Source organism: Mycobacteroides sp. H003 (genome assembly GCF_001440135.1).
In the GTDB taxonomy this organism is placed as follows: Bacteria; Actinomycetota; Actinomycetes; order Mycobacteriales; family Mycobacteriaceae; genus Mycobacterium; species Mycobacterium gwanakae.
In genome coordinates, this window is sequence record NZ_LJYL01000022.1 from 1 (window position 1) to 57,671 (window position 57,671).

Below are 57,671 nucleotides of genomic sequence, written 5' to 3' on the forward strand. Positions count from 1 at the left end.
TCAACAGAACAGGAGGACACCCCGGCGGCACTGACCGCCTAAACCACCAAGTCGAAGAATCACACGACGACGTCGTACACCACGTCCCTGGACTTGACCGTCGCATAACCCCGGGGTCGGCTGTGTTCAGCGGGGGCGTGTGGCCTCCGCTCAATTGGGTTTGAGTCCTTTACACTTGATGAAGTGCGCTCCGATGCGGCCGGTTAAACAAACGGCTTCGGGACCAGCGTTGGGGATGACCTCCGGGTCTGCGCTCTAGTCGAATGGCCCCGGCCTCGCCAACCTGGCTTGAGGCCGGGGTCTAACGATTGGGTCTCCCTTCCCGTGCGATTGCCAGACAGCCTTGCCGCCACCTCGATCCCTGAGAAATGGGACGAAACAGGGCCAAACCGGATCAGCTGCGGCCCGCACGAAAAGTATCGTCGAGCGAGTCAAGCGCGGTTGCGATGTCGTCAAGCTCGTCGTCGAAGAGATCCGCGTAGGTGTGTGCGGTCACGGTGATTGATGCGTGGCCCATTGCCTTTTGCAGGAGTCGCAAGTCGGCGCCGGCCCGTCGTGACAGCGATGCGTAGGTATGCCGTAGGTCATGCACACGCAAGTTGTCCCGGCCGATCTCAGTCACAGACTTCCGCCAGTTGACCGCACGCTTCCAGTTCTCCAGGCTCAGCCGGGAACCCTTCGGCGACGCGATCGCCGGCGCGCCACAGGGTCGTGCGTCGAGCCGCGCCTTAAGTGCCGGCATCAAGCGCTCGGGGATTGGGACAGAACGTCGGCCGGCTTGCGATTTCGGGTTCCCTTCAACGAGTTTGCCGCCGACTTGGGTCATCGACCGGCGAACACGGATTCGACGAGCGCCCAGGTCGACATCCTCGACATTGAGGCCGGTGAGTTCACCGAATCGTAGGCCTGTGTAAGCCAGGAGCAAGACGACGTCACCTTGAGCGCCGCATGTTTGGGCAAGTGTTGCGACTTCGCCGACGGTTAGATAGACGTGTGTGGCTTGCCGCATCGGTGGGAATTTGGTGCGTGATGCGGGGTTCTTGCCGAGGAGCTGGTCTTCCTCGACGGCGCGGTCAAGGGTCATCTTGAGGACCGAGTGCGTCCACCTCACGGTCCGCGGTCCGAGACCCGACGCTGACATGGCATTCACCCATCGTTGGATCGACTCGTGGTCGATTCTTGCGATCGGCCACGAACCAAACTGTGGCTCGATACGCAGCCTCCAGTTGTCTTCGTATCCGCGGCGGACTTTCGCGCTCAGGTCGGGTCGGGAGGCTAGCCACGATCGATAGACGTTGCGGAGCAGGATTTTGCCGCCGCGTGGGTCCACCCTGACGCCCGCGGCGCTGTCGGTGACGAGCCTTGCTTCGAACTGGCGCGCCTCCCGCTCTGTTCGGAAGCTCTTCTTGCGCTTCGAACGATCCGGTAGGCGCCATTGGACGTCATAACGCACGCCGTCCTTCGTCTCGCGGCGCTTTATGGCCAAGATTCCTCCGGAATGACGTTGGGGGAATTGAGGATCAGTGCCTGCAGCCAGCAGTGAGCGTGTGCAAGCTTGATCGTTAGCTCAAAATTTGCGGTTGTGCTAAGTCGTGGGTGAGGGCGAATCGCTCTACACCCGAGTCGATTCCAGCCAATCTTTGACGTCATCCAGTAACCATCGACGGTGCCGATCGCTAAGCCTGAGGTGATGTGGACCAGGCGCATCAATCCCACGTTCCCGCCTGGCCGCCCAATCATGCAGCGTTGAGACCGGAACTCCGGTCATTGCTCGAACTTCATGAGCGGTGAGCATGACCGACGCATTTTCTATAGTCATCGTCTCCAACCCCGTCTCCCGCCGTTGGTACTGGCCGGCAGGTCATACCGAGATCATGAGGCATAGTTCTCGATTCCCGCTACCAGCAGTGCGACATTCGATCGGAAATGCACCGTCGAGTGCGGTCAGGGGGTCGAATCTGCGAGACCGGCTTTAGGAGAGCGGTCAAGCCCTTCTGGTTGAGGTCCAGAAGGGGTGTCTGAGCTGGTCATATAGCGCCATCGCACACCAAGCGAAACCACCGCGTGCCGACCAGTGCAGATAGCGGGTTTCAGGCTGCTGTGGTACGGGTCTCGTTGGCATAAGTGTGTCGTAGCGCGTGAACGAGCGCACCCGACCGTTTCCCGGATCGGACAGGTGGTTGTGGTGAGTGGTGCGGATCGGTGCGGATGTGTTGCATTGGTGGGCAGTTGATTTGGCGACAGTGGGTGCGGACAAATGGGGACACAGATGATGTTGGTCAGGTTGGTAGAGCGCGACGATGGGTGTGTCCTATGGTTCCCACGTGGTGAACATCAATTCGAAATCGGCGGCGCGCAAGCGTGTCCGGGAGGCGCAGCATAAGGCCAACGAGGCACGTCTGGAGCGTGAGCGTCAAAATGTCGATGACGCTGCGTCGTTTCTCGTCGAGATTGGGCGGCTGGTCGCCGTCGACGAGTGGGAGCGCAACCGTATCCTCGAGATACGCGCAGAGGGGGAGCGGCGCCGTCACGAACACCGCCAGGCTGGCGCGACAGCGGTGGCCCGGATGCAAGGCCGTGGTGAAAGCCTCACTGCGATCGCTGAACTGGCGGGAGTCAAAGTCGGTGAGGTGCGCGCGGTGTTGAAGTCTGCCGACGCGCAGGCAGCGCCACGCGCGGATGCACTAGGCGCGGAAGGCAGCGCGGCGCGGGGCGCAGGAGAGGGCGCGGTGCCGGAAGCCGGCGGTGGCGCAGCCACCGACGCCGCGGCGCAAGCACTAGGTTCGGTAGACGCCGCCGCGCGAGAGGTCGGCGGTGGCGTGCCCAACAACGTGGCGGCACAAGCACTAGGTGCTGGTGCGCCGTGAACCGTCGACCGACGGTGTCGGTGAGGTCGTCAAGCGTCGGTGCACGTGCGAACGACTATGGGGGCGCTTTGTGGGTGGACCCGGTTGTGCATGCCAGCGGATGCCGCCGGTTCGACTCCTACGTCGTGCGGGGCCCCGGCGCAATCAACGCCCCGATCCACGAGTGCCCGAGGAAGTGGTCACCCTCTCGGCGGCGGCTGCCGGCCAACGTCATGATGTGGCCGGATGCCATCGGGAGCGGCGAGTCGATGAGGCGCGCGCACAACTCACTGCCGCGGCGGAATCGCGTGACTTTTGGGGTGATGATCTGAGCCCGGCATGTCCAGTTTTCCGCGGAAAACTGGCCTGTCGCTCGTCAATCGACGCAAGTCATGGACTCGCTGATGTGATTGACGGACCGGGAAGGCGCGAAAGACGGCATGCGATCTCCGGTTGGATCTGGGCAGTTTTCCGCGGAAAACTGGCGAGATGTAATGCACAATTCAGCGTGTCTGAGGGGCGGTCGTTCGGTCAGCGACGTATTTCCTGGCGGCCGGTTCCCGGAGTGGGCCGCAGCCGCGGCCCAAGCGCACCAAGGTCTTCTCCCCATGACTAAAGTTGTCACTGTTTTGAACCAAAAAGGCGGTGTCGGCAAGAGCACCGCGACCGTCAATCTGGCCGCCGTACGAGCCCAAAAACTGACCGCATATCTCGAGCCCGACGCGTTCTCGCCGGTGGCTGCGGTCTCGATAGACCCGCAGGGGTCGGCAAAATGGTGGGCCAACCGGGTCGACGCACTCCCCTTCCATCTTGTCCAAGCGCACGACGATCCCCTCGAATGGCTGCAGCAGCTCAACAACCTGCCCGGTATTGTCGAGGTCTACGTCGATACCGCCGGCTGGTTCGACCTCGACGCGGACTCCTCTCGAGATGGTCTAGGTGACGGATACTCCGCCGATGCACTGCGGACCGTCCTCGACGTCACCGCCGAAGCGATCGTCCCGGTGCTGCCGGCGCCGATGTGCTTCGACCCAACCGCGCGCACGATCCGTAAGCTTCTCGAACCGCGCAACATCCCCTACCGGGTCTTCATCAATGATTGGGACCCGCGCGATGGCGAACACTGGTTAAAGCAAACGCAGAAGTTCATTCGCGGACAGGGATGGCCCTTAGCCGAGACGGTAGTGCGGCACTACAAGATTCACACGAATGCCTGCAGCGAGGGCGTCGTGGTCACCCAGTACAAGAAGAGTGGCTCGGCGGCCAACGCGGCGGCTGACTTCTACAAGCTCGCCGACGAACTGAACATGGTAGGAGTCCGGTAATGGGGCGCGGTGGTGTCAAGACATTCGATGATCTCGTCGATGCTGTTGGCGACAACTCATCTGTTGACGGAAACGCGAAGATTCCCGTCGTCGCCCCACGGTCGGGCCTGTCGCGGTCGGTGGCTCTACGAGACCTGGTCGGCAACCCACACAACCCGCGCGATTCGGTCGGTGACCTCGACGAGTTGGCCTCCATCGTTGACTTCCAACTACAGCCCGTAGTTGTTGTCACCCGAGGAGCATTTCAAAACATCTACCCCGAGACCACGATTTCGGCGCGGTGGGTAGTAATCATCGGCAACCGGCGGTTGGCCGCCGCGCACAAGTTCGGCCGACCCGAGCTCGACATCGTGATCAAAGACGAACTCGCCAATGATCGCGCAACGCTGCTCACGGCTGTAATCTCCGAGAACGTCGACCGCTCGGGATTCGACGTGATCGAGGAAGCCAAAGCTGTCGAGAGGCTAGTGGGGGAGTACGGCAGCGCTGACGCCGCGGCCGAACATCTTCGTAAGAGCAAGACGTGGGTGTCACATCGGCGCGCGCTACTCAAACTGGCACCCGATCTTCAGGAAGCCACCCGCAGGGGCGATCTGGCGATTCGCGAAGCGCGTTCACTTGCCCAGGTTCCGCTCGCACAGCAGGTGGCCCGGTGGAAGGCCGCTCGCGGCCGGCGCAGTGAAGGGGCCAACACCGCCAATGAAACCGAAGACGGCAATTCGGATTCGGCGGCACGAGACGAACCAACGGCGCCGCCGCTGCGCTCGGTGACGCGGGCGCTTCGAAAGTTCGACGCGGATCCACGCGCCCTGGCGATAGCGTTGCGCGATCAACTTGGCGATAAAGGAGCCAGGACACTGGTCGGCCAGCTCAGGAAGTTGCTCACATAGCATCGCGAGGGTCAGTTTTCCGTGGAAAGCTGACCCATCCATCGAGGTGGCGTGGCATACTGCACGCTCAGCCACACTCAATTATGTTGGGCGTCAAGCGGTTTCGGTGGCACCGTTCGATATCGCAGGTGGTGGTTGTCGGCGTCAACACCGGCGAGCCGAAAGCCAAACGCACCCCACGGCAACGCTCACAGCTGGGAGCGCTGGGAGGCGTGAGCGGCGAAGTTGGTGCTGGTGATAGCCGCGTGGGCGCGGTTTAGGTGATACTGCCGGGTATGTCGCTCGATGAGGTGGTGGCTGAGGCTGGCCGTGTATTGGGCGATGCGCGCAGGCTTTTCGGGGCGGCGCCGATGATTAACGGGGGTTGGTCATCAACGTCGGGACTGGTGACGGGTCGCCAGGTTGTGGCAGGCGCGGGACAGGCCGCCGCCGCAGGCTGGGGTGGTGCGGCGGCCACCGGGTACGGCGTTGCCAACACTGGGCAGCTATTTTCCCTGGATCACACCATCGCCGCCGACGCGGGGACCGGCCCGCCGCTGACCGGCGTGGGAGAGGCTGCTGCCGCGGGTGGCGGGGGCATGGATGGGGTGATCACCGATACCCGTTCGGGGGTGGCCGCGATCGCTCCTGCCACCGGAACCCCGGCAGGCAAGCGGGAATTGGTGACGCATTTGCAAAGCCAGCTGGATCGGGCCAAGGCCCTGTTGCGCATCTGTGAGCGGCGCAATATGGAGCTGGCGGCGTTGATCGGGCGAGGTGCCGGCGGCTACGGCGCAGGGATGGGCGCGATGCCGATGGGCGCCGGCGCCATGACCGGTGGCATGCCGATGGGCGGCCTGGGCGCCGCCGGCGGGGGAGTGGGCAGCCCACTTTCTATCCCCGGCCTCGACACCGCCCTGTCCGGGCTTACCCGAAACCACCACCACACCAACCCCGAGCCGGATCAGGGATTGAACCTGGCCGCCGAGCCCGCAGGTCCAGGGGCCGACCGCGTCCGCGCGGCGATCCGCAAAGCCCTCGACATCGAAGGCGTTCATGATCCCGTAGCACGTGCCCGGTGGGAAGCCGGGATGATGCTGGTGGCTAAACGTGAATCCGGATACCGCAACGACGCCATAAACCACACCGATGCCAACGCGCAGAGGGGAGATCCCAGCGGAGGGTCGTTCCAATTCACCGGTGCAACGTTCCGGCAGTATCACCAGCCGGGCACAGCAAGTAGCCGATTCGACGACGTATCCGAAGCGTGCGCGTTCATCAACTACGCCCGCGGCCGCTATTGCGTCGCAGCTGACGCGTCGAATCTGGCAGCCAACATCCAGCAGGCCGATCCCACACGACCGCCGAAGGGTTACTGAGCGGCGAAGTTGGTGCTGGTGATAGCCGCGTGGGCGCGGTTTAGGTGATACTGCCGGGTATGTCGCTCGATGAGGTGGTGGCTGAGGCTGGCCGTGTATTGGGCGATGCGCGCAGGCTTTTCGGGGCGGCGCCGATGATTAACGGGGGTTGGTCATCAACGTCGGGACTGGTGACGGGTCGCCAGGTTGTGGCAGGCGCGGGACAGGCCGCCGCCGCAGGCTGGGGTGGTGCGGCGGCCACCGGGTACGGCGTTGCCAACACTGGGCAGCTATTTTCCCTGGATCACACCATCGCCGCCGACGCGGGGACCGGCCCGCCGCTGACCGGCGTGGGAGAGGCTGCTGCCGCGGGTGGCGGGGGCATGGATGGGGTGATCACCGATACCCGTTCGGGGGTGGCCGCGATCGCTCCTGCCACCGGAACCCCGGCAGGCAAGCGGGAATTGGTGACGCATTTGCAAAGCCAGCTGGATCGGGCCAAGGCCCTGTTGCGCATCTGTGAGCGGCGCAATATGGAGCTGGCGGCGTTGATCGGGCGAGGTGCCGGCGGCTACGGCGCAGGGATGGGCGCGATGCCGATGGGCGCCGGCGCCATGACCGGTGGCATGCCGATGGGCGGCCTGGGCGCCGCCGGCGGGGGAGTGGGCAGCCCACTTTCTATCCCCGGCCTCGACACCGCCCTGTCCGGGCTTACCCGAAACCACCACCACACCAACCCCGAACTCGCCGGTGACCACGACGCCGCGATCGCTGGGGGAGGGCCATTAGCGCGCATCGCGGTCAAAGCCGCACTAACCCGCTTGGGGTGCCCCTATGTCTGGGGGGCCAAGGGGCCCAACCAATTTGACTGCTCCGGCCTGGTTCACTGGTCCTACGCTCAGGCCGGCATCACCTTGGGTCCCGACACATACACCCAGATTCACCAGGGCGCCAAGGTAGCTCATGGAAACGTCGAAGCCGGAGACCTGATCTTTCCCGAAGCAGGGCACGTCATGCTCGCCATCAGCCCAACGCAGTGCGTAGAAGCCCAGCAATCCGGTGTGCCGGTCAGGATTTCGCCGATGCCAGCCTCGTACGTGGCGCGCCGGCCGATGGCGTAGCAGTTTCGGTCGAGGCCTGCGCGTCCCCGGCGGCGTCGCGGATGACGTCGCGATACTCGTGCAGCTCGGTCAGCGCCGACATGGTCTCGCTAAACGACTTTCCGCGCACGTGCGGCAGACTCGCGACAATGAGCGACTCTAACTGCAACAGTTGATCGTCGAGGTCGCGCAGCGTTGCCTTCGCCTGTGCACTGTTGCTGTGGCGCACCAGAATCTGTGCGCATATCGCAGATATCGCCGCTATCGCCTTAGCGATTCCCAAGGCCTGCAACGTGGTGCGCGGATCGGTCGACACCGACTCGAACGAGGGCTGCGCCGTGAGCGCCGCTGCCGGGCGCGGTTGGGTCTGCGGGATGGGCTCACCGCGGCGTAGCGCATCGAGGGTGCCGCGCGGCCACTGCAGGGCATCTTCGAACTTCACGCGGTTGATCCGATGAGGAAATGACTTGCCGCGCTCAAGCAACGCGGCCGTGTTCAGCGACACATTCGCCGCGTCAGCTAGCTCTCGCTGCGTTTCCAGCCCAACTTCGACTCGGCGGTCGGCAACGGCCTTGCCGACCCGCTCTAGCGGGCTCTCGCCAGGTGGAGTCGCCTTGGTGCTCACCGTGTCCTTCGCCATCGTCGCCGCCGTCGTCGACCGACGACCTCTCGGATACTTGCAAGTTAACTATAGAAGTTGACCACGTTCAGCCACGGTCGGACACGGGATCCCAACAGATGTGCCACGCGAGAGATGCACAGAAATAGCCTGTTTAAGGCAGAAAAGCATGGTTTCGCGCAGCAGATGCGCAGGGGTGCCAATACGCTGTACGCCCTTGAACTGTGTCGACTTACTCTGCCGAAACCTTCATCTGCACTGATGTTGCCTATCAGCGCATGAGCAGCTATAAACGTAGTCAGTACACAACATACACAATATGATGCACAGGTATAATTAGGAATGGAGAGCGCCGTGACCACCATCCGACCCTTGCGAGCCGACACCGGCCTGTGCGAGTACGAAGACCCCGACACCTGGTTCAGGGGATATAGCGGGGAGCGAGAGTCGGCAGCGATCTGCACCAACTGCCCCATCATCGTCGCCTGCGCCCAGAACGCCCTCAGATTTGGCGCTACCGATGGGGTGTGGGCGAGCGTGGCCATGCCCGGCGCCCGTGACGTCGCCGCCCTCAAGGCCGCTCGAGCGCAATTACGCGAGGTCATCGCCCGCTACCGAAACCAACCCCCAGCGCTACGGCTGCGGTCCCTGCAAATCCGTCAGGCCGTGCACTTCGCGGCCACCCAGCGCGACCTGCGCCGCCGACAAGCGGCTAAACCCGCGTCCAGGGCAAGTGCGACGCTAAGGGAGAAGGCCAGTGCCTAGCAGCAGCGCAGCCACCCGCGTCCTGCGCGACGACCTGCTCGCCCAACTCCGCATCGCGCAACGGCCCCTCACGACGGCACAGTTGCGCCTGCACGCGCCTGACGTGCCGGTCGCGGGGGTCGCGATATCCTGCGCCCCGATCCACGAGCAGATCTACCGGGTGCTGTGCGGCCTTGAGCGTCAAGGCCTGCTGACCCGCGGTGGCCGTGAAGGCCGCGAGGTCACCTGGACGGCGGCCGCCAACCCCGCCGACCGCGAAATCGCCGCCCTGGAAGCCGCTTTCAGCGCCTCGGACGGCCAGCCGGCGCCACGTTGAAAGGGCGCCATCCGATGATCACATGTCCCGTTCGAGCGGCGCTGACAGCTCGGGTGCCCGAACTGGCCAACGGCTCCGTCGAAATCATTGCGGTCGCACGCGAGCCCGGACTGTTGGCTAAAGTCGCGGTCCGATCACGTGTTCGCGGGATCAACGCGGTCGCCGTCTGTATCGGGTGGGGCGGCCTGCGTATCGCCGACGTCGAAAAGCGCCTCTGCGGCGAACATGTCAGCATCATCGCCTACGACAGCGACACTGCCAGGTACGTGATCAACGCACTGGGAATCAAGTCTGCGATCGCCGAAGTCATCAACCCTGAACAGCGCCGCATCCGCGTTTACGTCAACCCCGATGACTATGCGCGCGCACTAGGCAAGGTTGGTCACAACTTGCGCCTTGTCCGGCAGCTGACCTCCTGCAGCATTCACATCCGCACCGCCACTGGCGCAAATCGTGCCCCCATGGTTGCACCACCAGGCAGTTGCCCCCGATCCCAGTAACCGAAAGGCAACCCAATGAGCGCAAACACCCTGTATGACATCGAGCTGCGCGACTGGGACCGAGTCGAAATCCTATCTGCCACATCGCAAAGCGGCGCCTACGCGGCGCGTACCGAGGTCTCGTGGTCCAACCGGAAGATCTTCACCCCGACATTATTCGACTGCGGCACAACGACATGACCTCCCCCGATGCACGCTCGGCTGCGGCACGAAGACGGGTCGCTGAGCGTCGGCTGCGCCAGTTTATGGCTAACCACGGTTACCCCGACCCCGACTCGAGCCGATCGGAGCGCACAATATGGCACGGAGGACGCGGCCAGATCCACACCAGCCGGGTCTGTTCGACATCTTCGGCGGGGACGGTGGTGGTGACGAGCCCAGAGATACGCCAGATCGTGGCGGAGGCCTACGCGGGCCCGCTCGAGCTGCCCCCGCAGTGGAGCCCAGCCCAACGCGAGACATTCCTGGACAGCCAGGCGGCCAGGATCAGCTACCAGGTCGCCGAGCTGGCGGCCGAGATGGGCGCCCAGGCGGTAGGGGCGTGGACCCGCAGCCGCGGCGAGCATCCGGATTACCTGACCAAGGCAGGGATGCTGAACACCGCACGCAGCCAGGCGATGGAGATCGTGCTCAACAACGAGCTCTACGAGCAGATCCCGACCGAGGACGGCCAGCCCAGCAACCTGTGGGGGGAGCACAACGACCCAGCGCCCGATCGCAGTCAGGTGCCCTGGGATCAACGCTGGACCCGGCCCCAGTATCGCAGCGACCCCAGCCAGAACATCGAGGCGCTGATCGCGGATCTGTGGCCGGACCCGAATTACTCGGCGGTGTTTCGGATCAAGGCCGGATACCTGCTAGCCGCCCGGGCCGAGGATGGCCTGCCCCTACCGAGCGGCCCGGACGATCCGCTCACGAGCACGCTGGCTCAGATGGTCTACACCGATCTGCGCGACGACGGCATACCCGAGCGGTAAACGCCCAGCCCTCACTGTTCGATGAGGCCGATCAGCCCACCGATCCGCGCTCGATTGACCCCGGCGGCGCCCCGCTGCCGCGGCCGAACCCGCGCACACCAGCCCACCAGCCAATCGACCCGCCGGCGGGCACCGTACAAAGCCCGGCTGTATCAGACGAACCGACTCCGGCCGCCGAGCAGCGGATAGAAGAATTCACCAGCCCCACCGATTTTCCGGCAAGCCTCGACACCCTGGTGCCATCGGGGTCCAAAGCACGCATCCGCGCCAACATTGCCGCCGTCCAGCTGCTGCGCGCCCTGCAAGACGCGCAGCGGCCGGCCACCCCAGCCGAACAACGTGTCCTGGCCACCTGGTCAGGCTGGGGTGCGGTACCCCAGGTGTTCGACCCCCGCGCCAGCGACCTCACCGCCGAACGGGACACCCTGGCCGAGTTGCTCGATCGCGACCAATACCGCCAGGCAGAGGCCTCCATCCTCAACGCCCACTACACCGATCCCGCCATCGCCGCCGTGGTGTGGGAAGCACTAGGTCGGGCCGGGTTTAGCGGTGGCAAGGTCCTCGAACCCGCCATTATGCGAAATTTTTGTGTCTCACGAGACACTCGCAGCCGTATGACGCCCAGGGCGATTGCAGCCCGCAGTGACCGACGACGTACGGTCGAAGTCATTCGTTAGTTGCTCTCGTCAAGGCCACGAGTTCCACGCACGGCCATCCAGGTCACCAGTCGCACCTCATGTTCTTCGATGTCTGGAAGCGGCTCGCGCGGCGGGGGCGCGGATATGCCGGCTTCGTCGAGCACCTCGGTTATGAGCGCAATGCGTTCTTCGTCGGTCCGCCCTTGGTTGAGGGCTCCACGCACCTGGCGAGACACCTTCGCCGACGGCACACTGCGAAGTCGGTTGGCGAGCGCGATCTGCGATTCCTTCCCAAGGTATCCGCCCTTGCGCAGTGCAAGCGAGTAGGCGTCTCTGAAGGAGAGCGGCAGGTCGGGCTGGAAAGCGTTGGGATCGGTGAGCTCTTTCCAGACGGTGTAGGCGCTGTTGCGGGCGACCTCCCACGCGTCGAAAGCCTTGTCGTAGACCTCATCTGGTAGTCGCCGCTCCGCAGTGGTGTTCTGCGGGTCAGCAACACGGAGGGAAATCAACGTGTCAGCCGAGACGATCGGTAGCCCGTCCTCGGTGAACCTGATGGACCAGTCATCGGTGGCCGGGACGTACCGAAACCACGGCTTCGCACTGTCGCCGATCTTGATGCAGAACACGTAGCCGTTGCCTTGCACGACCGGGTTCACGAAACCGCTGCCCGATCCGTTTGGGAGGCTAAGAACGTCAGACTTCAGGAGCGGCTCCATGTTGAAAGCGCCATACAGGCGGCGGCGGTATTCCTCACCAGAGAGCGACGCACTGGAGCCGCCGGTGTCGAGTAACTTCTCAATCTCGTCGATGACCTGATCATCGGCGAGGTTGATTTCGTGGCCAGGGCCTCGTCCCGGGAGTACTTCGCCGGCTCCGACGGCCGCGTCGGCCAGAGCAAGCTTCGTCTCTAGTCGTGCCTCCAATGCCAGCAGGGCGTCGAGGCGCTCGGCCGGGAAGAACAGGCCGAGGTGGATGTAGTCGTGCTTTGATCCGATACGGTCAATGCGGCCGTGTCGCTGGACGATGCGCATCGGGTTCCAGGGGAGGTCGTAGTTGATCATCTGGCCCGCCTGCTGCAGGTTCACACCTTCCGCAAGCACATCGGTGGTGAAGAGGATGTCGAACTCGTCTTTCGCCGTCGGCTCACCCGCTGCATTACGAGGACCGGAAGTCTGTGGAGCGAATCCTGCAATCGTTGATGCTCGGCCACCCTGGTCGACACCACCGCTAGCGCCACGCTCATGCACTTTCGCGTAGGAACCCATGATCGGTGGAGCCACCCGGTCCTTGTAATCGGCCAGTGGTGATCCTGCAGGGGCAGCCTTGACGGCCGCCACCACTGCTTCGTGGATCGGGATGATGGTGTCGGTGAAGGCAGAGAACACGACGACTTTCCGGCGGTCGGCGTGCGAAAGGCCCCGCGGGTCGACGCGTTGCGCCTCTTTGGCGATCTCGGTAATCTCCTCGATCAACTTCTGGGCCTTGGGTTCGATTCCTTGGACTACAACCGCCGCGAGGTCGCGCAGCTCGCCGAGCAGAGCGATGTCGCACTCGACGTCGGCCTGGAGTTCGACGAGGTGGTAGCCGCCGACCGATTCAATCTGGTCGTCTTGGTCGAACTCAGCCACAAAGTCTTCAAGGTTGTCGGAGTCGGACGAAACCCAGTCGGAGAGCGCCTCGCCCTTGAGGACGAATCCCTTGCGGAGCGCCTCGAGGAATGCCTCGTGGGAGACGATCATTTTCTCCAGCGAAGCGTGAAGCGCCTGGGGGCTCGACTCCAGACGTTTAAGCAGGCCAGACCGCAGCAGGCCGGCATTGGTGATCTGGTATTCCTGCAAGTCGTGGTCGGTCGTGTACATGCTGGATAGGTAGCGGGCGAGCATGAGCCGCTTGGGGTCATGGCTGCGCTCCTCCCATGCACGAGGCGCATGGGGGTCGGTCGGGTCGTCGAGCGCGTAGACCATCGCGTCGATTAGGGCGAGGCCGTCGGCATGGAGGTCGTAGTCGATCCGTCGTACTTTCGGCTGAGGAAATTTGATCGTGGTGGGCTTGCCGTCAGGCCCGATGATCAGCTCGTTGGCGTAGTGCTCCTTGACGAACTTTCGGGTACGTCGTACAGCGACTTGGTCCATGAGGTCGAAGAGGTGCTCCGGGGTGAGGTTCGCTGGGTCGACTGCCTGTGCCTGCTTGATGTATTCGCGGATGCTTGGAATTCCCAACGAGGCGAAGCGGGCGTCGTCGCGGATGAAGTATTTGATGAGAGTTTCGAGGTCGGTCAGCGAGTTGTTGACCGGTGTTGCCGTCAACAACACGACCTTTTTGGGGCTGCCCGCCGTGATCACTCGGTCGACAGCTCCTGAGCGCTGCGCCCCCGAGTTACGCAGGTTGTGAGCCTCGTCGATCACGACGAGTGAGTAGTCTTCAAGCTCTTGCAGGAACGCGTCGATCGGACCCTTGTCAGGGTCTAGGCGGTTCCGCACTTCCTCATAGGAATAGACCTTCACCCACCGGCTGAAGTCGTGAGTTACCAGGAATGGCTCCCACATCGAGGTCTTCAACGCGGCCGGCGCGACGATGAGGACTCGCTGCCGGTTGATGTTGGCCGTTCTATAGATCACCTCGCCGGCGAGGAAAGTCTTACCGAGGCCAACCTCGTCGGCGACCAGCACGCCTCCGTGCTCGTCGAGCAGTCGCTCCATGCGAGCCACGCCATCGGCTTGGAAGCTCGTGAGGTTCAAGCCGGTGCGGACATTCGGGTTCTCTTCCGCGTCAAGGTGCTCGCCATAGAGTTCCCAAAGCATGCGCAGGTAGATCGACCACGGCGTGTGCGGCTCCCAGAGACGGCCGTACAGCTCAGCCAGGTCGTAGGAGTCGCTGAGCTGCCAGAAGTGCTCGAACCATTCGCGAACCTTCACGGCTGAGCTGGTGCCACCGCCGGTGCCGAGGTTGAGTTCCGCGTTATGCGCGAGACCCGCGTACGTCATGTTTGACGAACCCGCGATCGCCGCCTGCGCGGCGCCGTCTTCAACGAGGTACGTCTTCCCGTGCAGGAAGCCGCCGCAGTATCGGCGCACCTCGATCTTCGCATTGCCAACCGGGTCAACACTGCGCAGCCACTCCACCAACCGCTTCGCATGCGCAGTTGGCACTCGAGCGAACCCCATGGTGTCCCGCTCGGCTTCGAGCCATGCTTGGTGGTGTTGGATCGCGGCGCTACGCCTTGAATCCTGATCGGAATCACCAGAAGCGATCGCCCGGACGGACTCTGCATCGGGCTCCGCTCCCAACAGGAGGCGTACGCGCGGCGCAATTTCCAGCTCGTCCGCCAACAGAGCGAAACCTGCCGGGTTGATGTAAGCCGTGGCGATCGCGATAGGCGGCGCAGTCACCTTGTTCTGCCGCAGAAGGCGGAAGAGCTCATTTACTTTGTCGGCCACCGTCGCGGCGGCATCGCTCGGCGGGTGATTGGTAGCGAAGTCAGGAAGTTGGTTCATACCTTGCCCTTCCATGCCCGGAAATTCCCGAGAACGGCGCCGAGCCGCGCCTCGTAGTCCCAACCGCGGTGAAAGGTCGCGAACACATGCTCAACCTGATCGTCCGTGAGCCCATAAAGCAAGCAGACAAGCGCGTCCAACTCCGCGATCAGATTGGATTTGTCGGCTTGGGACTGGACAGATCCGACCGGCACTCCAATTTCGGCGGCCCAGTCCGAATAGCGTTCATCAACTGCTGCGAGCCGGCCAGAGATGTTTACTACCCGCAACGAAACCTCGTCCGCGCCCATCTCAGGGATAGGCAACCCATTGAGAATGTGGAAGTTCATTCCGAGCTCCACGTACTTGCGTGCATACCAGTCGAGTGGAATCGACGAGAGCACCCCGAGCAGGAACGCCTCAGTAGGCGCGGAGCCATTGACGCGGAACAAATAGGGAGCCTTGTTCGTCAACGCCACCGACGGAGGAACAAGCGCTGCAATCATCGTGCGCGTGTCTGTCGCACGAGTGATATCCCGAAAGGCAATTCGCGCATGCCTCAGGGGCAACGTCGCAGGGTCTGCCGCCCACTCACGGGACTGGCCGAAGAATGCCGAACTTGCAAGCTTGATCTGTCGCTGTCGCTTAGCCTGAAGCGCGGTCTCGATCGTTGAGCGATTCCCACTGGCGTATAGCTCTCCTGTACTCGGATTCCACAGCTCAAAGCCTGCTCCACCAATTACCGGAAGAGTTCCCGAAGCCCCAGCGTCGAAGGTGCCGCGGTCATTCGTAGCATGAAACTCGGCAACAGGACGGAAGTCCCAACTGGAGGTACGGCGATCCAGCCGCGGAGCCGCTCGAATCCGAGTGAGCACTTCAGCTGCAACCGGACCAGCGAGCTGCGGAATTGCCGCGCCAGTCGCGGACTTTAACGCAGCTACCGTGATCTGGCCGGAGCGGCTACGCCCTTCCACGAAGTCCACCTCCGAATGGAAGGGCCCGCTGATTGAAACGGTCTCACTCGCGGTCGCAGTCTTCGAAACTTCAGTCAAGGCAATCGAATACTGCGGATGGATCGGGAAAACCCACCGCCGAGTGTTTACTAGGGTGACGAGCTCGAGCCGACCACTGTCGTAGATCGCCTCCCGCCAGAGCGCTGTTCCGGCCGCATTGAAGAGTGATCGCGGCATGACTACCGCAAGCGAGCCACCCACACGAAGCAACTGCCAGAAGCGCCATGCGAATGCCTGATATAGGTCAATGTCACCCGTACCTAGACCCGGATACGGCCCCGCGAGGAGTACCCGGCGCATCTCCTCAACTCGATTAACCTCCTTCTGCAGGGCGGGCAGAAGATCGGCACGTTCTTCCCGAAGACGTTCAACTTCTCGTTTCAGCTCAGCCGGCTTGAGGCCGAACAGACCCGGCCGGACCCGGAGCCAGAATTTTGGCTCTTCCACCATCAACTCTTCCCACGGCGGGTTCCCCACAAGAACATCGAAGCCAGGGTTATCACGCACGAAAACTTCAGGGAACAGGTAGGGCATGTGCGCAGGGCTCAGCGGCGCAACAACATCTGCGACCACCGGCCGGTTGACGAGCTCCTCCAAATCTTCCTGGCTAAAGATGAGACCCGGTTGAATTTTCTCTATTCGGGCGGCGACTGCAGCATCGAAGATGCGGCGCGATAGATCAGCCGTCTTGCGTGCCGCGGCAAGAAGCCGGGCGCTCTCCTCAATCTCGGCCTTGTTCGCCTCAGACGCGTTGGCGACATCAATCAAAAGGGTCTTGGCCGAAGCGAGATTGTCGATGATGACATCGTCGAATATGTCGGTTTGGCCCGGTGCACGATCTGGCTGCAACGCGTCGAGCGCTTCGTCTATGGTGCCGATTCCTGTCAAGCTGTTGGCGTTGACGAGCCCGTGGTCGAGATTGCTCATTGGTAGGCCGGGTACGAATGTGTGAATCCACAGGGCTAGGCGAGCCAGCTCGACGGCCATGGGGTTGGTGTCGAGCCCGTAGATACACCGTCGCGCGACCTGACGGCGCAGCAGTCCGACCTCGTCGACTTCGCTCTTGGCGACGTCGTCGGATCCGAGCGCTTCTTTAGCGACCTCTGCCAAGCGCAGCAGTTCGTCCGTGACGCCCGGCACGGTGTGCTCGGTGAGGAAGGTGCGCATTAGGGCTTCGATCTTGTCGATCGCTGCCACCAGGAAGTGTCCGGAACCCATCGCGAGATCGGCGACCCGGAAGTCGAAGAACGCACGTGCTGCTGCCGCCGCGTCACCCTTGGTGAGGTAGCCCGCGATCTTCTCCAAGTGGGCGATCAATGCGGGCACGATTGAATGCTCTATCAGGTGGTCGACGACGACCTTCGGCGTGAAGTACGAACCGGTCGCCTTGCGCTCACCTGATGCGGTGTGGAAGTAGACCGTGCCGGATGGAGCCCATACTTTGTCGGTCTTCGCCGCTGGGACCCACGCTCCGGTGCTGTCGACCGTCAGATCCTCTTCGGTCAGGGAGAGCGAACTCTCCAGGAGGCCTTCGTAGATCGTGCCGAACTCGCGGACGCTCAAGGAGCGAAAGTCAACCGGCCCGAGCGCGCCATCGCCGCTGAAGTCGATCAATAGGCTCTTCAATGCGGGGCCGAGCACGCTGTCGGGAAGCTCAAATCTTCTGATCAACGCACCTTCGGGCGACCGCTCGGGATCGGTCGAGAACAGACCTCCGTTGTACGACGGGATCTGCCACTGCGGGTTGCCTTGGTCGATCGCATTCCACACCTGGACAAGGTCGAACCAAATCGTCGATGAGTCGCCAAACTCCTGAGTGTCGGAGTCCAGCAGACGGCGAGCGTTGGTCTTGAGACTGTTGGCGTCGAAGCCTTCGTTGCGTCCGGACGGGAGCAAGCCGCGATCCTCGGCGTACGCCTGGAACAGGAGCCTGAACAGGATGCGCAGCGTGACGCGATACGCCGTGGCTAGTCCATCAGGATCGAGCGTCACATCGCCATGCTTCGCGAGGCGTTGCGCGACCTCAACCGCGAGCGGCGGGACGATCTCGTCGTAAATCCGTTCGCGAAGACGCGCGCCGAGTTCGGCGGCGTAGCGCGCGCTGTCGCGCAGCAGTTCGTCCGCGGTGCCGTCCGCCGCCAACGCACTCGCGGAGAAGATCAGCGGCAGCAGCGCGGCGTGCTCGGAGTCGATGGTCGACAGGTCGACCTCGAAGTAGGTTTCGGCCTGGCCTTTCGATCCGACACCGACGCCGTCGCGTCCTGGATACAGGCGAATTTGGTCCTTCCGTAGAACCACTAGCCACGGAACTTCCTGGCGCGACGCTACAGCAAGCCCGAATGCAACGGGCGAAAGCTGGAACCGCTGGGTTTTCGCGTCGAACTGCTCGGAGTCGTCGAGCAGGACGGCAACCGCGCGCGGTGGGTGCCCGTCGATCGAAAGCAGAAGCGTTCCGTTTGGGCCAGTCTGAGTCTTGAAGCCCAGCGCCTCAATCAACTGCTTCCTGCGCAAGACGAGCAGCGGGAGGGCTTGATCGCGAAGGGCCTCCCAATCAGCGCGGGTCGGGACATTGGTCGTGATGTGGTGCGTCGCGAACAGCCCGCTGTTGGCGAACCCAGGAACCCCGGTCGAGTTGCTCGCTTTGCGGTAGCCGGCGAATCGTTCAGTGGCGGCCAGGACGTCCGGCTCGGCGAGAACCGACTGCAGCTGGCGCACTGCTTGTTCGGTGGGGAACTCGAATGGTTGCGCGTGGGGGTCGGGGCCGAACAGGTAGGCGGTGCCGTCGTGGACGACGGCCACCACGAGTTGAATCTGTGTCCTACCTTTGCGGGCGGTGAAGAGGTCGCGCAGGACTTGCCGGGACGGAGCGCTCGCAGCTGTTGCGACTGCCACCTGGAATCCCCCGAGGCCGAACGGGTCGGGGCCAAGGAAGACCTTCTCCGGCGTGATTCCGGTTGGCGCCGACGGCTCGTTCCAAGTCACGGTTTTGTCGGCGTTCAGTCGCACTTGCGTTTCTCCTCCTTGTTGGTGCCGAGAAGTGTGTGAAACACCCCAGTTCGGAACCCTAACGAAGCCGATGCACGCTCGGTGCGCAGCAGGATGATTATGGGTCTGATCAGCGTGGACGTCTGACGGTAGCCATCGACGGAAACGAATTCGCAATTCTCACGTCAGCCGCCCCCCGGGGCCTTGCTGGCCTGCACCGAGGGTGCAGAACCTTTCGGTCTGCGCTTTGTCTCGGTGACAGAGATCGTGGCGTTCTTGCCGATGATGGTCACGGTCTTACGTGCACGGGTGAGGGCGACGTAGAGGTTGCAGTGGTCGGTCAGCCGGTCCAAGTCGGAAATGATCACGTGGTCGTACTCAAGCCCCTTGATGAGCACAGTGCGCGAGACGACGCGACTTGATGGTCGGCGTCCGCGGTGGCGGAGTTGGTCGCGAATCCGTCCCAGTTCGTCTTTCGGGGAACGTTCGCCTTCTGGAGCGCAATGTTCGAGTGCCGCCGCCATGTCGTTCCATGCCTCTCGCGAGTGCAATTGCGCTTCCTTTGCCGCACGGATAGTGCGCATCGAGGTGCTGATCGTCTCGAACGTCGGATTCGAGAGGACGCTGTCGAGCGCGGCTTGGGTGCGTTCCAGTCCGGTCCTCGTCAGACCAGATGCCGTCTTGCCCTTTTTGAGCCGGTTCAACACCGCCTGGTCAAGTTTCGAGTAGCCAACGAAGCACTTCTTGGCGAGATCCGCCAAGAAGAGCGCGAATAGCTCTGGTGGACTTTGTTCCAACTCGGCAAGTCTTTCCATCATGAATGCGCCGCCGATGTCTTCCATCGTCATGAAGGCGCCATTGAGGCGGCTTGCGACGGACCTTGCTGACCCTCTATCGGGTGGCGCGATGATCACCACCGTCTCTCCTTCGGGGCGCGGCTGTAATGCAGCGTCTCGAAGCTCGATTCGTCGCTGTGTAGCGGGGACGAATGTGACACCGAATGGTAGATCCGCGTTGAACGCGATCTGTGATCCTGGCTGAAGCAAGTCACGGATCTGGTGTAGCCACATTCCGAGAGATTGGTTGTGCTCGACCCACCGGTGCGGGACGTAGTCGATGGCGAACGGCGGAAAATGAGCGAGTATGTCGGCTTCCCAGTCAACAATCGGATCCCTGAAACCAAAGATGCCCTGCAATCGATCGCCAAAGACTGCGCACGCCGGGATCGCCTGGGTCAGTTCCAGGACGAGTGCATGCTGAGCGATTGAGCAGTCCTGGTATTCATCGACCAGGAGATGGCTGTAGCTGACCGCCAATACATCGCGCACGTGCCGATTTCGCAGAACCCAGCGGGCACCCTCAACATACTTGCCGGAGTCTTCCCAATCAGGGGTCTCTGGCACTACGAGCCCCGCGATTCCCGAATAGCTACGCACAAGTTCGAACGCGACGCTGGTAATGGTGCCGACATGAGCAGCTTTGGGATCCACGCTAAGGGCCTCCATCTTGTTTCTGATGGAATGGACACCGGCGTTTGTGTGGGTGAGCACCAACGCTTTTCCCGATTGACCGGCCACCTCACGAATAGAGTCGACAAGCAACCAGGTCTTCCCACCACCAGCAGGAAGCTCCACCGAACACGGCAGCGAGCCGAGGAGACGAGAGGTCGTCATTCGTTTGTCTTTCCCGACAGTTCATCGGGCACTGTGACACCGGGTGAGCTGTGCCGTGCCGCCGCGACAACTGCTTCACGTAGGGACCGCACCTTGGTTGCCGTGTCAGTGCTTGCGTAGCCGTCGGCCGCGAGAACCAGCGTCGCAAGTTCGCGTCCTTTATGGACTTGCTTGAACCAGCCCGACTTGTGGGCGGCGTCTGCCACGTAGTTCCGGGCTGCATCGAGGTCGACGCCGAGTTCGATCCAGTCGTTAACGGCCAGCGTTGTTATCCCCTCGGACAGACCGCACTTCTTGAGGTGGACGAGGTAGTTGTTACGGGACGAAGAGGGGTCGTCCGATAGCTCGATCGCCTTTTCGATCAGGGCGGTGAGTTCAGCTCCGTTGAGTGCGTCGGTAACCGCGCGTTCGAGGTGGAAGAGATCCTTCCACCGAACGACGGCAACCCCTTGGCTGGCGAGGAGATCAGCTGCGACACAGTCCTTTTCGACATCGCTGTCGATGAGGAGAACAACCTCGTAGCCTAGATCTGCCAGAACCCGTGCCCATTCGATGGTGGCGTTGCCGCTTCCCTGGACTACCTCGACACCTAATGCGCCGGACGATGGCTCTGCAGCCGCAGCCAGCTCGCGATTCCATCCGTCAAGTAGTTCGAGAGTGAATCCGTACTCGGTGGCTCCTTCCACAAGCACCACCCGGCGGGCCAGGAATGCTTCAGGGGAAGATCGGAGCACCTTCTGCAGTTCGGTGTGTTCTGGCGCGAACGAGTGGACTGTAACGTTGCCGTGCGAATCGCGTCGCACGATTGCCAAGTCGCCCACGTCGACGTTGCGAAGAGCGGTCGGCGAGTGCGTCGTGACTAGTGCCAGCGACAAGGCTGTGTGGTCTTTGATGCAGGTCAAGAGGTTGACCAGTCGGTGCGGCTCCAGCCCGTACTCGATCTCGTCGATAAGGAGGATGCCCTTGTCGGCGTTGGCGAGTTGCTGAACCGCTACCCCAGCCAGGCGTCGACTGCCCAGCCCATAGTTGGTGAGTGGAATAACATCTTCGTAGAGCGCCAAGTTTCCCGTTGAACTTGAAAGTGATTGATCCAGTCCGGGTTTGAGATCCTTGAACTCGCCGCTGCCAAGCGCGTGGAGACGCTGTTGGACGGTCTCGACCAGATCAGATAGTTCGGGGGGAATAGCAGCGAACACAGCTGTTCGCGCCTCCCTGCCAGCGTTCAAGAGGAGTTCGTTGGTCCCGTGCTTGGCTTCGGTGAGTCGGCCGAGCGCGGACGTTCGGGACCACCGCAGGTGGTTGTCAACTCGCTCATCGATCTTGTAGGCCCCGATGAGTCGTCGAGCAGCGGCGGTGACAGTGACGATTGGCTCTGGCTTGCTGGGGCGATAGGCCGTCCAAGCAGGTTCTAGGCTCTTATCAATCGTCAGTGCAACGACAACGCACGAGTCGTGGTCGTCGTCGGGGTCCTCGTAAAGTTCGCCAGCGTCATCGATCCCCGCGAGAGACATGCCAAGCACATCGTGCCGCCGAATAGCAGCCGGCAGATCGCATAGGGCTACCCGGATGCTGATCGGCTCTTCGATGTTGCACTGATAGAAATCCGTGTCGGTGATCGAGAGGTTCCACCGATCGCTCAGGGTCATGTCGATTGCCGACAGAATCGTTGATTTCGCGCTATCGCCGGGACCGATAAGCGCTTGGAAGTGCGTTCCCTTTGGAATTCGCCATGACAAACGCTCGATGCCACGAAAATGCGCGATGTCCACACGCCGTACGTCCACCTTGACTCCGATCTGTGTCTCGGACCCGCCGTGGTTTGCACCACGCCAACGCTCGACTATTGCATTGAGGACCGACAAACCGTTTGTGCCTCGCGCATTGGCAGCGCACGCGCGGCCCGCCGAGCATCGGGATCACCAGCGACGGCGGGTCTGACGACCCGGCAACGGCGTCACTGTCCCTCGCGACTCGGCACCTCGACTCGCTTGGAGCTGTGCGTGGAGTTCAGCGACGATGGTGACCGCGGCTTGATTCTTTCGTTCGAGGTCAGTGTTGCGTTGACGCAGTGTCGCGTTGGTTTGCTTGAGCTTGGCGACAGTCTCTCGCAGTTCGACGATCTGGGAGTCTCGCGGTGCAGACTGCGTTCCGACAGCGGTGTTCCATTCGGCGATGACGGCGTCGGCGCGGTTCATGGTGGCTCGGCTGACACCGGCCTCTGCGTGGAGATTGGCCTTGGTGAGTCGCCCGTCGGTCCGTTTTGACTGGCCCGCGAGGAGTCGTTGCATGGCGTCGCGGAGCTTCTTCTCCGTCGACGGGCTGACGGTGGTCATCTTGGCTCTTGTTGGGTGATGCGGCGGACGTCGGCGAGTTGAGCTTCGAGGCGTTCGTGGTGGACGTGGGCCATCTTCTTGTCCTTGAGTTTCTCGAGGAGATCGGTTTCTTCGTGCTGCCAGACGGGTAGGTGTTTGTCGGTGATGACTGAGTTCCGGCAGGTGGAGGGTTGGCACATGCTCGGGATTGGTCCGCCTGCTTTGACGGCGGCGGATGTGCCTTCCAGGCAGAGCGCTTTGCTGGGGTCGCCGAGGCAATGGTTGAGAGTGCCCAGGCGGATGGTGGCGAACTCATCGCGCAGCAGGTTTCGGAGCATGCGCTCATTACCGACCGCGACCGTGGTCTCCGCGCTGTCCGTCACGTTCGAAAGGCCCTTGGTAAATGTGGCGGCGCCAGGACCTCGTGCAGCCCGTTTGCCGTCGGCGTGTCGTGCCCAGTCGGCGACGAGTTCACCGGCCGCGGCTTCCTTGGCGTGGTGTTCGAATTCTTTGGCCCACTCTGCTGTTGGCGTCGCGTAGCCGCTGGTGGTCGCGTTGGCCAGTGCGCGTGTGGCGTTGTGCTTGAGGGTGATTCCGAGTGCGATCTCGCCGTCAGGTTCGTTAGCGGTGATGACCGCCATCGTTCGTCGAAACATATGTGGCGCCAACGCTTTTGTTGGAATCTGCTCTAGGCCGTTGTGGGGTGAGTGGTTGTTGACCCAGTCGATGAAGGAGCGGATTTGTTCGTGTTGGTCGAATCCGGCGAGGTCGCGGTTAACGCCGGTGCGGACGCTGCCGAATAGCCTGCCTGGGTCGCGGGTGATGTGTTCCGCGACTTCGAGAGCGCGGACAACCGGTGGGCTTACCCACCAACGTTGCGGTGTACCGGCACCTGCCTGGCCTTTATGGAGGGTGCTGGTTACTGCAGGGGCGCCGAAATAAGTGCTGACAGACCCGGCTGCGATGCCTTGGACTTCGCTGTCGCGCATCATCGTCATGATCGCGACGAAAATGTAAGCCGCGTTGCGGATTTGGGTCAGCTCTTTGCTCACAATGACCCGGTCGAACCCTTCGATCCACGGTCCTCGCGTGCCGTCGGGTCGGTCAACGACGGTGGGTTGAATGCTGGAATAGCCATATTTGGTGGGTGTACCGGCGGAGATCGCGTCGCGTACTCGTTGTCGCCGTGCGGGCCCGCTGCCGTTGTAGAAGTTGACTGCACGGATCCGCGGCGTGGTGCACAGTGCCAGGCCGTCCCAGTTGATTTCACCAGCCTTACCACGTCCAAGCGTGTAGATGTGACGCGGGACGAACCCGTCGGATGAGGCAAGCCACGAGTCGATCGCCCGGTCGACGGTTTGCGCCGCCGGCCATTTGTCGGGCTTGGGGCTGGCGTCAAGAGTCTCGATGTCATCGCGGGCCGCGAGGACATCGGGGGCGAACATATCGATGTAGGCCCAGCAGGCACGAATCAGCGGCCAGAATGCATTAGGCGGGATGACGGGGGTCTTGATCTCGCCGTTGCTCCCGGTCTTGGACGAACTTACTGTCACCCGCAGCCCACCGTTGTGCATCAGGGCGCCGAATCCGACAAGGTGCCGCAGGAGGTCATTCGCGGAATGCTCGGCGGTGTTGGCGCGGGTGGCGCGAATCGATGCGAGGTAGGCCCCGCAGTCGTCATCGGTCCACCGCGACAGATCGGCAGTGTGACCGAAGTCGTCGGCCCATTTAGCCAGGTATCGCAGTTCGGAGAGGGCGTGCTGGATCGACTTGGTTTTGTAGGGCCGGTTGGAGCGGTAGACGTGTGCTTCGCGTACGGCGTCGTGGGTTGGCTGCAGCATCGCCATAGCAAGTGTCTTGGCGATCGGGACCCAGTCGTCGGGGAGGTCGTCGAATCGCAGTTGTGCACGATGTGGGCTGAGATTGGGGGCTATTCCGGCTGCGGTCAGATCCCAGCGGGGCATGTCGCCGAATCGCGGTTCGGGGCCAGGTACGACGCGGCGGGCTTCCGGCAAGACCGGTTCATCTGGGCTAAATGGTGGATCCCACGCTGAAATCGCCGACGCGAACTCGCTTGTCATTGTTCTGCTCTCTGGCCGAGAGGTCGATGCAGGAAAACGTTTTGTTTCCGGGCAGACTCGATCTGATCAGGCAGGAATTCGGCGAGGACGGCGTCAAGGTTGACGCGTTGCTGACCGTACGTCTCGCTGAACTGAATTGGGGGCATAGTCTTTTCGATGTCATCGAGCACGTCGCGGTAGACGATGAGGCGTGGCAGGTGGTCGCGGAATATGACGGCGTTGCGGCATTGAAGGCACATTGACGGCGACGCGTGGCATAGCGCGCCCGGCTGGGTGAACGGCGCATCGTACGGATCGCGGCACGCCGTTAGAGTTAGCTGCTGCTCTGCCGGAGATTCGTCGGACACTGCCGTCGCGAGCGCAGCAACGTCGGAGTCTTTCGGGCTGGCTGCGATGTCGGCGGCCATCGCGTCGAAGAATGTCGGTCCGTCTTGGGCACGGTCAAGGACTTTGCGTTGAGCGCGCAGTACGGTCTGCGCAGCGATGGTGTGCACCGTGGCGGTCTGGGCATAATGACCCCGGAAGACTTCGACGGAGTGGTCGTCGCCGGCTGCGCCGTTGAGGGTACCTAGGAGGGCTGCTCGCGCGCTTTTCACCGTCTTGCGGAGCCTGCGCATATCGTGCGGTTCGCTGATTGACAGTCCGTGGCGCTCAATCAGCTTGCCGAGGGAGTTGGTCCTTCCGAAATGCCTTGCACGGATGAAGTATTGAGGGTACTCGCCGTCGCGCCGGTCCCGTGCTGATCGAATCCCTGCCACCCAGAACAACTGCTCCTCGGGGGTGAGCGCGTGTGCGTGCTGCATCGCATATGCGGCGCGCCGAATGAGATCGCCCGCCTTCCATCCCCACGGCGGCTGCTCCGCCGACGAAAGGGTATGCCAACGGATTCGTTGCGCCCGCAGTTTGGTTGCTCGGACACGGACGGAGGAGTCGCCAAATTCAATGTCACTGCGCAGCAGCTGGCGACTTTCCTCGGGTGCCCATCCTGTCTGGAGGTGGAGTAGCACTCGGATGGCGAGTAGGTATTCGTCCTCTGGTGCGAGGTATGCGCCCACGGCGGTCATGAGCGGGCGGGCCATCAGTCGCGTATTGCGATTGACGCCGGATTCTTGGTCGACGTCGCATCCAGTCAGCGCCCTACGAGGCCCGGCGAGGTGAACGTGGAACGATTCGGCGTACGGCAGGTTTCGGAGAGCCCACAGGAGGTTTTCCACCCGATCCCACCCGTGATGGCGGGGGTCTTTTCCGCTCGTCAGCAGCGCGTTGCCGCGGGCGAGGCGTTCTTCGGTGTCGCGCACAATCATTCGGCATGCCTGTTCGAGCTGGATCCGTTCGTCGTTGCTGAACTCATCGAGCGGCAACCCTTGCCAGGCGCTGCCGTCCAAGACCAAGCCGCTGGCCCAGTCCATGAGCACACCGTGGGACACCCCGCGTGATTGGAGATATCGGGCGACTTGATTGCGTAGCTGCATACCGAGGTCTTTCGCGCGCACGCTCGGCGGCGGGAAACGCACAACCATCGCTGATTCCCAGTCATGCAGGCGACGCGCAACCTCCGAGCCGTCGCCGGACAAGGTGAGGAATCGATCAGAAGGGTCGGTCAAGAATTCGCCGACCCGCCTGATGACTGCACTGTGACCAGAGACCGTGCCCGGGGTTAGGTCCATGGACTCGGCGTTCTCCTTCCATGCGTCAGCGAGCTCGGCGACCAGTCGTGTGGCGACATAGTTACTCGGCGCGATACGCGCGGACTTCATCGGTCCTCCGGGCGGAAAGTGCACGATCCTCGGTTCATGGTCAGCGTGTATCACGATGACTGCGCTTCCAGCTCGTCCAGGACGTAGGCGGCGTAGTCGCGGGTGTTGTCACTCCACGATTCAAACGCCCGCTGAATCAGCTCATCTGACTCATCGACATACCGGAGATAGACCATCGTTGTGGCCGGGCTGGCGTGTCCCAGCAGACGCTGCAATGTCAACAGTGGATTGTGGACGATGTGTTCACTGATGGTGCCGACACCTGTTCTGCGGCGGGACCTTTCGAGCTCCGCAGCGCGGCGTTGGAGGCTGCGCAGCAGCACCACCGCAAATGTGTGTCTCAGGTCATGCGGTGTGACTGCGGAAGGCATCGTCGGTGCCTCATTCGCGAACGTCGCGACGCGGTCGTTGGCGTCCTCAAAGTACTGATGCCAGCGCCGTTGTGAGGGTGGGCGACCACCCCTGCCTACAAATAGCGACAACGGCTCGATGTACCCATCCTCATTGACTGCGACCAGCAGGCGGCGCACCTCAGGAGGGATCAGGGCGAACTTCTCGCGCCGATCGAGGCCCTTGTGGCGATAGGCGAGCTTGCCCGCGGCCTGGTCGACGTTGGTCACGACCGCCAGCGTCGGCAGCTTGCGCCGCAAGGCGTCCTGGACATTGCGGACAAGGGATTTACGTTCCGTGCCCCGGTACAGCTCAACGGCTTTGACAGTCGAGGACGGGATATAGACCCGCCGGCGGCGGCCATTTTTCGCACAGGCTTCCAGCACCAGCGAAGCGCCGCTGCCCCCGGAAAATGGGATCTCCACATCCAGCAGCGTGGACCATTCGGTGAGGCGCATGCCGCTGGTCAGGGCAAGGTCGACCGCACATACATTCCTGACGGTCGATTGACCACGATAGGACTGGTCCAACTGTCCAGACGGCAACTCTCCACCAAAGCCGATGTTGCGCAAGGCCATCCACTGCGCATGCGACAATGCTCGGACGTCCATTTCCGTTCGCGGAGTCCTGGGAGTGACGACTGACCTGCTACCGACTTGAATCCATGGCAGACTGTCGCGCTGACCGGTCTCGTACAGGTAGGTGAACAGGGCTCGTATGACGACAAGATGTCTCGACCAGGACCTCGCCGATACGCCTTCACTACGGCGATGCTGACGGAAAGCCACCAGGTCTCGCTCGCAGACATCCAGTACCCCAACACCTCTCGCGTCTAAGAACCGTCCGAACGCCAACGCATCGCGGGCGTAGGCGTATACCGAGTTCGTTCGCAGGTTCTGGCTGTACAGCCGCAGGAACGTGCACCATGGCTCCATCGGACGCATGCCGTCGTCCACGATGATCGGCATGCCGTCTTGGATGATCGGAGAATCGCTTGAGTCGAGGGCGCCTGTCTCCTCTTCGGGTACGAGGTTCCAATCCGCGTAGTAGAGCTCCACTGGCGTTACTACTTCCAGCCCGCAAGGTGGGCGCGTCGTTCGGCGATATCGTCGAACCCGACCTGCTTTCGCCCCTCGCGGTACAACGACGCTTCAGCGTGCAGCCACTTCCACCGGCATGAGTCGATGAGCTGGCCGAACTGGTACATGCGGAACTCGATGACGTCGGTGGGCGTTTCGAACTGTTGAGACCATCTGTGCATCTCATTGCAGAAACGCTCGTATGTCGCCGCCCTCTCCTCCGAGTAGTCATGGCCGGTAAGCGTGAAAATTGCTGCGCTGACACGCGAATCGAGGATCACCGACCGCGGACCTGAGGACTCTCGATCGACAGTGAAGTAAAGGAATTTGGAAAAGAAGGCCGGCCCCAGTCGGGGCACCTTGCCGCGAATCGCCGCGTAAGCCGAACGGATTTCGCCACGAAAACTAGCTTCAGCGGCCGCGCGCAGGATGTCATTGAGTCGGGCACGCTGTTCGTCTCCGGACGCGCTCGCGACGATCGTCGGTGTGTTCCGATAGTCACCCATCACGCCCCAAGCCAGAACATGCCAAAGGAAGGACACCCAATCCGCATCGGCGCTCTCCTGGCGTTGTCCGGCGAGCGCGAACAAGGCGTCGCGGTTGAGTTCGGCCGGCTCGATCCTGATTCCGCGATCAGCCCACCAGCTGCTCACCCTGACTGGGTCCTCGATCCGGCCGAACCCGCCGAGCACCCGCGACTTCAGCAGGTCGCCAACAGCACTATCTGACTCCTGCCACATGCCCGCACCCCGTCTCTCCGTCCTGACGTCCCCGACCTCCGGTTACCTACCCCGAAGGCTGCGTCAGTGTGGACGGTAACGGTAGTTAGATCGACCCTTAGTGAGACACGCGCAGAGAGAGCGCATAACAGGTTGCGGAGCAGGAACATTCATCGCTCACGCCCCCGATGAGGCAGTCATGGTTGGTGTGGAAAGTGACGCCACCACCGCAGCCATCGCCGCCCTGCTCTACCCATCGGCCCAGATCCGCCACGAAGGTTTCGAATCCACTCACGTCCCCGAAAACAGCTTCGCCGCCGCCGTCGGCAACGTCCCCTTCGGCCGCTACGCGGTCACCGACCCCGCCCACAACCCCGCCCGTCACTCCATCCATAACCACTTCATCGTCAAATCCCTCGCGCTGATTGCCCCCGGTGGATACGTGGCTGTGCTGACCAGCCGCTACACCCTGGATGCGGCGAAATCGGTCGCCCGGCGTGACATTTCGGCCAAAGCCGACCTCATCGGCGCGATCCGGCTCCCGTCGAAGGCGTTTACGCGGGTGGCCGGCACCGAGGTCGTCACCGACCTGCTCATCCTGCGCCGCCGCGATCCCCGAACCCCCTCCCCAGACGAACTGCCCGCCTGGATCAACACCGAAGCCATCGAACTCACCGACCCCGACACCGGCGCCGGCGAAACCCTGCACATCAACTCCCATTTCGTCGCCAACCCCCACAACGTGCTCGGCCAGATGCACCTGGGCCGCGGACTCAACGGCTCCCACCAACTCGTCGTGCGCGGCACCAGCGGCACCAGCGGCACCAGCGGCACCGAGCTCGCCGAGCAGCTGCACGACCGGCTACACCTGCTCATCGACTCGGCCATGAAGCACGGGCTCGGATTAACCGCCACGCCGGCTGAACTCACCGAGGTCTCCGCAGACGTCTTCGACCCCGGCCTGATCACCGCGGCCGACCGCGGTGAGGACACCCCGCTCTACACATTGCGCTACAGCGAGGCCAACCGCGGCATCGAATACTGGGCCGGACACCAATGGGAACCCCACAAAACCCCGAAAACGCTGCTAGCAGAAACCCGCGAACTCATCGGCCTGCGCGACGTCGCCGTCAGCCTCATCGCCTCCCAACGCGACGGCCAGCCCGCCGCCGAGCGCGACCAGCTCCGCGGACACCTCAACACCCTCTACGACAACTACGTGCGCCAGCATGGCCCCCTCAACCGGTTCACCTGGGTCTATCCCACCGTCACCCAAGAACGCCACGATCAGCGCTTGGCCGCCGCCGAAACCGCCTGGCGCACCGCCGAAGGCACCCCCGAGCGCCCCTACACCGGGCCCGTGCCCGACGACGTCGCCGCGCAATGGGACACCGAGGCCTCCGAAGCGCCCGCGCCCTACAAGAAGCGGCGTCACCTCGACGGCGGAATGCGCCACGACCCCGGATGGGCACTGGTCGCCTCATTGGAAATCTTCGACGAAGACACCGGCTCCGCCCAGAAATCGCCCATCTTTTCCACCGACCTGCTCACCCCGCCGCTGGAGCGCGCCACCGCCGACACCCCCGAAGAAGCGTTGGCGGTGTGCCTGGACCGCACCCAGCGCGTCGACGTCGACCTAATCGCCAACCTGCTAGAAGTCGAAGTCGACGACGCCCGTGACCTGATCGCTGGACTGGTCTATCCCAGCCTCGACGACCCCGACGAACTCGTCCCCGCCGTGAGTGCCCTGTCCGGCAACGTGCGCACCAAACTCGCCCGCGCGCTCGATGCGGCCGAAACCAACCCGATCTACAACGACTACGCCGCCGCCCTGCAACAGGTGCTGCCGCCCCAGCGTGAAGCCCAAGACATCAAAATGCGCCCCGGGGCACCGTGGATCCCGGCCCAAGTCGTCGCCGCCTTCGCCGAGAAAACATTCGACGCCACCGGTGTGGTCGCCGAACACATCGGCGGGCGCTGGGTCGTCGACGTTGCCTCCTACAAACGCCACGGCCGGCTGATGACCGACGAATGGGGAACCGACCGACGCGGCTGCGACGCGGTCAGCCTGCTCGAGGCCGCCTGCAACTCCAAAGCCGTCCTCGTCAACAACGACGACGGTGTCCTCGACCTGCAGGCCACCTTCGCCGCCCAAGCCAAAATGGCCAAAATCAGCGAGGAATTCACCCGCTGGCTGTGGTCTGACGAGACCCGCCGCGACACCCTGGTCGCCGAATACAACCGGCGCTTCAACTCGCGGCGCGCGCCTGCCTACGACGGCTCACACATGCGTTTTCCTGGCATGTCGGATCACTTCACGCCGCACTTCTACCAGCGCAACGCCGCCGCGCGCATCATCTCCGAGCCCGCCGTTCTCTTGGATCATGTTGTCGGAGCGGGCAAGACGGGAAGCATGGTCGCTGGAGCGCTGGAACTGCGGCGCCTGGGGTTGGTACGCCAACCCTGGCTCGTGGTACCCAATGCGATCACCGAACAAGTTGGCCGCGAAGCCCAACAGTGGTATCCGGCCGCCAAGATTCTGCTCGGCTCAGCGGCCACCACCGCTGATGGACGGCGCCGCTTCATCGCCCAAACCGCCTCAAGTGATTGGGATCTCGTTGTCATCCCGCAGTCGGCGTTCACCGCGATCAACGTCTCCACGGATATGCGCGTCGACTACATCGAAAACCAGCTCGATACATTGCGCGAACAACTCCAATCCGCCGAAGCCGACCGCAGCAAAAAGCGCATCGAACTCGCCATCAAAAGCGCCAAGGCGCGGCTAGAAAAACTTGTAGCCGCCAACACCAAAGACACTGGGTTGCGGTTTGAGGAATCCGGTTGTGACTATCTGATGATCGACGAGGCCGACACGTACAAGAACTTGGGCCGCACCTGCAACATTGAAGAATTATCGTGCCCCAACGCATCGCAACGTGCCGAGGACCTCGCCCTCAAACTCACCGTGTTGCGCCAGCGGCGCCGCGACGAGGCGCTGGCCAAAGGCATTCCCGCGCACCGGGTTGTCGAACGGGTCGCGACCTTCGCCACCGGCACACCGATCAGCAACTCATTAGGCGAGCTATGGGTCATGCAAACCTACTTGCGGCCAGACCTTTTAGAGCACGCCGGGGTCGCTGACCTGGGGGACTGGGGTGCGGCGTTTACCGCGACCACCACCACCATCGAGGTCAACACCACGGGCACTAAGCTGCGGCCCGTCACGCGAGTAGGGAAGTTCACCAACCTGCCCGCCCTGCTGGCGCTGTCCTCGGTCTACACCGACGTCGTCACCCGCGACCAAGTCCCCGTCGAGCTGCCGCCGCTTCGCACCGGGCAACGCCAAATCATCAGCTTGCACCCCGACATCGAAGTCGTCGACTTCATTACCGACTTGGGCTACCGCCTCGATCATCTCGACTCACGCAATCCCCGACGCGACAACCCACTCAAAATCAGCAACGACGGGCGCAACGTGTCGTTGGATCCACGGTTGGCCCACCTGCCCAAACCCCGACACAGCCGCGCCTGCGCAGTCGCCGACGCAGCCATGCGTGTCCATTACCGCCACGCGCATCGCGCCTATACCCATCCCGACACCGGCGCGCCGGCCGGCACCGGGGCACTGCAGATCATGTTCTGCGACCGCGGCACCCCATCCAAAGACCCCGCCCAGTTCACCATCTATCAGGCGATCAAAGACGAACTCGTGGCGCGCGGCATGCCCGCAGCCGCGATCCGCTTCGTCCACGAGGCAAAAAATCTTCAAGAGATCAAAACGCTGTTCGCCCAGTGCATTAGGGGAGACGTCTCAGTGCTGATCGGTAGCACCGAGAAAATCGGCGCCGGGGTCAACGTGCAAGCCCGAGCCGCCGCCCTGCATCACGTCGACGTGCCATGGCGCCCGCGCGACCTTGAACAACGCGAAGGCCGCATTCAGCGCCAAGGCAACCAAAACCTCGACGGCATCGACATCTTCATCTACGTCACCGAAGGCTCCTACGACACCGTCATGTGGCAAAAAGTCCAAGCCAAAACGCTGTTCATCGAACAGATGCGCCGCAACGAGGTCCTCGATATCGAGATCGACGACCTTTCCGGCGGTGACATCGGGACCGCCGCCGCAGAAACCAAGGCCATCGCCACCGGCGACCCGCGCTACATACACCAAGTTGAACTCGACGACACCGTCAAACGCCTCACCGCCCTGCAGCGCGCACACAGTCAATCGGTGCGCAACCGCGACTGGCAAGTCAGTGTGCTCGAGCGCGCGATTCCCAACAAACAACGCGCCATCGACGAGCTCACTCCATTCGCCAGGGCAGCCGCCGCGCATGCCTCCGCCGGCGGGCCACCACGGCTGACCGTCGCAGACACCACCTACACCGAGCGCGTCCCCGCCTCCCACGCACTGGCTGCGGCCTGCCGGCGCGCCTACACCGCCGGCAAAGACCGCGGCGCCAGCCGCTTCGAACCCATCGGCGCCACCATCTACGGCATCGACATCCTGGCCGCCCGCGACCTCACCCACGACCAACTGCTACTACGACTAGCCGTGCCGTCGCGCACCGCAGAAATCTCCGGCCTTGAACTGTTATCCACCGGCGCAGGTCCAGGCTCCGACGTCAACGGCCCCAAACAACTCGGACTGCTGCGCCGCGTGGAAAACCTCTACACCGGCCTACCCGAACACCACGCACGACTGCAGCACGAACGCGACCGCGACCAGGCCGCCCTCGACGACTTTGTAACCAACCCCCCAGCACCGTTCGAACACGCCGACGAACTGGCCACAAAAGACGCAGAACTTAAAGCCCTCACCCTCGAGCTGCGCATGGCCGCCCAAAGCCCCGAAGCCAAAGCCAAAGCCGCCGCGGCCGAACAACGCATGGCCGCCCGCGGCCGCAAACCCGGATGGAGCCTGCTCCTGAACCCCACACCGGCCCTGGTCGAAGAACTCGGCTACCCCAGCGCCGATGCCCTACGCAAAATTGTCCGCGCCCGAGAACGCCTCGCCCTCGAACAACACGACCACCAGCAAGGCCTCGCCGGTCCCGAGCACGACTTCTGAATATCCAAACCGGAAGTTAGACACTACATTCGAACGGTCCCTTGTGTGGCGCTGAAGTTCCCCGTGCCCTTTCATCGCGGCATATTCGAGCCGTCGCCACCGCATGCCGACACATGGCGAAACCTCGCAGCCTTTGTCGCGCGGCACAGCCCCGCGGTTTACTGTGCGGCATGCCCGAATCCGGACCTTCGGCTCAAGCCCAACAAGACATCCGCGCCGCGCAAGCCTTGCCCGACAATCTCGCCCGCCGCGAGCACGTCCATGCCGTCCAGCAACGCGCGCGGGCCCTCCTTCTGGATGCCACGAGCACGCCCGAACAAAAGTCCGCCGTCCGGCTCGATATCAGACAAGCGCGCGCACTCACTAGCGACCTGTGCACGCCGCGCACCCCAGCACCCCTGACCTGGATCGCAGCCCCAGCATTGAATAAAGCTGCGACGCCGCTCGTACGCCAGCACGTGCATGCCGGAGACCGAATGAACGAGCAGTTGGCCGATCCGGTCGCCGACGCCCCGCACACCACATGAGCACGAAGTCGGAGACGGCGATAGAAGCCGCACTGGATCTGGGTAATACTGGCCAGTATGTCGTCACTCGATGGACTGGTGGCCGAGACAGGTCGCGTGCTCAGTGATGCTCGCCGGCTTTTCGGCGCGGCGCCCCTCGAAGCGTCGTTGCCTTCGGCGCAGCAGTTGATGGCGGGCCGAGCAGCTGTAGCGCCAGTGGGGCAGGCCGCAGCTGCCAATTGGCAAGGCGAGGCAGCGACGACCTACGCTGCGACCAACGCCGATCAGGTCCATGCGTTAGACCGCACGGTAGCCGCCGATGGCCAAGTCAATCCGGCGCTGACCCATGCCGGACAGGCCGCCGCGGCGGGAGCACGAAGCATGGACAACCTGATCGCTCAGACCCGCGCGGGGGTTAGCGCACTGGCCCCCAGCACACGTAGCGCCGCAGGGCAGCAGCAACTCGCCAGCTTTTTGCAGGGTCAGCTCAACCAGGCGAAGGGATTGCTGCAAAACTTCCAGCAGCGCAACGCTGAAATAGCCGGCACCATCCAAAGCGCTGACTACGGGCGCCTTTCCGGTAGCCACGGCAAGGAGTCACCACCTGCTGCGCCGCTGGATTCGCGCACGTGGAAGCCGGGTGATAAGCGGCATATGCCCTATGACGCCGGCCCGGGTGGGATGGGCCCGCCCAACTTTCCTGATTCGCCGCCGTGGGTTGATATATGGGACCGGTCAGGAGCAGACGACCCCGACAAAGTTCCGCACTACTTTGTCAGATCCGATGAAATCCCCGGCTACAAGGTGTATCCGCCCGGAGCCCTAGGGCCACCAACGGTCGTCGACGAACGCGGCAATCCAGACCCATATGTCCAGTTGGGCCCAAACACAGGCGTGTGGGTACCGCAGTCGGCCTTTCCGGGAGCGAAAATCTATCCGCCTGGCTCTAACCCACTGCCACCCTACGGATACGACGAATGGTTACCAGGGTCCGGGATTTATATGTGGCACAGCGATTTAACCCCCGAACCGTACAACCCTTCCGGTCCTCTGGGGCCACCAACCTATCCGCAGGAAGGCCACTAACTACTAACTAGAAGCCACACCCGGGGGACGGCCTGCCAACAACGGGCGGCGTACAGCCCCCATGGCCCGTCGCGATGCAGATCTACCCCAAGGCCGGCGATCAACCTTCGCGCGTCAAAGTTCTGGCGGGAATTTTGACCGTGACCGTCGCCTAGGCCGATAAGTTGCCCTAGCGTTGGTGGAAAGTGCAGCGCTCGAAGGGATTTAACATTGGAACCAAAGGGGTGCAGCGCCCGGATCGCTGATAGAGGTGTCAGGTTGGCCTCGCGGGCGATGCCACTTGTCGAAGGCGACCAGTTCGCATCGCGTCGAATAAAGTGGATCGCCGACGAGCTGGCCAGCTTGCGCGACGGTATCCCCGCTAAGCTAGCCGACGATCCGGGCATCACGCACGCAGTCGTGCAAGACGTCGACATGAAGATTGCGGAAATCCAGGACGTACTTACTGCCAGCCGCAAGGCCGCTTCTTCGGCGCCACCGGTCAGATGATCGGCGCCCGCCCGGGTTGCAATAGCGCCCCGTGCGCCAGGCTGATTCGTCACCGTGACAATTTGACCCTGCTCTTGTCCAGGCTGGTCCTGCTAGAGGTGCGTCGGCTTTCGCGCGCGTATGTCGGTGTTGGCGGCTACTGCTTGTGCAGCCGGGGATTCCACTGCGGGGAAGGGGCGTGCGGCGAGAAGTATCGAGGAGGCGCAACCCGTGATGGGCCCGCTGCGAACCCGAAAGTCATTGCCGCCGATGGATATGCGCGCGGTGCTCGATGCTACCGATGTAGAGCACGCGATCGTTGCCGGTGGAGCTTGCAGCTAAGATCGCCGATTGGCTCGCCGGCTACGCTCACAGTCGCGAGGCTCCCCGGCTTAAGGCACTCCTGTGTGCCGTATCTCCGGACTGATTGACGCAGGTGTGCGAAGTTGCAGGACGCATCTGGTGCGGCGTGTCTTGAAAGAAAACAAAAGTCGACAAGCCGTGTGGACATGCTGGCGTAGCCGGTTTTTGGTGAATGTGGCGTTGTTGGTAGCGGCTAAAGCGACTCGGGACTTATCGTCCCGAACATGACGGGCTGGACCGATGTAGCGCTGTCCCAGGTGCTCGGCGGAGTATCCGAGGTATTGGGGTCACCCTTCCCTCAAAGCCCGGCGCCCGGCGGCCCGATGCCACTAGACCCGGCCCCAACGGCTCCGGTCACCTCACGCGATCAGCTCACCAAGCTCGACCGAGCCAAGCTCACTTACATGGGCATTAACCCGGATACGGCTCCGATGCCCGAAATCAACCAGGCGCTGGGCCGCGACCAACCCGCAGCGCCTCCGCCCCCGCCGCCCCCGCCGGAGTCGCCGGCGCCGACCTCCCCGGCGGGCACGCCACCGCCACCGGGACTGAGCGGGGCAGGGGCAGAAGCAGCCAAACGGCTCGACGAGGCACTGGCCAAAAATCATTCGGCGCTCAATGACGCTGACGACAAACTGGCCGACGCTCTGCTTAAAGCGTCGAGCTCTAGCGCTGATGGTCGTCAGCGGCTCCAAGCTTTGCAGCAAGACATCATCGACCAGGTCAACAAGCTGGGGTCATCGCTGGATACTGCGACCGGCCAACAGCAGCTGGCAGAGTTCTTGCAGGGAAAAACCGACGACATCCTCAACGTCCTGAAAAACGCTGGGCTGGACTCAGATTCACAAGCGCGGGTGTTGGATGGTCTCTCGGCGCGCTATCAGGCGTTGCAAGACAAGAAACCCGGCGATGACCCGCACACCAAGGGTTCGAGCGGCGACGGCACTGGCAGCGGCAACCCGGACTCAACCGGCACTACACCGGGTGGTGGTGCCGATTCTCCGGCCGGGACCGGTGACGGCACTGGCAGTGGCAATGACCCGCTACTGGACGGGCTGGCCTCAGATCCGTTGATGTCGCGGTTGGGCATGATGGGCGGGCCTGCGATGGGCGCTCTTGGCTCGCTGCCAGGTGCGCTCGGTTCAGCGATTCCCTCGCTCGGCGGAGGCGGTGGCGGCGGGCTGGGGGATTTGGGTTCGGCGATCGGTGGGGCGCTACGCGATGGCGGCCACGATCCGGACCAGGCCTCTGATGAGCACGTCGATTCGTTGAAAGACCCGTCCGGATCGCACACCGGTGACGACAAACCGCGAGATGGCACCCAGCCGGCCGGACTGCACGACCCAGGGGACAAAGCAGACAAAGGGGACAAGGCGGGGACAGAAAACGCTGGCAGCGGATCCACCCCGCCGCCGTCAGCGCCGGCAGCGCCAGGTCAGACGCCAACACCGTCGACTCAGGTCCAGCTGCCCGACCAATCGGTGCGAACCGCGGCCAATGGCGCACTCGCGCAGGCCGGACGCGCGGTGCTCTCCGGTGACAGCATCGACGACGCGTTTGCAGGGGCCAATCTTCAGTTGCCGCCGCTGGGTTCGCCGGTGAGTTCACCCATGGCACCCTCGCGGCTGCAATTCGGCGATGTGGGCCAATACACCGATCATCGGGTCATGGCTCTAGACAAAGACCATGTTTGGCTCAATGGCCAGGTCACGCCGATTGACCAGCTCGACACTGGCCCGAATTTCTTGGGGTGGACACGCGTGTCGGCCCCAACAGCGACAACGGTGACTTCGGCGGCCGTCGCCCCGGCACCGGCCGTGGCGCCCGCACCGGCGCCGCCGACCACTTAAGCGAACTTTTACTGCAACGTGAGGGAGTACCGTAATGACCGTGAATGAGCAGGCCTTGCAGGTCAACACCGATGACCTGATCCGATGGGCGATCGCCCACGAACGCGCCGCCGAGGCGTGCGGGCAGGCCCGTGCTGACCATGCCCGCACCGTGGCTGCGGCCGAATCGTGGGGACCGCTGTTTTACGAGGCGCGTCGTGCTGCAGTGGCCGCGGTCAACGACCGCGAGACCGCATTGCGCGACCAACAAGAGCGGCACGGGGCCATGGCGCAGCAGCTTCGCGCCGCCGCGGCGCGCATGGCGGAGATGAACGCTGACAACCGTGCCAATTTGACGATTTCCACGGATTAGCAACATGTCTGAAGCGCCGTCGACCGACTACGACACCGTGGTGTTCGAGGTCGCAAGCCGCGATGAGTCGATCGTGGTGGCGGTGGGCCGCAGCGGCAACTCGTTAGGCGTGGAGCTTCAGGCGGCGGCGATGCAGCTCAGCGACGCCGAACTGGCTAACCGCATCATCAAATTGAACACGCTGGCTCATTTACGCTCGCAGTTGGCGCTGCGTCAGGAGTGGGAGGCTCAACACGTGACCGTGTCCAGTGCGTTGCCCACCAAGGATCAGGTTGCCAGCTATGAGGCCCTGATCGATTTCTGAGAGAACTCGTCGCAACGTCAGCTAGAACACGGAGGGAGGACCGCAGTGCTGCAGGTCGATGTTGCCGGACTGCAGAGTGCGGTCGCGGGGCTGGTCGCCGCCGCTAACAGCCTTGCCAGGCTCGGCGCGCAGTCGCCGGTGCACCCTCCGCTGGCCACCGATGAGACATCAACGAGCGTGGCTGCCCGCCTCAGTGAGCACGCGGCGGTGATGGCATCGCGAGCTGCTGACGGGTCGACGGTCCTTGCGGCCGGCGCCAAGGCGATAACCCAGTCAGCAGTCGCGTATGGGCAGATGGACCAGGCCAATCAAGCGGTGGTGAGCTTGCAAGGTAACCCTGCACCCTCCACGCCGGGCTTCACCCCGGCGGTGACGGTGAATCTTGTTGCGCCTGATGTGCCGATCGCCCCGCCGGGACCCCGCCCAGCCGAAACGACGGCGGCGATCATGGAAGCCGGTCAGCCCGCTGCCGGGGATGCGTTTGTGGCCGACTGTGCGGCACTGTCAGAAGGATTTAGCGCTGCCGCGCGATCGGCCCGCCGCGGGGCGGCCACGGTCAGTGAACATCTCAAAGGGGAAGCAGGACCGCGTATTTCGGCGGCGTTGAATCGTTACGCGGACTGGGCGCAGGAGATGGCCCGCCATGCCGACACCGTTGGAAAGCTCGCCGGCAGCCACAAGAACAGATTTACACAAGCCAAGCAGGCGACTCCGACGACCACGGAGTTCGCTAACCGTCACCGCGAGCTCCACAACGCGATCGCACTCAACAGCTCTTATCCCAGTCCGGGATCGGCGGCCGCGGTGTCTAAGGCACACACGAATTTGACCCAGTTAACGAACCACACCCAGGTTGTGGCCGCTGGCTACCACACCGGCGAGACGATACCGGAGGCTCCGCCGGGGCCACCGCCAGCCCCAGCAATCGTGGAACCTGGTGCCGGACAAGGGGACACCCCGCCGTCTCCAACTCAGCAGGGAGCGGATCCAAAACCGACACGCGATCACCCGGGCACCACCCACGCCGGCGACGTCGACCCCGACACCGACCCCGCCGGCCTCGACGAGAGTCTCAATGCAGGCGATGGTGATCCCGCCGCTAACCCGCTAGCGCCTGCGGGAACGGGTGCGATGCCGGGAATGGCCTCATCTTTGCCGCCGATGTTGACCGGCCTGCTGGGCGCCGGGGTCGGGATGGCCACCCAGATACCGCAGAAATTAGGCCAAGAGCTGCAGGGATTGGCCCAGCAAGCCACCCAGAGCGTTGCAGGTTTGGCACAAGGAATGGCAGGCAAGAACGGGCTGGACGACGCGGCCAAAATTGAGCCAGCAGACTCCCTGGGCAGCGGTGCCGGCGGAGGCGGTGGTGACGACGGCGCTACCGCCCCGGCGGCCAGCGGCGGCGCAGATCTCAAGCCGGCGGCTTCAGCGATCTCCGGAATGAGTTCCCCCACCTCGCCCCCGTTGGCGGGGGCCAGCGCCACCCCGAGTCCCACCGCTGCCGCCGCTGAGAGCGGTATGGGCGGCTCCCCAATGTTCATGCCCCCGATGGGGGGCATGGGCGCTGGCGCCGGGGCGGCCAAGCGCAAGGTAAAGGACCCGGACAAGTCGATCGAGATGCCATCGCGCCCTAATTCCGAGCCGATCAAAGGCGAACGGGGAGACCCAATTCGGCACACGGCCACCGTTGACGCCGCTGCCTACCCCAAAGACGGGCCGAAGCGCACGGTGACCGTTCGGTCACGCAGCCGACGCGTCGACCGCGACCCGGGCAGCGGTGATGACCAGTGAGCGTGAATGGGTGCGTCGGCTATCAGTCCGATCAGAATCTGGTCGCTGAAGTGATGGCCCAGCTCGATTCGGTGTCGATGGCCCTGCCCGACCTGCAGGATGAAATTGCGTCCGACGACGATGGTGAGGCCCCGTGACGGTGTACGAGTATGACGGCTACCAGGCGGATAAGAATTTAACCGCCAGTGTCATAGCGCGCATGGAACGGGTGTCGACGATGCTTTCCAAGCTGCTCGAGGAGATGGATGGCATCGACCTGGAAGCCATCGGCGGCGATGGCGACGTCGTGTTGTCGGTGAACTCCCAAGGACAACTCACCTCGCTGTCGCTGGCGCAGGGCTGCACCACCCGCTACTCACACGGGGCTTTGGCCGAGCTGATCAACACCACGATCGACGAGGCAGTCAACGCCGCGGCCGAGGAAACAGCGAGCGTGGGAGGCGGCCAAGACCAGGAAGCGCTCGACGCTGCTGTGCAAGCGTTCATCAATCCCGAAAGTGAGATCTGGACTGCCACCTGAGCACCGGTTTCGTCTTGGATTCGCGTCCAACGGTAGCCCGATGTCGCCGCAGGACAGTACGCTGATTGCATGAATCCGCAGGCAGTTGGGCAGCCGAGCTACCCCGCTGCGACCGGCGGCCCGCCCACCTCCACGAGTACGGTCGGTGTGCCGACCGGTGCCGCGGTGTTGCCACCACCGCCCAGCTACGTGCCACCCCCACAAGCTCCTGCACCGCCACCGGTGTACCGCAGACGCGGGCCGGGCTGGCTGGCGGTATGGGTAATGCTGGCGCTCGCGCTGCTACTGGCGTTAAGCGCAACGGTGATGAGTGCGATGAAGTTGACCGCATCAAACCCGGCCGCGACAACCACCACGGTGATGGCGCCACCCCCACCGCCGGTGAGCTACAGCCCGGAGCAAGTGGCGGCGGCCAAGAAGGAAGCCTGCGACGCCAGCGATACGGCGGACAAATCGATAATTGCTGCTCAAAAGAACTTCTTCGACGCTGCGCGAGACCGGCAATCGCCTCAATACCATCCTGCACTGGGCAACTTCCAGCTTGTGGTGATACTGGAGACGCAGTACATCCAACAGCATCTTCCGCCGGCTACCCCGAAGAACGTGCTAGACGCGACCAATGAATATGTCACCGCAGTAATTCGGTTGGTCGACGCCAATACCCGCGAGCTGTCCGACCACGATGCCCAGCCGTTCGTGTTAGCGCTTAGAAGTGCGGGAGATCGACTCGACAAGGTGTGTGAGTGATGCGAACCGATGACATTCTGCAGGTCATTCCCGCTGCGGCGGAGTCGGCGAACATGCTGACCGGTTCGGCAACGGTCGAGTTTGCTACGACCGTGCCCGAGCACGCGGCCCATGGCGCGGCGGCCACGGCAGCCGGGGGGGCTCACGCGGCTTCAATGTGGGCGCCGAGCGTGGCAGCAAGCGCAGGTGTGAACCAGCAAGTCGCGGGAGCCGGTGCCGCGCTGGCGCCACGCGGTGGAAAGGTGGCTCAACGCAACGATCAATCGTTGACCGCAGACCTTCAGACCGACAACCAGAACGCTCAGGACCTGACACCGGTGGTGAGCATATGACCGCCACCCTGCACTCGCCCCAAGCGGGGACACCGCTCCCACCCGCTTTCCCGCCACGTCAGCTTCCGCCACCGGCGGGGCCCGGCCGCGGGGCGGTGGGGGGCACGGCGGCGGCGCTAGTCGTTGCGGTCGGAGCCGCCGTCCTTGCCGCAGTAGCGTGGATGACGCCATCCAAAGTTCCCGTCAGTACGGTGGTTGCGCCGTGGTCACCACCTGCCCCGAGTTCCGACCAGGTGGCAGCCGCACGCACAAAGGCATGCCAAGTGTGGGGGATTACCGCGACAGCAATGGACGCGGCCACGAACGCGGTGGCCCACGCTCCAGCCGACTGGAATGACCCTGGCACCCAAGAGGCCTTGGCCAACGAGGCGCGGGTAATCCTGGTGGAAAGCGCATACCTGCGCCGTGAACTGCCCGCCGATACACCGGCAACGATCCGCTCAGGGATCGACGACTACCTTGCGGCCAGCTCGGACATGGAAAACGCCACCACGCATCGCAAGGGCAGCTTGCGAAACGCCGCGATCGGTCGTGCAAACACCGCAGAAGACAAGGTAAACGCCGCTTGCCGGTAGTGTGAGGAAGAGGGAGCCGTGGCGGATGTGCCCGCAACCAGTATCGCTGGGAACATCATCATCACCCCGGATATGGTGCCGCCAGCAGCAGAGCCGTTGGAGACCCAAGCGGCGCACTACGCGGCGTTGGCGGAGAAAGTCGGTGAGCTGCAGCAGCAGCTCAAAGCCGCCAATGCGATGCGCGAAGAGGCCGCACAATCGCCCGGTTGGGAAGCTGGGCACGAAAAGAATCGCCAATTGGCCGCAGACTACGGCCGGATGGTCGAGATATACAACGCGGCGGCAGATTATTTCAACGGAGTCGCTGGCGTTTACCGCGACGCGCAAACCGCCCAACGGAACGTCTTGATGAAAGCCAATGCTGAACTGTCGCAGGCCAAGAACGCGATACAACAGCAGGAGATCGCGGCGCGCTGGCACACGCACGCCCGAGCCCTGACGACCAGCGCGGTAGGAGCCGCTACAGCCAAGGCCGGAGTTTTCGAGCACACTGCAGGCACCGATATCACGGCTCTTACCTCACGCCTAGGCGGTCCGGCACCTCAAGACCCCGTCTTGCCCCATAGCGGCGGAGGCGGAATAGCCGTACCCACAGGCAAAGAGGGCTCCGGACTAGGTGATGACAACGGCGACCCCGCGAACCCCAACGGCACTGGCAATCCGCAGGGAATAGGTAATGGGCACACGCCGCGCCACAGTGGTGCAGCGAAGGGCGAGGACGGCGAGCCGGCGACGACGGGACCAGGATCCACTCCTGCGGTGATGGGGAGCCCTTATCCGGGTGCCGGGCAGATGCCGATGCCGGGTGGTGGTGGCAGCGGGATTCAGTCTGTTGGTTTCCCGCCGGGGTTGACGTCGATGACGGGGGGACTTGGATCGATGCCCGGTGGGGGTGGCATGGGAGGCCTGGGCTCTGGTGGGGGCTTGGGCGGGCTGCCCGGCGGTATGGGGCAGCTGCCCGGTACTCAGGCTGCCGGGCTGGGGAACCTGCCCGCTAATGCCGCACCAGCAGCCGGGGCACCGGCACAGTTGGGACCGGCGTTCTCCCAAGGACTTTCAGCCGGATCGGCGTTGGGGTCGCTGCCGCCTGCGACCGGCACTGGAACGCCGGCCGCAGGGCAAGCAGCCGCAACTCCAGCGGCAGGGCTGACTTCGGGTGCGGGCGTTCCTTCGGCCGGGTTGACAGGAGCAGGTGCGACCCCTCCGGCAGTCAGCCCCGCAGCGCCGGGGCTTGCCACGTCTGGCGGGCCGACGAGTGCTGCACCGGCGGCGATGATGCTTCCGCCCCCGGGTATGGGCGCTCCCGCGGCCCCCGTAGCTGCGGGTGGCGCAAGTGCTGCAGCCCCCGTCGCCCCTGCTGGCAACACGGCCACACCGGGTGGCTCCGCGCCGACAACCGGGCCGGCAGCTGGATCGACGGTCGGATCGGGTGGGGCGGTGGTTGTGCCGGCAAGTGTTGTCAGCGCCGGAGCTGGCGCCCGCAACCGTGGACGACCGGAGTCAGCCGAACTGGCAACCGCAAAAGTGTTGGCGCGCAAGCTCCGTCGTGACAGCGACATTGTTAATTACGCGTGCATTGAGTGGGCCGTGGGCGTATTTCGCCGCGAGGCTGGCGGGGCCACCGAGTGCGTGGTGATGTCCAACGAAGGCTTTGGTTACATTCCGCGGGGAGTGTTCTTGCCACGTACTGCCCGTCTGTTGACGGCAGATAAGTTGGTAGACAACCAATTTCGGGAAGGCTGGTTCGGGTCATCCGATCCTGCCGAGGTGCTAGCCGAATATGCACGGCTGCGCGGCCGCGGCGGAACGCATCTGGTTGCCATGGCAGTAACCGCGGACAGCCCCTACGGTCGGGTGCCAGGGGTCGAATACGCGGTTTGTCAACGCGAATTCGATGACGGTGCTTACATCCGCCCGATTCTCGACGATATGCATATGCATCGTCTCGAAGCGTTGCACCCGGAGGTGTATGCCCGGGTTCAGCAGACGACCTCCACTGAACCTGAGACGCGCATGGTTGAAAATCAGGTCGTTGTGCCGCTGGCTGTGCAGATGATCGAAGCTGTGAAGATGTCGGGGGAGATGACGCTCGATCTGCGGCAGATGTGGGATGTGCTGGGCACCGGCGACCACATCTCGGAGGAGGTATGGAACCAGTACCGGATCGCCTCAACCGTGTACTACGTGAACCTCAGCGCGAACCGGCCTCGGCCGGAGGCCTCCACAGGAGATCGCGAGCGTTATCAGGCGCAGTGGGTCACCGCACGCACGATGGAGTTGCTGCAGGGTTGGGAGCGGCGACCGGTCGACGTAGCGGATATGGTCTACGCTGCGGCGACGGCCTACCCATGGAGATTTTGGCACCAAATTTGAATTGTTATGGCGCGTGGTCGAATCCGAGCTCGGCTGCGGCGTAGCGTGAGGTGCCGCGGCGTGCGACGTGGGATGCAGTGATCAGGATTGACCGCCGAGCGCTGGCGAAAACCGTTATAGGAGCACGCCTTATAAGTACGTGGTAGCTGGGCCTCGATTTGGCGATCGAGGTGATGGCCGGATCGTTGGAGGAGAGACGCCGAGTCGTCACAGTGACGAAATAAGCGGTATTCGCTGGAAGCACCCATCCATCCACCGCCGCGGCCACGCGCGCAGGGTTGCCCGAGAAATTGGTGTCTGTTCTCACGCAATCTCGGGGACATTCTTATCGGATTGGGGGCAAGTTGCGATCGGGGATAGTACGTTGAGGGTCAGGAAATGAGCGCGGTGACGGCGGTCGTGGTCGTGTCAGCGAGCGCGATGCCGCCGATATTGCCGATGGGTTGGTCGAGGGCCGCGACAGGAAGCCACTGGATGAGCTCCGGTAAGACAACCCCTTTGGGTTGCAGCACTGTGACGATCATAGCCATTGTGCTGCTGGGGATTTCACCGGGAATGAAGGGGCAGATGATCACCTGGCCGGTGGCGGCTGCGAGGTGAATCGTGTTAGATAGTACGACAACGTACAGTTCCTGGTTGGTGTCGCGGCCTGGCGTGATGTCTCCGGGTGTGATCACAGGCCAGCGGCCCGGTTCGCCTGATAGACCTTCTCCGCGTAGGCGTCGATGTCGAGCGTTGGCACAGTGTGTGTTGTGTAGTTCTCGAGCGAGATTCGGAGATGCTCGTTGTGCAGGGCTCGTTCGATCATCTCTGAACGATTCAGCCCGGCCGCCTGGGCGTCCGCATCGGCCGCCGCCAGCACGGCCTCTTCAATCATTACGGACACTTTGGCTTTCGCCATACCATTTATCCTACTCTGAGCAGGACAGTTGTCGTGAGGGTACTCCGGCTGGTGGCGCCGACGCAGGTTGCGTTAAATGGTGCGAGGACGACCTACCACAGATTCAGCTTGCCAGTCACGGTTACGGACGGGCCCATGTACGCCGATGACGACGATTCGGGGCGCGAAACGGTGTACCTGCTAGGTTCGCGTGAGAATGCGCGCCGCCTCATGGCGGCCGTCGCACGGGATAGGGCCGTCGTCCCGGGCTGGCGAGCCTTACTAAGTCGATGGCCGAACTCGAGGAGATGGTCGGCGGCCAGGAGTGAGCTGCGATCCTGATGGGTAGGGCGACTTCGCTTTTGGGGCGGACTCCGATCGCTGGCGGTCAAGGTCCTGAAAGCCCGGTACCTGTAGCGATCTGGCGCCACTGCGGTGTTCTGGGTTTTCATTCAATTTGGACGTGCTGGTAGCGGGGGTGTAGCGGGGGGCGGTACGGTGCCGGTGTGCCGTTGAAGTTGGCGTCTAAGACGCAGGTTTCGGGTCATTTCTTTGTTCGGCGACGCTTGTCGTTTGCGTTGCTGCGCCGTTCGGTGAGCATGGAGATCAATCCGGTTCGCTGGCACCGCACGCTGTTGATGTTGTCGGCGGTGTTGGGTGTGGTGCTCGTGGTGGGGGCGTTCGTGTACGGGTGGTTTCGCCCGGCGGGGGTGATCGACGACTCGTCGAAGATCGTTGCTGATCGTTCGTCGGGGGCGTTGTTTGTGGTGGTCGACAAGCGACTGTATCCGGCGTTGAATCTGGTGTCGGCGCAGCTGATTGCTGGGTCGCCGGATCGGCCGACGTTTGTGGCATCGGGGGAGATTGCGAAGTGGCCCAAAGGGCCGACGGTGGGGATCCAGGGCGCTCCGGTGGAGACACCGGCGGTGGTGTCTCCGCAGGTTTCGCGCTGGGCTGTGTGCGACACGGCGCCGACGACGGTTGGTGGTTCGCCGTTGGTGACGGGCATCAATGGGCAGTTGTTGCTCGGGGAGGCGGCGGGAGAGCTCGCCGGCAGCGAGGCCTTGTTGTTGTCTTATGGGCCGCAGGTACACCTGGTGACTAATGGTGTTCGGATGCCGATTGATCTGTCTCAGTCCGCGGTCGCCGGGCCCCTGGGGATTGCGCCCGGGGCGCAGGCGACGGGGATGTCGCGGGCCCTTTTTGACGCGTTGCCGGCGGGGGGACCGCTGGCTGTTCCCGCGGTGCCTGGCGCCGGTGGGCCCGGTCAGGTGGATTTGGGGGCGGGGGTTGTTGTCGGTGCGGTGGTGGCGAGCCGGGATGTGGCTGCACAGTCGGACCGCTTTTATGTGGTGCTGGCAGATGGGGTTCAAGAGGTCTCGCCTGTGGTGGCTTCGATGCTGCGCCAGCATGATTCGTTTGGTTTAGCCACGCCGCCGCAGATATCGCCGGATCATTTGGCGCATATTCCGCTGCGTCATGTTCTTGATGTGGATTATTATCCGCGGTCGCCTGTGCGCCTGGTTGATGCGGGCAGTCGGCCGGTTTCGTGTGTGGCGTGGCAGTGGAGTGTGAGCGAGCGTCAGGCGCGGCTCGCGGTGATTTCGGGTCGGGGGTTGCCCATCCGCGCGGATCAGCGGGCGAAGATGGTGCCGTTGGTGGGTGCCGGCAATGGCGGGGTGCAAGCGAATCAGGTCTTGGTCGGTGATGGTGCATCGACGTTTGTTAGCACTACTGGTCAGGCATTGGATTCGCCTGCGCGCGAGACGATGTGGCTGACTAGCTCCACCGGGTCGCGCTATGGTGTGCCGTTTGACGACAATAGCGTGCAGGCGTTGGGGCTGGTGTTATCTCAGGTTCGTCCGGCGCCGTGGTCGATGCTGCAGGTGTGGCCTGCGGGACCGGAGTTGTCGCGGGCGGCCGCGTTGACGGTGCATAGCCCGTCGGACGCGGTGGCTGTGTTGCCGACGAAGACCAACGTACGGGCCGGCGGATAGGAGGGGGAGAAGGTTGTCGACGATTCGTTTCAGCCCGTCTCGGCGGCTGAGGGCGCCCAAAGTTGATGGCGGCATGCAGTCGGTACGCGATTCTCCGATCGCGCCGCGCCGGTTGCCGATGACGAAGGCGCAGATCATTTTGCCTGCAGTCATGGGCGCGGCGTTTTTGGGCATGATGGCCATGATCTTGACTCAACCGGGGCTGCGCTCGGGGCCGATGAGTTTGTTTTCGTTGTTTGTGCCGGTGATGATGATTGTGTCGTTCGCCGGGGTGTTTATGCAGGGCCGTTTTGGTGGCGGTGATAAGGCGTTGTCTCCGCAGGCGTTGGAAGAAGAGCGCCGTGCCTACATGGACGAGCTCGACCAGACACGTGATGTGATTCAAAGTGACGCCGAGCGTCAGTTCGCCAATTACCAGTTCTTGCATCCCGAACCGGCGATGCTGCGTGGGTTGGTCGGGTCGCCGCGGATGTGGGAGCGATCGGGTTCTGCTGAGGACTTGGCGATGCACTTTGGTTTTGTCCGTTTCGGAACCGGTACTTCGGATTTGGCGAAGAAGCTGGCTAAGCCTCGGTTGGGGGAGTCGGCCGATTATGAGCCAGTCTGCTATGACGCGCTGCGCAAGTTTTTGTTGGAGCAGTCCAAGATTAGTGGGATCGCTAAACCGCTGTCGCTCAAGGTGATTCCGCTGATGACGTTGGTGGGTGAGGATGGTCCGGACACAGTCCACGGTGTGGTGCGGGCGATGATTTGTCAGGCGGCCTGCTTCCATTCACCGCAGGACTTGAAAGTCATGGTCGTCACCGACGAACCAGCACGATGGGATTGGGTCAAGTGGTTGCCGCATTGCCAACACGACAAGCTCTTTGATAGTGGCGGGCCGTTGCGAATGGTGTGGACGTCGCCGACGGCGATGGATGCGGCGGTTGGTCACGAATTGCATGGCGCTCGAAAGAATTACGGGGACCCTGGCGCCGCGGACGGGGTACGTCCGCATTGGCTTGTGATCAACGACCAGCTCCGTGTGGATAGTGAATGGGACACGTTGAATCGCAGGGGCGTTGGGGGGGTCGCGGGCGTGACCTTTGTGCGTGTAGTGGTCAAGGAGGGCGCGGCGGATGACAACTGAGTTCACATTGCATGTCAAGCGCGACGGGGCATATGACGAGGAGGGGTTTTTCGCGCTCCCCGATACGCTGGACACGGCGTCCGCGGTCGCGTTTGCGCGCAAAATGGCTAGATACCATGCAGATTCGCGGGTAACGCAAAGTTCGACTGCCGCCGCATCGAAGGTCGTGGATCTGTATGAGATTCTCGGCCACGCTGATCCGGGCGATATCGATGTGGAGGAGGCCTGGGCGGCGACGCGGCTGGGTCCGCCGCTGCAAGACGACGAGGGCGAATTGCAGTGGGGTCGGGAGTGGATGCGGTTCCCGATCGGTATTGATCCACGCAATGGACAGCCCGTGGCCCTCGACTTGAAGGAGACTCACGAGTTCGAGGGGATGGGCCATCACGTCGTCGTCGTCGGCACGACTGGGAGTGGTAAATCGGTGTTTTTGACGGCGTTGATTACGTCGGCGTGTTTGACGCATTCGCCAGACTCGTTGAAGGTCGCGGTGTTTGACTTTAAGGGTAGTGCGTTGGCGCATTTGGTGGCGGGATTCCCGCACTGCGTCGCGGCGATGAGCAACTTGCGTAACGATCGCCTGTGGATTGTGAGGATGGAAGATGTCCTCTACGGCGAGATGGAGCGCCGCAAGTCTTGGCTTGACCGGGCTGGGGTCAGTGACATCGCTGAATATGAGTATTTGCGCATTCACAAGAAGGAGAAGTTGCGGCCGATGCCGCACCTGCTGCTGATTGTCGATGAGTTCACGCAGATGTTCGCTGAACATGACGGAGCCAAAGCGGTCATGGACGAGGTCGGCCGCCAGGGCCGCTCGCAGGGGCTTCGCCTCGTGATGGGGTCGCAGCGGCTGGGCCACCAGATGCAGGGCGGCATCATGAGTAACATCCCGGTGCGGGTGGCGCTGCGAACTGTCGGCGACACCGATTCCCACGAGGTGTTGGGTAGCGATGAGGCCAATCATCTGCCCAAAAAACCTGCTGGGGCTGGGCTTTTGAAGGTAGGTGCCAACAAGAACCTGACGAGGTTTCAGACGGCGTTCGTGCTCAAGAGCTATGTACCGCCCCAACGGGCAGCAGCTGCTGCGGCCAGGCAGGAAGCCGGTTACCTTGAGCCACAAGAGTTCCAGGCGGTCGGTATGCCTGCTCTGCAGATGGCCCGCGACGGCGAGGGCGAGCAGACCAAAATCCCGGAACCACGCGCCATCATTGGCGCCGATGGCCGCACCGTCAAACAGGTGCAGGCAACGGTGGATTGCTTGAATCGGCTGAATCTTCCTCCACTGCAAGCGATGTGGCTGCCGCCGCTGCAGCCGGTCCCTGCTGATGAGCTGGTGCGGCGGTTGCGGGGCCAACCGTGGGATGTCGACTATGGCTCGGCCCAAAGCGAGCTCTCGAGGCTGATGTTTCCGGTCGGGATCGAAGACAGGCCGCGCGACCACCGCCAGCTTGTCTATGCGCCCAATCTGGCCGAAGGTAACTGCGCGGTCATTGGTATGGGGCAATCGGGTAAGACGGTGGCCATCGCGACGATGATCTCGGGTGCCGCTTTGTTGTATCATCCTCGGCGGCTTCAGTTCTACGTCATCGCACTCAGCGGGCCGGACCTCAACCTGGTAGCTGGTTTGCCGCACGTCGGTGGTTTCGCACGCGAGGTGGACCCCGAGCAGGTCAAACGAATCATCGCCGAGATGCTGGCGCTGATCGATCAGCGCGAGCAGGCGTTCACCAAGCTAGGTCTGACGCTAACCAAGCTGCGTGAACGCAAATTTGGCGGCGTGCCAGGTGAGGTGCCTCAAGACTCGTTCGGCGATGTGTTTTTGGTGATCGATGGCTGGCCAACGTTTGTGAAGAACTGGGAGCTGTTGGTTTCTGACGTGGAACGAATCTTGGCTAAAGGACCCGATGTTGGGGTGCACGCCATTGTGTCGACCAGTGGCTGGGTGGCCAACAAATTCCCGTCAGGAATGACCAAGAATTTCACCAGCAACGTGGAGCTCAAGCTCGGTGACAACGATGACATGACGGTCAACAATGTGAAGGTCGCGCGCGACGTTCCCTTCGGGGAGCAGAAGATGTTCCTCGACGAAGAGGACGACACTGGCGGTGAGGTCGAGCAGGTCAACGTGGTCAAGATCAGGGGCCGCGGCACGACGATGGAGGGGTACCATTTTCAGGCCGGGTTACCGGAGATAACCGTGCAAGGGCGGCGCGCCGACGTGGCAGCAGCCGTTGAGCCAATTCAGCGGCTCGCTGGACCTGACAGTGCGGCCGCGCGGGTACGGATGCTGCCCAAAATCGTCGGTATCGACGAGGTCTTCGCGCAATGGGAGCAGCGTGAGCATGGGCCGGGTGGGGTCGACTGGAGTGGTGTCGTGCCGTTCGGGATTTCAGAAATCGGTTTGGAGCCGGCGGTCGCGAACTTCGCTGCGACCCCGCATCTGCTGCTTACCGGTCGGCCTGAATGTGGATTGTCGAGCGGGTTGGCCACGGTGGCCCAAGCTGTGATGCGGGTGTACGGGCCCGAGCAGGCCCAGATCTATGTGGTGGACCCTCATAATGAGTTGCTGCGCGTGGTCGAAGGTGAACATTTGGGCGCCTACGTTTTCCGGGAGGACCAGGTGCGTGCCTTGGGTGACAGCCTGGGGGCGATCCTGACTGAACGTATGCCGATGACAGACCTAAGCCAGGCGGAGTTGGCTGCGGGGACGCGGCGTTGGAGCGGGCCAGAGATCTTTGTCTTCATCGATCGTGAAGAGACCCTTGCTAGTTGGGACACTGGTGGGTTCGTGGCAGGAACCGGATACCCGTTGGGCCCGCTGGCGCGGTTTATTGCGCGGGGTAAAGAGGTCGGCCTGCACCTGGTCGTGTCGCGGCGGATCGCTCAGTGGGGCCGCACGCTGACCAATCCGATAATCGGGGAGTTGCTCAAGGCCAAAGCACCTGTCGTGGTAATGGACGGCGACCCTGATGAAGGGCCGATCGTCGGCAAAACGAAAGCCGTGCCAGCTGACCCCGGTCGTGGCCTGTACGTCACTGACCGGATGGTGGCGCCGGTGCAGATCGCGTTCCCGGCGAGCGCCCATTGAGCGAGGATGACCCCGCGTGGCTGCTCGTCCACGCGGTGGAACAAGCCCGCTTAGAACAGGGGTTGTCCAAACATGATCTGGCACGCCTGGCGCGCGTGGCGCGGCCTACGATCTCGCGGCTGATCAACCATGGCATGGTCCCGTCTCGTGCGGCCACGCTGGATAGGATCGGCTCGGCGCTGGGCTGGGAGGCCGGGACGTGTGCGGCCTTGTTGGCCGGCCAACCCCTACCGGGTCCACGCGCGCCGGTGACTCGCTCGGCCCAGCTCGTCGCAGCGCGGCTCACCGAGATTGCCGAGGAGGCGCGGTCGGCCGCCGGTGCTGCCGAGCAGTCGATTCTGCGGCTGAAAACCATCGAGGAGCGTGCGCGTGCGGCTGCGCAGTTCGTGCTGGGCGGTTCAGTAGCTGATTAAGCGGTCGATCTGGACCGATTCATGCGTCGGCATGGGCCTTTGTCGCTCGGTGATGCGTGGCGGTATTTCGCCAGGTGAGCGGCGCCGTAGAGGGTGTCGGGAAACAGGGGGTGTTGCCTTGTGTGGAATGTCGGAGGTTTGGTTGCCGGTGTCCCTGGGGGCGGTTATCGTCGCATCAAACGGCGGCTTTATTGCTCGTGGGGCGAATGGGATATGTGGACAGGGGTGGGATTGCAATGATGTTCATTGAGGCGCCGGCGCTGGCGGCGCAGGCAGCATCAGAGGGCGCAGGCGGGGCGACCACGGCGGCCACTCTTGCCGCTGGGGCACCAGCGATGGGCGCTGTGCTGCCGATGGGCGGCGAGGAAGTGTCGGCAATGTTCGCTCAAGCTATCGCCGCGCACGGCGCGCAGTTCTTGGCGGCAGGTGCTCTAGGTGTGGCTCAGCGGGAGGCGTTCGCAGCCACCGTGGCTACGTCGGCGGCCACCTACACCGCTATGGATGCGGTCGGCAAGGCGCTGCTGTCGCTGTAGCGCGGCGGTGCACTGATGTACTGGGGTATCCCACCAGAGATCAACGCATTTCGGTTGACCAGGATGGGCGCGGGTCCAACGGCGCACGTCCCACAGATCACCGCCTACACGGCTGCTGCGGCCACGCACTTCGAGCAAGGGATGCAGCAGTCGGTGACCGCGATCGCGACCGCGCCGGTTTTCCAGGGCTCTGGCGGAATGGGGATGCTCGATAGTGCCACGCCGATGGCGGCCTGGCAGCAGACCGCCGGGCTGCATGCAGAGACTGCGGCGGCCACCATCCAAACTGGGTTGACTGCGTACAGCGCGGCCGTGTCCGCGACCATTCCTCATGAAGTGGTGGTGGCCAACCGGGTCCGCGAGGCCACTTTGGAATCAACAAATTTCATGGGGATCAACACCCCAGCGATCGCCGAGGCGAATGCTGAATATGGGGAGTATTGGTCGCAGAACGCCGGGGCCATGGTCGGCTACTTGGGCGCTATGGCCCCTGTCGTGAGCGCGCTGACCGTTCCCTTGCCGACGTTGCCTGATATGAGCAATCCGCTGGGGGCGACGGCCGGCTTGGCAGGGTTGGTCGGCGACGGGGTTGGTGCTGGCGTGCAGGCCTTAGGGTCGGGCATTAGCGCCGGTGGGGGAGTGGTGTCGGCTGGCAGTGGGATCAGCACAGGCGTGGCCACTGGGATCTCGAGCGGCGTGTTCAACGGCACGGGAGCAGGCGTGCAGGCCGCAGGGTCGCCCACTGGTGGGCAAACCCCGGCACCGCAGCCAGCGACCACCGGCACGACCGCGGGGCAGGGCGTGCCCGCAACGACGGGCACCGGCCAGGGCGTCACGAGTAACGCGCCGCAGGGAAAAGCTCCACCGTTGCAGGCGGGTCAAGGCGGTCAGCCGCCCCTGGAAGAGTCTGGACAGTCGTTGCTCGGCCAACTCACCCAGGCGCCAACCGAAATGATGAGTTCGCTCAGTTCACCACTGGAGTCACTGGGGCAGCTCCCGTCGAGTGCCAGTGGCCAACTAAGCGGCCTGATGGGCCCGTTGTCGGCGCTGACCGGTGGAATGTCCGGTGGATTGGGTGGGCCCCCAGCCGGGGGAGCACCGGGATTCAGCGCAGCCAGTGCACCGTGGTCGGGACTAAGTGGCGCCAACGGCGGCTTCGCCGGGGGCGCGTCAGCGGTTGCCGCGGCGTTGACGAAACCGTCTGCTGGCGGGCTAGGTGGGCCTGTGGGCGTGCCGGGCGGCTGGTGGGCCGACGTGGCTGATGGCGCTGAAACAGACGAGCAACCGGCTGCGGGACTGCGAAGCGGCGCGGCAGCGGGCAGAGGAGCCATGGCGCCCGGAATGTATGGACCCATGGCGGCAACGGGGCGCTCCGGACGCGGCAGTGAATATGCCGATGTCAGCGAGCAGGATAAGACGATCACGCTACCGGCCTCCGCGCATGCGGCGCCGGTGCTCACGTCTGAGGGCGTGGTCCACGTCGGGCAGGGAGGATAACTCCCGGCAGGGGCCCGGGTCATTGCTGAACTGATCGAACCAGCGGTAACCACTTGCTAGTGAAGGAGATACACCATCATGGCGTTGAACGCCGATGTCGCCCAGATGCTTTCGGGCGCAAGTCAATTGTCGAACATTCAACAAGAGGTGCTGTCGGCGTTGGGCCGTTATGTCACCATGAACCAGAACCTCACCGGTACTGGGTTTAGTGGTGATGCGGCGCTGGCCTCCATGGCCACCACCGAGGACATCAACCGGACCGGCCAACAGGTCAGCCAGCGGTTTCAGAGCGTCATCGACATAATGAAGCGCTCGGCGCACCAGTACCAAGAAACGAACGCGCAGAACCGCGCGGCGCTGGGCTCCATCCAGTCGACCTGACCGCGGCCAATCTTTCAGACATCGAACGACTTTCAGAGGAGAATGGTTATGGATTCAATGCGTTACGACCACGCCATGATCGCCGATCACGTGTCGGCCCAGGCGCAGCTGGTCGCTCACATGAACGATCTGCGTACCCGGGCCATGGGAACAATCAACCAGGTCGCCACAGTCTGGACGCAGCATGGTTCTGACGCTGCCCAGGTCGCCATGCACGAGATCGATCAGGCGTTCCAGGCGGTGTTCACCACGATCGAGCGCCATGGACAGGCCCAGGGGCACGCGTCGACGAATGCGCTGGGCACCGACCACGCGGTCCAGGCTGGTTTCCGGGGCTTGTGACCGAGACCGGAACCGCGGTTGCAGCGCGGCTGTCGACCACGTCGGAAGGTTTGTGGTTGACAGCCGCGCTTTGCGGTGTGGCTCAATTGCCACCTGCCCTCAAGATCCGGCCCATTGGGGCGGTGCAGGCCACCATCGCGGCTCACCCCGGGATGGAGGTGCTCGAAAACGCGGGGATTTGTCAGGGCGGCGAGGTTGACCCCAGCGTGGCCTCTTGGGTGCGGGCCTTGGGGCGTCCCGACGTCGAGATTGACGTGACGATTACCCGCCCCGAGATCCGACCGGAGCGGCTTGAAGGCCCACCAGCGGTCTTCACCGCCCCGGAGGACGCGATTGAGGCCGCCGAGGCGCTGGCACGGTGGTACGCCCAGCGGCCTCCCCAGCGAGTTGTGACATTGTGCCGGCGCGATAACGCGTGGGTGGCCGCCGCGCGGCTCTGGCGCCCGGGCCAAGACACCAGCGATGAGGTTGTGGTCACCCCGCTGGGTGGGACCGAGATCGCGCACGTCGTCGTCGACACGATAGGGCCGGCCGACCCGGCCCAATTCCACGGCATCAATAGCGAAGCAGCGGTACTCAATACAGTTCTGTCGGCCTGGCAGGCCAACCCCGCCATCGACATCATCGCGGGCCTCGTAGAGGTTGGACTTTCAGTTCCCCAGGCGCGGCTAGTCGAAGCGGTCGCCGACCGGGGCACCACCCGCGCGGTTATCGGCGCGGCCGAATTCTCTATCAGTGGCCCGGCGCGGGCGCCGATGGCGGTGACCGTGGCTGACACCTTGATCGGCCGCGTCGTTGTCAGCAACAGCGTTGGTCCTGACGGCAGGCAATGGACCACACTGCTGCCCGGCGCCGATCACGCAATCCACACGGCTGTGGTCGAGCTGCTCGAAACTTTGCCCTCGGGACGCGGCTGGGCGACTCATCAGCGGACATAAAATTTCGATACAGGCGAATATGGTGTCCGTTGTAGACGGATGAAAACCGTGGTTGTTACTGTCGCGCTGTGGCCAAATTATGTGGCGCTAAGCGAAATTCGAATACGTCTGGTGACGAGGGGACACGGTATGACAAGTCCGCATGAGCGTGAGGAACGCGACTTTTTCAATGGCCTGGCGGCAGGTCCGCCGCCCGAGACGCAGCCCGCGCCAGGCGCAGTTGAGCCCAGCCATCCCAACAACAGCGGCGAACCGACGAGCGATGATGGGCGGCCGCGGTTTTCACCCCCGGAGGCCGCTCTTGGGCTCCCCGCCCAGGATGCGACGCCGGCGCCGTCTTCGGCGCCCCAACAAGCCCCGGGTTGGCAGCCGCCGCGGTTTTCGCCCCCGGAGGGCACCTTGGCACCCCAGGGCCAAGACACCCCTCCGCCACCTCCGTGGGCGCAGCAGGCCGGTCCCCATCAGCAGGGGACGCCCAGCGAAAGCTACGGTTCCTCAAGTCAATTGGGCCGCCCACCGCAGGGAGTGTCGGAGGCGGCGCTCGGTGGGCGTCACGGCGCACCGCAGCCAGCCGGTCACGCAGATCCCAGCCAGGTTGCGCGTCCGTATCCGCCGGCAGAAGAACATGGTTGGCGTGCGCCAACACCCCAACCGTCGCCTCGCACCGCGGGCACGCCACGGTCTTCGGACGCGCTGCGAGAGCACCTGCGCGCCACGGACTTGATTGCCCCACACAAGGAGGCGCCATCCAAGGGGTGGCGCAGGGCGTTGCTCAAGGTTTCTGGTGGGCTGATTAACGTCGGTGAGTCCAGCGACGAGCGCACAGTGCGTGGCCTCAAGGCTGCGATCGGGGCCAATTTGCGTGGCACTTATACCGTCGTGGTGCTTGGTGGCAAGGGCGGTTCGGGCAAGACCGCGATGACTGTCGCGACCGCCAGTGAGTTTGCACGCAATCGTAACGACCAAGTGGTCGCTGTCGACGCCGATCCGGCACAGGCCGCAAATTTGGCGGCTCGGGTGGATCCCAAGGCGTCATCGCTGCGTGCGATTAACGACGACCTTAATCTTCATCGCTACGCCGATGTTGGGGCCTTGACGGGCCACAACCAAGTTGGTTTAGACGTTGTGGCTTCCCCGCGCCATGGAGGCGCTCGCGGGGAGGGGTTGACCGCTGATGAGTTCAGCAAGGGCCATATGCGTCTACAACGGTTCTACAGTGTGCTTTTCGTTGACTGCGGTGTCGATCTCGAACACGAGGTGATGAAGGGTGTGTTCGAGCGCGCCGATGCGGTGTTGATGGTGGCCTCGGCCGTCCCGGACGGCGCCGAAGGCGCGAGCAC

48 protein-coding genes and 1 pseudogene (1 of these 49 running past the window's edge) are annotated in these 57,671 nt (G+C 63.2%); 35 read left to right on the forward strand and 14 right to left on the reverse strand.

Annotation, left to right across the window (positions count from 1 at the left end):
- Nucleotides 1-394: 394 nt before the first annotated feature.
- A complete protein-coding gene (locus tag AOT87_RS15845; RefSeq protein ID WP_007172599.1) occupies nt 395-1,486 on the reverse strand; it encodes a site-specific integrase in 1,092 nt (363 codons plus the stop codon).
- Nucleotides 1,487-2,324: 838 nt separating this feature from the next.
- Between AOT87_RS15845 and AOT87_RS29085 the strand changes: the two genes are divergently transcribed.
- The 5 genes from AOT87_RS29085 (at nt 2,325) to AOT87_RS29510 (ending at nt 7,519) form a co-directional block, all read left to right on the forward strand.
- Nucleotides 2,325-2,867 carry a hypothetical protein gene (locus AOT87_RS29085; RefSeq protein ID WP_174814220.1) on the forward strand — a complete coding sequence of 181 codons (543 nt, stop codon included), beginning with the start codon at nt 2,325-2,327 and terminating at the stop codon, nt 2,865-2,867.
- Between the two features lie 587 nt (nt 2,868-3,454).
- A complete protein-coding gene (locus AOT87_RS15855) occupies nt 3,455-4,171 on the forward strand; it encodes a ParA family protein (protein ID WP_007172118.1) in 717 nt (238 codons plus the stop codon).
- The gene (locus AOT87_RS15860) at nt 4,171-5,061 is read left to right on the forward strand and encodes a hypothetical protein (RefSeq protein ID WP_007172119.1); all 891 of its coding nucleotides are present in this window, start codon (nt 4,171-4,173) and stop codon (nt 5,059-5,061) included. Before AOT87_RS15855 ends, AOT87_RS15860 begins: the two co-directional genes overlap by 1 nt.
- Before the next feature lie 275 nt (nt 5,062-5,336).
- Nucleotides 5,337-6,419 (forward strand): hypothetical protein, encoded by a 1,083-nt coding sequence (locus AOT87_RS15865; RefSeq protein ID WP_075630248.1) that lies wholly within the window; start codon nt 5,337-5,339, stop codon nt 6,417-6,419.
- Nucleotides 6,420-6,478: 59 nt separating this feature from the next.
- Nucleotides 6,479-7,519 (forward strand): NlpC/P60 family protein, encoded by a 1,041-nt coding sequence (locus AOT87_RS29510; protein ID WP_051445829.1) that lies wholly within the window; start codon nt 6,479-6,481, stop codon nt 7,517-7,519.
- Here AOT87_RS29510 and AOT87_RS15875 read toward each other — a convergent pair.
- Entirely contained in the window at nt 7,467-8,138 is a 672-nt protein-coding gene (locus AOT87_RS15875; protein WP_007172122.1) for a helix-turn-helix transcriptional regulator, read from the reverse strand. The genes AOT87_RS29510 and AOT87_RS15875 overlap by 53 nt on opposite strands.
- Before the next feature lie 333 nt (nt 8,139-8,471).
- Between AOT87_RS15875 and AOT87_RS15880 the strand changes: the two genes are divergently transcribed.
- The 6 genes from AOT87_RS15880 (at nt 8,472) to AOT87_RS15900 (ending at nt 11,352) form a co-directional block, all read left to right on the forward strand.
- Nucleotides 8,472-8,882 (forward strand): WhiB family transcriptional regulator, encoded by a 411-nt coding sequence (locus AOT87_RS15880; RefSeq protein WP_072501167.1) that lies wholly within the window; start codon nt 8,472-8,474, stop codon nt 8,880-8,882.
- Nucleotides 8,875-9,198 (forward strand): hypothetical protein, encoded by a 324-nt coding sequence (locus tag AOT87_RS15885; RefSeq protein WP_007172124.1) that lies wholly within the window; start codon nt 8,875-8,877, stop codon nt 9,196-9,198. Before AOT87_RS15880 ends, AOT87_RS15885 begins: the two co-directional genes overlap by 8 nt.
- Nucleotides 9,199-9,212: 14 nt before the next feature.
- Entirely contained in the window at nt 9,213-9,698 is a 486-nt protein-coding gene (locus AOT87_RS15890) for a hypothetical protein (protein ID WP_046184891.1), read from the forward strand.
- 15 nt (nt 9,699-9,713) lie between these two features.
- On the forward strand, nt 9,714-9,878 hold the full coding sequence (locus tag AOT87_RS28850; protein ID WP_007172126.1) for a hypothetical protein: 165 nt from the start codon (nt 9,714-9,716) through the stop codon (nt 9,876-9,878).
- Nucleotides 9,879-10,066: 188 nt separating this feature from the next.
- Nucleotides 10,067-10,675, forward strand: coding sequence for a hypothetical protein (locus AOT87_RS15895; RefSeq protein ID WP_033717261.1), 609 nt, complete (start codon nt 10,067-10,069; stop codon nt 10,673-10,675).
- A 236-nt stretch (nt 10,676-10,911) separates the two neighbouring features.
- Nucleotides 10,912-11,352 carry a hypothetical protein gene (locus AOT87_RS15900; protein ID WP_057970240.1) on the forward strand — a complete coding sequence of 147 codons (441 nt, stop codon included), beginning with the start codon at nt 10,912-10,914 and terminating at the stop codon, nt 11,350-11,352.
- On the opposite strand, the gene AOT87_RS15905 is transcribed toward AOT87_RS15900, so the two are convergent.
- The 9 genes from AOT87_RS15905 to AOT87_RS15945 all read right to left on the reverse strand — a co-directional run bounded on the left by AOT87_RS15905 (nt 11,349) and on the right by AOT87_RS15945 (nt 28,816).
- Nucleotides 11,349-14,807 (reverse strand): SNF2-related protein, encoded by a 3,459-nt coding sequence (locus AOT87_RS15905; protein ID WP_057970241.1) that lies wholly within the window; start codon nt 14,805-14,807, stop codon nt 11,349-11,351. The two genes, AOT87_RS15900 and AOT87_RS15905, sit on opposite strands and share 4 nt — an antisense overlap.
- Nucleotides 14,804-18,601 (reverse strand): hypothetical protein, encoded by a 3,798-nt coding sequence (locus tag AOT87_RS15910; RefSeq protein WP_240483297.1) that lies wholly within the window; start codon nt 18,599-18,601, stop codon nt 14,804-14,806. The genes AOT87_RS15905 and AOT87_RS15910 overlap by 4 nt, the downstream gene beginning before the upstream one ends.
- Before the next feature lie 368 nt (nt 18,602-18,969).
- Nucleotides 18,970-20,457, reverse strand: coding sequence for a UvrD-helicase domain-containing protein (locus AOT87_RS15915; RefSeq protein WP_057970243.1), 1,488 nt, complete (start codon nt 20,455-20,457; stop codon nt 18,970-18,972).
- The gene (locus AOT87_RS15920) at nt 20,454-21,968 is read right to left on the reverse strand and encodes an AAA family ATPase (RefSeq protein ID WP_240489273.1); all 1,515 of its coding nucleotides are present in this window, start codon (nt 21,966-21,968) and stop codon (nt 20,454-20,456) included. The genes AOT87_RS15915 and AOT87_RS15920 overlap by 4 nt, the downstream gene beginning before the upstream one ends.
- 405 nt (nt 21,969-22,373) lie before the next feature.
- Nucleotides 22,374-22,790, reverse strand: coding sequence for a hypothetical protein (locus AOT87_RS15925; RefSeq protein WP_057970245.1), 417 nt, complete (start codon nt 22,788-22,790; stop codon nt 22,374-22,376).
- Entirely contained in the window at nt 22,787-24,850 is a 2,064-nt protein-coding gene (locus tag AOT87_RS15930; protein WP_057970246.1) for a hypothetical protein, read from the reverse strand. The genes AOT87_RS15925 and AOT87_RS15930 overlap by 4 nt, the downstream gene beginning before the upstream one ends.
- Nucleotides 24,847-26,607 carry a hypothetical protein gene (locus tag AOT87_RS15935; RefSeq protein ID WP_057970247.1) on the reverse strand — a complete coding sequence of 587 codons (1,761 nt, stop codon included), beginning with the start codon at nt 26,605-26,607 and terminating at the stop codon, nt 24,847-24,849. Before AOT87_RS15935 ends, AOT87_RS15930 begins: the two co-directional genes overlap by 4 nt.
- Nucleotides 26,608-26,657: 50 nt before the next feature.
- Complete coding sequence (locus AOT87_RS15940; RefSeq protein WP_240483298.1) at nt 26,658-28,055, reverse strand: site-specific integrase; 1,398 nt, start codon at nt 28,053-28,055, stop codon at nt 26,658-26,660.
- An 8-nt stretch (nt 28,056-28,063) separates the two neighbouring features.
- Nucleotides 28,064-28,816, reverse strand: a complete 753-nt coding sequence (locus AOT87_RS15945) for a hypothetical protein (RefSeq protein WP_057970248.1) — start codon at nt 28,814-28,816, stop codon at nt 28,064-28,066.
- A 178-nt stretch (nt 28,817-28,994) separates the two neighbouring features.
- On the opposite strand from AOT87_RS15945, the gene AOT87_RS15950 reads away from it, so the two are divergent.
- On the forward strand, nt 28,995-33,866 hold the full coding sequence (locus tag AOT87_RS15950) for a helicase (RefSeq protein ID WP_240488331.1): 4,872 nt from the start codon (nt 28,995-28,997) through the stop codon (nt 33,864-33,866).
- A 158-nt stretch (nt 33,867-34,024) separates the two neighbouring features.
- Here the strand turns inward: AOT87_RS15950 and AOT87_RS28700 are convergent, their stop codons facing one another.
- Nucleotides 34,025-34,216 carry a hypothetical protein gene (locus AOT87_RS28700; RefSeq protein ID WP_131727275.1) on the reverse strand — a complete coding sequence of 64 codons (192 nt, stop codon included), beginning with the start codon at nt 34,214-34,216 and terminating at the stop codon, nt 34,025-34,027.
- Nucleotides 34,217-34,450: 234 nt separating this feature from the next.
- Here AOT87_RS28700 and AOT87_RS15960 point away from each other — a divergent pair, with 234 nt between their 5' ends.
- From AOT87_RS15960 to AOT87_RS28860, 12 genes are all read left to right on the forward strand, one after another.
- Nucleotides 34,451-35,458, forward strand: a complete 1,008-nt coding sequence (locus AOT87_RS15960) for a DUF4226 domain-containing protein (protein ID WP_007172130.1) — start codon at nt 34,451-34,453, stop codon at nt 35,456-35,458.
- 273 nt (nt 35,459-35,731) lie between these two features.
- The gene (locus AOT87_RS15965; protein WP_007172131.1) at nt 35,732-35,947 is read left to right on the forward strand and encodes a hypothetical protein; all 216 of its coding nucleotides are present in this window, start codon (nt 35,732-35,734) and stop codon (nt 35,945-35,947) included.
- Between the two features lie 566 nt (nt 35,948-36,513).
- Entirely contained in the window at nt 36,514-38,139 is a 1,626-nt protein-coding gene (locus AOT87_RS15970) for a DUF4226 domain-containing protein (protein WP_047324037.1), read from the forward strand.
- A 34-nt stretch (nt 38,140-38,173) separates the two neighbouring features.
- Nucleotides 38,174-38,491 (forward strand): type VII secretion target, encoded by a 318-nt coding sequence (locus AOT87_RS15975; RefSeq protein ID WP_007172134.1) that lies wholly within the window; start codon nt 38,174-38,176, stop codon nt 38,489-38,491.
- Between the two features lie 4 nt (nt 38,492-38,495).
- Entirely contained in the window at nt 38,496-38,795 is a 300-nt protein-coding gene (locus tag AOT87_RS15980; protein WP_007172135.1) for a DUF2694 family protein, read from the forward strand.
- Nucleotides 38,796-38,840: 45 nt separating this feature from the next.
- Nucleotides 38,841-40,586, forward strand: a complete 1,746-nt coding sequence (locus tag AOT87_RS15985; RefSeq protein ID WP_007172136.1) for a PPE domain-containing protein — start codon at nt 38,841-38,843, stop codon at nt 40,584-40,586.
- Nucleotides 40,583-40,723: a hypothetical protein gene (locus AOT87_RS28855; RefSeq protein WP_007172137.1), complete on the forward strand. Its 141-nt coding sequence runs from the start codon at nt 40,583-40,585 to the stop codon at nt 40,721-40,723. Before AOT87_RS15985 ends, AOT87_RS28855 begins: the two co-directional genes overlap by 4 nt.
- The gene (locus AOT87_RS15990; protein ID WP_007172138.1) at nt 40,720-41,106 is read left to right on the forward strand and encodes a YbaB/EbfC family nucleoid-associated protein; all 387 of its coding nucleotides are present in this window, start codon (nt 40,720-40,722) and stop codon (nt 41,104-41,106) included. Before AOT87_RS28855 ends, AOT87_RS15990 begins: the two co-directional genes overlap by 4 nt.
- Nucleotides 41,107-41,175: 69 nt before the next feature.
- On the forward strand, nt 41,176-41,853 hold the full coding sequence (locus AOT87_RS15995) for a hypothetical protein (RefSeq protein ID WP_101930854.1): 678 nt from the start codon (nt 41,176-41,178) through the stop codon (nt 41,851-41,853).
- A complete protein-coding gene (locus tag AOT87_RS16000) occupies nt 41,853-42,185 on the forward strand; it encodes a hypothetical protein (protein ID WP_033717256.1) in 333 nt (110 codons plus the stop codon). The genes AOT87_RS15995 and AOT87_RS16000 overlap by 1 nt, the downstream gene beginning before the upstream one ends.
- Nucleotides 42,182-42,760: a hypothetical protein gene (locus AOT87_RS28705; RefSeq protein ID WP_131727274.1), complete on the forward strand. Its 579-nt coding sequence runs from the start codon at nt 42,182-42,184 to the stop codon at nt 42,758-42,760. The genes AOT87_RS16000 and AOT87_RS28705 overlap by 4 nt, the downstream gene beginning before the upstream one ends.
- 27 nt (nt 42,761-42,787) lie before the next feature.
- Entirely contained in the window at nt 42,788-45,133 is a 2,346-nt protein-coding gene (locus tag AOT87_RS28860; RefSeq protein WP_157859017.1) for a hypothetical protein, read from the forward strand.
- Between the two features lie 371 nt (nt 45,134-45,504).
- Here AOT87_RS28860 and AOT87_RS29355 read toward each other — a convergent pair whose 3' ends face one another.
- Nucleotides 45,505-45,645 (reverse strand): hypothetical protein, encoded by a 141-nt coding sequence (locus AOT87_RS29355; protein WP_240483275.1) that lies wholly within the window; start codon nt 45,643-45,645, stop codon nt 45,505-45,507.
- Between the two features lie 161 nt (nt 45,646-45,806).
- Entirely contained in the window at nt 45,807-46,034 is a 228-nt protein-coding gene (locus AOT87_RS16020) for a ribbon-helix-helix protein, CopG family (protein WP_007172145.1), read from the reverse strand.
- Nucleotides 46,035-46,169: 135 nt separating this feature from the next.
- Here AOT87_RS16020 and AOT87_RS29360 point away from each other — a divergent pair.
- The 11 genes and pseudogenes from AOT87_RS29360 to AOT87_RS28865 form a co-directional block, all read left to right on the forward strand.
- A pseudogene (locus tag AOT87_RS29360) lies at nt 46,170-46,342 on the forward strand (type II toxin-antitoxin system prevent-host-death family antitoxin); the annotation flags it as partial.
- 177 nt (nt 46,343-46,519) lie between these two features.
- The gene (gene eccB / locus AOT87_RS16025) at nt 46,520-48,010 is read left to right on the forward strand and encodes a type VII secretion protein EccB (RefSeq protein WP_007172147.1); all 1,491 of its coding nucleotides are present in this window, start codon (nt 46,520-46,522) and stop codon (nt 48,008-48,010) included.
- A gap of 13 nt (nt 48,011-48,023) precedes the next feature.
- Entirely contained in the window at nt 48,024-49,139 is a 1,116-nt protein-coding gene (locus tag AOT87_RS28420) for a hypothetical protein (RefSeq protein WP_131727273.1), read from the forward strand.
- The gene (gene eccCb, locus AOT87_RS16035) at nt 49,129-52,227 is read left to right on the forward strand and encodes a type VII secretion protein EccCb (protein WP_007172149.1); all 3,099 of its coding nucleotides are present in this window, start codon (nt 49,129-49,131) and stop codon (nt 52,225-52,227) included. The genes AOT87_RS28420 and eccCb overlap by 11 nt, the downstream gene beginning before the upstream one ends.
- Entirely contained in the window at nt 52,224-52,640 is a 417-nt protein-coding gene (locus AOT87_RS16040) for a helix-turn-helix transcriptional regulator (RefSeq protein ID WP_007172150.1), read from the forward strand. The genes eccCb and AOT87_RS16040 overlap by 4 nt, the downstream gene beginning before the upstream one ends.
- 236 nt (nt 52,641-52,876) lie before the next feature.
- Entirely contained in the window at nt 52,877-53,173 is a 297-nt protein-coding gene (locus AOT87_RS16045; protein ID WP_040624290.1) for a PE domain-containing protein, read from the forward strand.
- A 15-nt stretch (nt 53,174-53,188) separates the two neighbouring features.
- A complete protein-coding gene (locus AOT87_RS16050) occupies nt 53,189-54,670 on the forward strand; it encodes a PPE family protein (protein ID WP_007172152.1) in 1,482 nt (493 codons plus the stop codon).
- Nucleotides 54,671-54,754: 84 nt separating this feature from the next.
- Nucleotides 54,755-55,051, forward strand: coding sequence for a WXG100 family type VII secretion target (locus AOT87_RS16055; protein ID WP_131727645.1), 297 nt, complete (start codon nt 54,755-54,757; stop codon nt 55,049-55,051).
- Between the two features lie 48 nt (nt 55,052-55,099).
- Nucleotides 55,100-55,393 carry a hypothetical protein gene (locus AOT87_RS16060; protein WP_042910680.1) on the forward strand — a complete coding sequence of 98 codons (294 nt, stop codon included), beginning with the start codon at nt 55,100-55,102 and terminating at the stop codon, nt 55,391-55,393.
- A gap of 56 nt (nt 55,394-55,449) precedes the next feature.
- Entirely contained in the window at nt 55,450-56,331 is an 882-nt protein-coding gene (locus AOT87_RS16065; RefSeq protein ID WP_157859019.1) for an ESX secretion-associated protein EspG, read from the forward strand.
- Nucleotides 56,332-57,099: 768 nt separating this feature from the next.
- A protein-coding gene (locus AOT87_RS28865; protein ID WP_007172156.1) for a MinD/ParA family protein crosses the window boundary here: on the forward strand, nt 57,100-57,671 show its 5' portion. Its footprint extends 310 nt past the window's final position; only the first 572 of its 882 coding nucleotides appear in the window; its start codon is at nt 57,100-57,102; its stop codon lies beyond the right edge, outside the window.

Excerpts from the sequence above, each read along its gene's own strand:
- AOT87_RS15860 (WP_007172119.1), top strand. The coding sequence starts at position 4,171 with ATGGGGCGCGGTGGTGTCAAGACATTCGATGATCTCGTCGATGCTGTT.
- AOT87_RS28705 (WP_131727274.1), top strand. The coding sequence starts at position 42,182 with ATGACCGCCACCCTGCACTCGCCCCAAGCGGGGACACCGCTCCCACCC.
- AOT87_RS15875 (WP_007172122.1), bottom strand. The coding sequence starts at position 8,138 with ATGGCGAAGGACACGGTGAGCACCAAGGCGACTCCACCTGGCGAGAGC.
- AOT87_RS15855 (WP_007172118.1), top strand. The coding sequence starts at position 3,455 with ATGACTAAAGTTGTCACTGTTTTGAACCAAAAAGGCGGTGTCGGCAAG.
- AOT87_RS15890 (WP_046184891.1), top strand. The coding sequence starts at position 9,213 with ATGATCACATGTCCCGTTCGAGCGGCGCTGACAGCTCGGGTGCCCGAA.
- AOT87_RS15960 (WP_007172130.1), top strand. The coding sequence starts at position 34,451 with ATGTCGTCACTCGATGGACTGGTGGCCGAGACAGGTCGCGTGCTCAGT.
- AOT87_RS15915 (WP_057970243.1), bottom strand. The coding sequence starts at position 20,457 with ATGACGACCTCTCGTCTCCTCGGCTCGCTGCCGTGTTCGGTGGAGCTT.
- AOT87_RS28850 (WP_007172126.1), top strand. The coding sequence starts at position 9,714 with ATGAGCGCAAACACCCTGTATGACATCGAGCTGCGCGACTGGGACCGA.
- AOT87_RS15980 (WP_007172135.1), top strand. The coding sequence starts at position 38,496 with ATGTCTGAAGCGCCGTCGACCGACTACGACACCGTGGTGTTCGAGGTC.
- AOT87_RS15945 (WP_057970248.1), bottom strand. The coding sequence starts at position 28,816 with ATGTGGCAGGAGTCAGATAGTGCTGTTGGCGACCTGCTGAAGTCGCGG.
- AOT87_RS15905 (WP_057970241.1), bottom strand. The coding sequence starts at position 14,807 with ATGAACCAACTTCCTGACTTCGCTACCAATCACCCGCCGAGCGATGCC.
- AOT87_RS15970 (WP_047324037.1), top strand. The coding sequence starts at position 36,514 with ATGACGGGCTGGACCGATGTAGCGCTGTCCCAGGTGCTCGGCGGAGTA.
- AOT87_RS16020 (WP_007172145.1), bottom strand. The coding sequence starts at position 46,034 with ATGGCGAAAGCCAAAGTGTCCGTAATGATTGAAGAGGCCGTGCTGGCG.
- eccCb (WP_007172149.1), top strand. The coding sequence starts at position 49,129 with ATGACAACTGAGTTCACATTGCATGTCAAGCGCGACGGGGCATATGAC.
- AOT87_RS15935 (WP_057970247.1), bottom strand. The coding sequence starts at position 26,607 with ATGAAGTCCGCGCGTATCGCGCCGAGTAACTATGTCGCCACACGACTG.
- AOT87_RS29510 (WP_051445829.1), top strand. The coding sequence starts at position 6,479 with ATGTCGCTCGATGAGGTGGTGGCTGAGGCTGGCCGTGTATTGGGCGAT.
- AOT87_RS15975 (WP_007172134.1), top strand. The coding sequence starts at position 38,174 with ATGACCGTGAATGAGCAGGCCTTGCAGGTCAACACCGATGACCTGATC.
- AOT87_RS15865 (WP_075630248.1), top strand. The coding sequence starts at position 5,337 with ATGTCGCTCGATGAGGTGGTGGCTGAGGCTGGCCGTGTATTGGGCGAT.
- AOT87_RS16000 (WP_033717256.1), top strand. The coding sequence starts at position 41,853 with ATGCGAACCGATGACATTCTGCAGGTCATTCCCGCTGCGGCGGAGTCG.
- AOT87_RS15995 (WP_101930854.1), top strand. The coding sequence starts at position 41,176 with ATGAATCCGCAGGCAGTTGGGCAGCCGAGCTACCCCGCTGCGACCGGC.
- AOT87_RS15930 (WP_057970246.1), bottom strand. The coding sequence starts at position 24,850 with ATGACAAGCGAGTTCGCGTCGGCGATTTCAGCGTGGGATCCACCATTT.
- AOT87_RS16050 (WP_007172152.1), top strand. The coding sequence starts at position 53,189 with ATGTACTGGGGTATCCCACCAGAGATCAACGCATTTCGGTTGACCAGG.
- AOT87_RS16060 (WP_042910680.1), top strand. The coding sequence starts at position 55,100 with ATGGATTCAATGCGTTACGACCACGCCATGATCGCCGATCACGTGTCG.
- AOT87_RS15950 (WP_240488331.1), top strand. The coding sequence starts at position 28,995 with ATGGTTGGTGTGGAAAGTGACGCCACCACCGCAGCCATCGCCGCCCTG.
- AOT87_RS15925 (WP_057970245.1), bottom strand. The coding sequence starts at position 22,790 with ATGACCACCGTCAGCCCGTCGACGGAGAAGAAGCTCCGCGACGCCATG.
- AOT87_RS15965 (WP_007172131.1), top strand. The coding sequence starts at position 35,732 with ATGCCACTTGTCGAAGGCGACCAGTTCGCATCGCGTCGAATAAAGTGG.
- AOT87_RS16045 (WP_040624290.1), top strand. The coding sequence starts at position 52,877 with ATGATGTTCATTGAGGCGCCGGCGCTGGCGGCGCAGGCAGCATCAGAG.
- AOT87_RS15920 (WP_240489273.1), bottom strand. The coding sequence starts at position 21,968 with ATGTCTCTCGCGGGGATCGATGACGCTGGCGAACTTTACGAGGACCCC.